General features: G+C 74.5%; 45 protein-coding genes and 1 riboswitch (1 of these 46 only partly in view). Of the genes, 18 read left to right on the top strand and 27 right to left on the bottom strand.

All coding sequences use genetic code 11. From position 1 onward, the window contains the following. Positions 1-215: 215 nt before the first annotated feature. Together ACH47X_RS11140 and ACH47X_RS11135 are read right to left on the bottom strand one after the other, a co-directional pair. Positions 216-2072 (bottom strand): glycoside hydrolase family 3 protein, encoded by a 1857-nt coding sequence (locus ACH47X_RS11140; RefSeq protein ID WP_397404194.1) that lies wholly within the window; start codon positions 2070-2072, stop codon positions 216-218. Continuing rightward, entirely contained in the window at positions 2069-3370 is a 1302-nt protein-coding gene (locus ACH47X_RS11135) for an MFS transporter (protein ID WP_397404192.1), read from the bottom strand. The genes ACH47X_RS11140 and ACH47X_RS11135 overlap by 4 nt, the downstream gene beginning before the upstream one ends. Before the next feature lie 145 nt (positions 3371-3515). Between ACH47X_RS11135 and ACH47X_RS11130 the strand changes: the two genes are divergently transcribed. Next, positions 3516-5921 carry a glycoside hydrolase family 3 C-terminal domain-containing protein gene (locus ACH47X_RS11130; protein ID WP_397404190.1) on the top strand — a complete coding sequence of 802 codons (2406 nt, stop codon included), beginning with the start codon at positions 3516-3518 and terminating at the stop codon, positions 5919-5921. Positions 5922-6008: 87 nt separating this feature from the next. On the opposite strand, the gene ACH47X_RS11125 is transcribed toward ACH47X_RS11130, so the two are convergent. The 3 genes from ACH47X_RS11125 to ACH47X_RS11115 all read right to left on the bottom strand — a co-directional run bounded on the left by ACH47X_RS11125 (position 6009) and on the right by ACH47X_RS11115 (position 8807). After that, positions 6009-6656 (bottom strand): TetR/AcrR family transcriptional regulator, encoded by a 648-nt coding sequence (locus ACH47X_RS11125; RefSeq protein WP_397404188.1) that lies wholly within the window; start codon positions 6654-6656, stop codon positions 6009-6011. An 84-nt stretch (positions 6657-6740) separates the two neighbouring features. After that, positions 6741-7694 (bottom strand): hypothetical protein, encoded by a 954-nt coding sequence (locus ACH47X_RS11120; RefSeq protein WP_397404186.1) that lies wholly within the window; start codon positions 7692-7694, stop codon positions 6741-6743. A 72-nt stretch (positions 7695-7766) separates the two neighbouring features. Further along, a complete protein-coding gene (locus ACH47X_RS11115) occupies positions 7767-8807 on the bottom strand; it encodes an N-acetylmuramoyl-L-alanine amidase (protein WP_397404184.1) in 1041 nt (346 codons plus the stop codon). 270 nt (positions 8808-9077) lie between these two features. Here ACH47X_RS11115 and ACH47X_RS11110 point away from each other — a divergent pair, with 270 nt between their 5' ends. After that, positions 9078-9437 (top strand): GntR family transcriptional regulator, encoded by a 360-nt coding sequence (locus ACH47X_RS11110; RefSeq protein WP_397404182.1) that lies wholly within the window; start codon positions 9078-9080, stop codon positions 9435-9437. 31 nt (positions 9438-9468) lie between these two features. On the opposite strand, the gene ACH47X_RS11105 is transcribed toward ACH47X_RS11110, so the two are convergent. Next, entirely contained in the window at positions 9469-10410 is a 942-nt protein-coding gene (locus ACH47X_RS11105) for a D-2-hydroxyacid dehydrogenase family protein (RefSeq protein ID WP_397404180.1), read from the bottom strand. Between the two features lie 177 nt (positions 10411-10587). Here ACH47X_RS11105 and ACH47X_RS11100 point away from each other — a divergent pair, with 177 nt between their 5' ends. Beyond that, positions 10588-11385 (top strand): DUF899 family protein, encoded by a 798-nt coding sequence (locus ACH47X_RS11100; protein WP_397404178.1) that lies wholly within the window; start codon positions 10588-10590, stop codon positions 11383-11385. Between the two features lie 123 nt (positions 11386-11508). Here the strand turns inward: ACH47X_RS11100 and ACH47X_RS11095 are convergent, their stop codons facing one another. Then, entirely contained in the window at positions 11509-11712 is a 204-nt protein-coding gene (locus ACH47X_RS11095) for a hypothetical protein (protein ID WP_397404176.1), read from the bottom strand. 132 nt (positions 11713-11844) lie between these two features. On the opposite strand from ACH47X_RS11095, the gene ACH47X_RS11090 reads away from it, so the two are divergent. Beyond that, a complete protein-coding gene (locus ACH47X_RS11090) occupies positions 11845-12687 on the top strand; it encodes an alpha/beta fold hydrolase (RefSeq protein WP_397404174.1) in 843 nt (280 codons plus the stop codon). 194 nt (positions 12688-12881) lie between these two features. On the opposite strand, the gene ACH47X_RS11085 is transcribed toward ACH47X_RS11090, so the two are convergent. After that, positions 12882-13358, bottom strand: a complete 477-nt coding sequence (locus ACH47X_RS11085; protein WP_397404172.1) for a hypothetical protein — start codon at positions 13356-13358, stop codon at positions 12882-12884. Between the two features lie 100 nt (positions 13359-13458). Here ACH47X_RS11085 and ACH47X_RS11080 point away from each other — a divergent pair, with 100 nt between their 5' ends. The 4 genes from ACH47X_RS11080 to chrA all read left to right on the top strand — a co-directional run bounded on the left by ACH47X_RS11080 (position 13459) and on the right by chrA (position 17617). Next, positions 13459-14487 carry an FUSC family protein gene (locus ACH47X_RS11080; protein WP_397404170.1) on the top strand — a complete coding sequence of 343 codons (1029 nt, stop codon included), beginning with the start codon at positions 13459-13461 and terminating at the stop codon, positions 14485-14487. 272 nt (positions 14488-14759) lie between these two features. Then, a complete protein-coding gene (locus tag ACH47X_RS11075) occupies positions 14760-15872 on the top strand; it encodes a LacI family DNA-binding transcriptional regulator (protein ID WP_397404168.1) in 1113 nt (370 codons plus the stop codon). Between the two features lie 78 nt (positions 15873-15950). Beyond that, the gene (locus tag ACH47X_RS11070; RefSeq protein WP_397404166.1) at positions 15951-16373 is read left to right on the top strand and encodes a hypothetical protein; all 423 of its coding nucleotides are present in this window, start codon (positions 15951-15953) and stop codon (positions 16371-16373) included. Beyond that, positions 16373-17617 (top strand): chromate efflux transporter, encoded by a 1245-nt coding sequence (gene chrA / locus ACH47X_RS11065; protein ID WP_397404164.1) that lies wholly within the window; start codon positions 16373-16375, stop codon positions 17615-17617. Before ACH47X_RS11070 ends, chrA begins: the two co-directional genes overlap by 1 nt. 23 nt (positions 17618-17640) lie before the next feature. Here chrA and ACH47X_RS11060 read toward each other — a convergent pair whose 3' ends face one another. Beyond that, on the bottom strand, positions 17641-18492 hold the full coding sequence (locus ACH47X_RS11060; protein ID WP_397404162.1) for an SDR family NAD(P)-dependent oxidoreductase: 852 nt from the start codon (positions 18490-18492) through the stop codon (positions 17641-17643). 168 nt (positions 18493-18660) lie between these two features. Between ACH47X_RS11060 and ACH47X_RS11055 the strand changes: the two genes are divergently transcribed. Further along, positions 18661-19515: a TetR/AcrR family transcriptional regulator gene (locus ACH47X_RS11055; RefSeq protein WP_397404160.1), complete on the top strand. Its 855-nt coding sequence runs from the start codon at positions 18661-18663 to the stop codon at positions 19513-19515. 69 nt (positions 19516-19584) lie between these two features. Here ACH47X_RS11055 and ACH47X_RS11050 read toward each other — a convergent pair whose 3' ends face one another. The 6 genes from ACH47X_RS11050 to ACH47X_RS11025 form a co-directional block, all read right to left on the bottom strand. Next, positions 19585-20481, bottom strand: a complete 897-nt coding sequence (locus ACH47X_RS11050; protein WP_397404158.1) for an alpha/beta fold hydrolase — start codon at positions 20479-20481, stop codon at positions 19585-19587. After that, the gene (locus ACH47X_RS11045; protein ID WP_397404156.1) at positions 20478-21110 is read right to left on the bottom strand and encodes a TetR/AcrR family transcriptional regulator; all 633 of its coding nucleotides are present in this window, start codon (positions 21108-21110) and stop codon (positions 20478-20480) included. Before ACH47X_RS11045 ends, ACH47X_RS11050 begins: the two co-directional genes overlap by 4 nt. Before the next feature lie 71 nt (positions 21111-21181). Next, positions 21182-22078: an NADP-dependent oxidoreductase gene (locus ACH47X_RS11040; RefSeq protein ID WP_397404154.1), complete on the bottom strand. Its 897-nt coding sequence runs from the start codon at positions 22076-22078 to the stop codon at positions 21182-21184. A gap of 80 nt (positions 22079-22158) precedes the next feature. Then, on the bottom strand, positions 22159-23385 hold the full coding sequence (locus ACH47X_RS11035) for a YibE/F family protein (protein WP_397404152.1): 1227 nt from the start codon (positions 23383-23385) through the stop codon (positions 22159-22161). A 178-nt stretch (positions 23386-23563) separates the two neighbouring features. Further along, the gene (locus ACH47X_RS11030; protein WP_397404150.1) at positions 23564-23977 is read right to left on the bottom strand and encodes a nitroreductase/quinone reductase family protein; all 414 of its coding nucleotides are present in this window, start codon (positions 23975-23977) and stop codon (positions 23564-23566) included. Further along, the gene (locus ACH47X_RS11025; protein ID WP_397404148.1) at positions 23977-24798 is read right to left on the bottom strand and encodes a glucose 1-dehydrogenase; all 822 of its coding nucleotides are present in this window, start codon (positions 24796-24798) and stop codon (positions 23977-23979) included. The genes ACH47X_RS11030 and ACH47X_RS11025 overlap by 1 nt, the downstream gene beginning before the upstream one ends. A 123-nt stretch (positions 24799-24921) precedes the next feature. Between ACH47X_RS11025 and ACH47X_RS11020 the strand changes: the two genes are divergently transcribed. Beyond that, positions 24922-25545 carry a TetR/AcrR family transcriptional regulator gene (locus ACH47X_RS11020; RefSeq protein ID WP_397404146.1) on the top strand — a complete coding sequence of 208 codons (624 nt, stop codon included), beginning with the start codon at positions 24922-24924 and terminating at the stop codon, positions 25543-25545. 6 nt (positions 25546-25551) lie between these two features. Next, positions 25552-26643, top strand: a complete 1092-nt coding sequence (locus ACH47X_RS11015; RefSeq protein WP_397404143.1) for a protein kinase family protein — start codon at positions 25552-25554, stop codon at positions 26641-26643. Here the strand turns inward: ACH47X_RS11015 and ACH47X_RS11010 are convergent. The 6 genes from ACH47X_RS11010 to ACH47X_RS10985 form a co-directional block, all read right to left on the bottom strand. Next, complete coding sequence (locus ACH47X_RS11010; protein WP_397404141.1) at positions 26640-27935, bottom strand: serine/threonine protein kinase; 1296 nt, start codon at positions 27933-27935, stop codon at positions 26640-26642. The genes ACH47X_RS11015 and ACH47X_RS11010 overlap by 4 nt on opposite strands. Positions 27936-27988: 53 nt before the next feature. Then, positions 27989-29512, bottom strand: coding sequence for a serine/threonine-protein kinase (locus tag ACH47X_RS11005; protein WP_397404138.1), 1524 nt, complete (start codon positions 29510-29512; stop codon positions 27989-27991). 34 nt (positions 29513-29546) lie between these two features. Beyond that, positions 29547-31319, bottom strand: a complete 1773-nt coding sequence (locus ACH47X_RS11000; RefSeq protein WP_397404136.1) for a serine/threonine-protein kinase — start codon at positions 31317-31319, stop codon at positions 29547-29549. 118 nt (positions 31320-31437) lie between these two features. Continuing rightward, positions 31438-32274, bottom strand: a complete 837-nt coding sequence (locus tag ACH47X_RS10995; protein WP_397404134.1) for an HAD family hydrolase — start codon at positions 32272-32274, stop codon at positions 31438-31440. A 160-nt stretch (positions 32275-32434) separates the two neighbouring features. Next, positions 32435-33052 (bottom strand): putative glycolipid-binding domain-containing protein, encoded by a 618-nt coding sequence (locus ACH47X_RS10990; protein WP_397404132.1) that lies wholly within the window; start codon positions 33050-33052, stop codon positions 32435-32437. 43 nt (positions 33053-33095) lie between these two features. Then, on the bottom strand, positions 33096-33854 hold the full coding sequence (locus ACH47X_RS10985) for an SDR family NAD(P)-dependent oxidoreductase (RefSeq protein ID WP_397404130.1): 759 nt from the start codon (positions 33852-33854) through the stop codon (positions 33096-33098). A gap of 200 nt (positions 33855-34054) precedes the next feature. Here ACH47X_RS10985 and ACH47X_RS10980 point away from each other — a divergent pair, with 200 nt between their 5' ends. Continuing rightward, entirely contained in the window at positions 34055-35266 is a 1212-nt protein-coding gene (locus tag ACH47X_RS10980; RefSeq protein ID WP_397404128.1) for an AraC family transcriptional regulator, read from the top strand. Positions 35267-35415: 149 nt separating this feature from the next. On the opposite strand, the gene ACH47X_RS10975 is transcribed toward ACH47X_RS10980, so the two are convergent. Continuing rightward, complete coding sequence (locus tag ACH47X_RS10975) at positions 35416-35931, bottom strand: TetR/AcrR family transcriptional regulator (RefSeq protein ID WP_397404126.1); 516 nt, start codon at positions 35929-35931, stop codon at positions 35416-35418. A gap of 121 nt (positions 35932-36052) precedes the next feature. On the opposite strand from ACH47X_RS10975, the gene ACH47X_RS10970 reads away from it, so the two are divergent. Next, positions 36053-36505, top strand: a complete 453-nt coding sequence (locus ACH47X_RS10970) for a DoxX family protein (protein ID WP_397404124.1) — start codon at positions 36053-36055, stop codon at positions 36503-36505. Here the strand turns inward: ACH47X_RS10970 and ACH47X_RS10965 are convergent. The 4 genes from ACH47X_RS10965 to ACH47X_RS10950 are packed head-to-tail and all read right to left on the bottom strand — an operon-like array spanning position 36463 to position 39865. Continuing rightward, entirely contained in the window at positions 36463-37311 is an 849-nt protein-coding gene (locus tag ACH47X_RS10965; RefSeq protein ID WP_397404122.1) for a MerR family transcriptional regulator, read from the bottom strand. The two genes, ACH47X_RS10970 and ACH47X_RS10965, sit on opposite strands and share 43 nt — an antisense overlap. A 37-nt stretch (positions 37312-37348) precedes the next feature. Beyond that, on the bottom strand, positions 37349-38137 hold the full coding sequence (locus ACH47X_RS10960; RefSeq protein ID WP_397404120.1) for an ABC transporter permease: 789 nt from the start codon (positions 38135-38137) through the stop codon (positions 37349-37351). After that, a complete protein-coding gene (locus ACH47X_RS10955; RefSeq protein WP_397404117.1) occupies positions 38137-38988 on the bottom strand; it encodes an ABC transporter ATP-binding protein in 852 nt (283 codons plus the stop codon). The genes ACH47X_RS10960 and ACH47X_RS10955 overlap by 1 nt, the downstream gene beginning before the upstream one ends. Before the next feature lie 43 nt (positions 38989-39031). Further along, the gene (locus tag ACH47X_RS10950; RefSeq protein ID WP_397404115.1) at positions 39032-39865 is read right to left on the bottom strand and encodes a M15 family metallopeptidase; all 834 of its coding nucleotides are present in this window, start codon (positions 39863-39865) and stop codon (positions 39032-39034) included. Between the two features lie 133 nt (positions 39866-39998). Between ACH47X_RS10950 and ACH47X_RS10945 the strand changes: the two genes are divergently transcribed. The 5 genes from ACH47X_RS10945 to metE all read left to right on the top strand — a co-directional run bounded on the left by ACH47X_RS10945 (position 39999) and on the right by metE (position 46447). Next, the gene (locus tag ACH47X_RS10945; RefSeq protein WP_397404113.1) at positions 39999-40628 is read left to right on the top strand and encodes an RNA polymerase sigma factor; all 630 of its coding nucleotides are present in this window, start codon (positions 39999-40001) and stop codon (positions 40626-40628) included. 1 nt (position 40629) lies between these two features. Beyond that, positions 40630-41748, top strand: coding sequence for a hypothetical protein (locus ACH47X_RS10940; protein ID WP_397404111.1), 1119 nt, complete (start codon positions 40630-40632; stop codon positions 41746-41748). A gap of 107 nt (positions 41749-41855) precedes the next feature. Then, positions 41856-42326 (top strand): GNAT family N-acetyltransferase, encoded by a 471-nt coding sequence (locus ACH47X_RS10935; RefSeq protein WP_397404109.1) that lies wholly within the window; start codon positions 41856-41858, stop codon positions 42324-42326. 183 nt (positions 42327-42509) lie between these two features. Continuing rightward, positions 42510-43682, top strand: coding sequence for a Cmx/CmrA family chloramphenicol efflux MFS transporter (locus ACH47X_RS10930; protein ID WP_397404107.1), 1173 nt, complete (start codon positions 42510-42512; stop codon positions 43680-43682). A 256-nt stretch (positions 43683-43938) separates the two neighbouring features. Then, positions 43939-44042: riboswitch (SAM riboswitch) on the top strand. An 8-nt stretch (positions 44043-44050) separates the two neighbouring features. Next, positions 44051-46447, top strand: a complete 2397-nt coding sequence (gene metE / locus ACH47X_RS10925; protein WP_397404105.1) for a 5-methyltetrahydropteroyltriglutamate--homocysteine S-methyltransferase — start codon at positions 44051-44053, stop codon at positions 46445-46447. 151 nt (positions 46448-46598) lie between these two features. Here metE and ACH47X_RS10920 read toward each other — a convergent pair whose 3' ends face one another. Beyond that, a protein-coding gene (locus ACH47X_RS10920) for a ricin-type beta-trefoil lectin domain protein (protein ID WP_397404103.1) crosses the window boundary here: on the bottom strand, positions 46599-46685 show its 3' portion. It continues 1473 nt past the right edge of the window; 87 of the gene's 1560 nt are visible here — the last part of the coding sequence; its start codon lies off the right edge, out of view; its stop codon occupies positions 46599-46601.

Here is a 46685-nt window from a genome sequence, read left to right as displayed (position 1 = left end):
TGGGGGGGGGTGGGGGTTGGGTGGTGGTTGTGGTGGTGGGGGGGTGGCTTTTTGGGGGGGGGGGGGGGGGCCGGCGCGCCCCCCCCCCCCCCCCCCCCCCCCCCCCCGCCCGTGGCGGCTGTCGCAGGGCCGGACACCGCGGGCCTCAGGTTCAACCTGAAGTTGAGAGTTGCCCGCGGCTCAGCCTCGGGTCGAGGTTGAGGGTCTCCTCCCCGTCACGCCGCCGCGCCGTCCTCCGCGCCCAACCCCTCCCCGGCACCGAAGCGGAACAGCGGGTCCGCGGTGTCGAACGGGACGTCGCTGCGGGACGCCTCGACCGCCACGGCGGACCGCGGCAGGTCGAACGGCAGGCGCCCCTCGGGCGGCACCGCCCCGGTCAGCGCGTCGAGCAGCGCGGGCGTGCCCACGCCGAACGTGACGACCAGGGTGTCCGCGTGCGGCAGCAGGGGCGTGAGGATCGCCGGCCGGTCCAGGTGCACGTCCACCACGGTGGGTACCGCGGCGGCCACCTCGGCGACGTGCGCCACGACGTCGTCGGCGAACTCGAGCGACCCCGCGTGGAAGAAGCTCTCGAAGCCCGGACCGCGCTCCTCGAACGGCGCCTCGAGGCGCAGCAACGCGACGTCCGCCTCCACCGGTGTGGCGACCCGCCGGAAGCCGGACACCTCGCCGTCCGGCACGCCCTCCGCATACAGGCGCACGCCCGGCTCGAGCGGAAGGACCCCCGCTCCCCCGGGCCCCGCGTTGCGCAGCACCGTCACCGAGCGGGACTGCGCCCGTCGCCCGGCGGCGACCAGGTCGGCCCGCCCGACGACGACGGCGGCGGCGTCCTCGTCCACGTACCGGTGCTCGTCGAACAGCCCGAGCTCGAACTTCTCGGCCAGCAGGCGCCGCACGGAGGCGTCGATCCGCTCCTCGGGCACCCGGCCGGACCCGACGAGCTCGATCACGTGCTCGGGGCAGGCCTCGCCGCCGAGCTGGTCGGCGCCGGCGTCCAGGATCTTCGCGACCCGCTCCAGGGGGCTGAGGTGCTCCACGCCCCAGGCGCGGGCCGGGAACGGGAGGCCGAACATCCGGGCGTCGGTCACCAGGCCCCAGTCGGTGCAGATGATGCCGTCGAAGCCGAGGTGCTCGCGCAGCAGCCGGGTCAGCACGCCGCGGTTGAACCCGAACCCGACCTGCTCGACGTCCTCGGGCCCGGAGCCGAGGTCCGCGCGGAGCCCCACCGGCATGCCGTAGTACGGCATCATCTGGCGGGTCCCGGCGGCGAGCAGGGCCTTGAACGGCTCCAGGTGCAGGTCGAACTGGTCGCCGGGGTAGACCTGCTCGCGGCCGTAGGCGAAGTGCGGGTCCTCGCCGTCGAGCTGCGGGCCGCCGCCCGGGAAGTGCTTCGTCATCGTGGAGACGCTCGCCGGCCCGAAGTTGCCGTCCAGCCCGGCGGCACGCGCGACATCGCCGCCCGCCTGCAGGCCGCGTACGTAGGCGGCGCCGAGGCGCCCGGTGAGGTCGGCGTCCTCGCCGAAGGTGCCCCCGCCGCGGGCCCAGCGCGGCTCGGTGACGAGGTCGACCTGCGGGTGCAGCGCCGTCCGGATGCCGACGGCGAGGTACTCCTGGCGGGCGGCGTCGCCGTGCTCCTCGACGAGCCGCTCGTCGCGGGTCGCGGCCAGGCCCAGGGTCTCTGGCCACTGCGAGAACGGCCCCGACAGCAGGGCGGCGCCCGGGTTGTCGGTGAACGAGTGCCGCGGGTCGGAAGCCACGGTCACGGGGATACCCAGCCGGGTGTCCACGGCGAGCCGCTGCAGGCGGTTGTGCCAGACGGCGAACTCGCGGGCGGTCGGCGGCGCGGCGAGCACGTTGAGATGCGTCAGGTGCCGCTCCACGACCAGGTCGGACGTGCCCGGCATGCCGTGGTCGGACGGCGCGTCGGCGAGGCTGCCGCCCGGGCCGACCTCGACCATGGTCTGGAACATCTGCCCGGCCTTCTCGGCCAGGGTCATGCGCCCCAGCAGGTCGGCGACCCGCTCGGCGACGGGCAGCGCGGGGTCGCGGTAGGCCTCCGCGCCCGCCGTCACCGCGCACCCCGGATGAACATGGTGCTCACGGCGCCGACGACGGCCACCAGCGCGCCCACCAGGAACAGCGCGGTGTAGTTGCCGCCCGCCCCGGAGGCCGGGCCGATCGCGAGCAGCGCCGGGGCCATGGCCGGGGCGAGCGACTGCGGCAGGGCGTTGGCGATGTTGAAGACGCCCATGTTCTTGGCGGCCTCGGTGTCCTTGTTGGGCAGCACGTCGGTGACGAGCGCCAGGTCGACGGCGAAGTACGCGCCCAGTCCCGCGCCGAACAGGCCGGCGCCCACGTACAGGTGCTCGGGCGCGCCTGCGAAGGCGAAGACGAGCAGGCCCGCGCCCGCCAGCACGGTGGAGACGATGACGAAGACCTTGCGCCGGCCGGTGCGGTCCGACAGCGCGCCGCCCGCCGAGCCGGCCAGCAGCAGCACGGCGGCCTGGAGCACCATCAGGCGCAGCTGCCAGCCGAGCGCCGTCGGCTCGTCCATGCCGAACCGGTCCTGCAGGAAGTAGACCTGGTAGCTGTTGTAGAGCGCGAAGCCGAACAGCAGCAGGAACCGGCCCGTGAAGGCCCAGCCGAAGTCGGGGTGCTTGCGCGGCGAGACCCAGAACCCGGCGAGGAAGCGGCCCAGGTGGAACGGCTCGACGTCGGCGGGGTCCAGGCGGCGGTCCTTCAGGACGGCGACCAGGGCCAGAACGCCCACGATGGCCAGCGCCGTGGGCAGCAGGAACAGCCACACCGAGCCGGCGCCGGCCGCCGTCAGCCAGGCCGCGATGGCGATGCCGGCCAGCGGCGCGAAGTTCTGCGCGATGCCCAGCCAGCCGGAGACGCGGGCGCGCAGGCGCTCGGAGACCTGGTCCGGCAGCAGGGCCTGGAGGGCGGCCTGCGTGCCGTTGAACGCCGTCTGCGCGACGGCCCAGCCGATCGCGACCACGGCGATGTTGGGCGCGAGCGCGATGACCGCGATACCGGCCGAGCCGAGCAGCACGCCCCACAGCAGCCAGGGGCGGCGCATGCCGAGGCGGGACGTGGTGCGGTCGGACAGCGCACCCGCGAGCGGGTTCGCCACGAACGCGAAGAACGCGCCGACACCGGTCACCAGCGCCAGGTCGGCCGCACGGGACTCCGGCGTGGACAGGGCGCTGACGCGCAGCGCCAGCGTGCTGATCACCGGGGTCAGGAGCGCCACGTAGAGCGCGAAGAACGCGGCCACGTAGGCGATGACGAGGCCGGTACCGCCCGCGCGGCGGGGCGCGGCGACGGTGGGGTCGTGCTGCGCGGGACGCGCATCGAGGGTTGCCATGGAGGACTCCTGGGTGGGGCAGCTCTGCCCCGGCTGGTCGGGCTCCCGGCGGGCCGCTGTTCCCAACGGCTACCGGGTGGTAGTTTTTGAATTTCTACCACTCGGTAGGTTTGCAACGCAAGAGACCAGGCTAAGGAGCGCACCCATGACCATCGAGGAGACCACCGAGGCCCGGACAGCCGCGGGATCGCCCCAGATCTCGCCCTCGGCGGGCAGCCGCGTGTTCGACGTCGAGCACGCGCTGGCCGCCCTCACGCTGGAGGAGAAGGCCTCGCTGCTGTCAGGCCTGGACTTCTGGACCACCCAGCCCGTCGACCGGCCCGAGGTCACCGTTCCAGGCGTCATGGTCACCGACGGCCCGCACGGCCTGCGCAAGCAGGCCGAGTCCCCCGACCACCTGGGGCTCGGCACGTCGGTGCCCGCCACCTGCTTCCCGCCGGCGGCCACGCTCGGCTCCACCTGGGACCCCGCCCTGCTGCGTCGCGTGGGCGAGGCGCTGGGCCGCGAGACGCGCGCCAACGACGTCGCCGTGCTGCTCGGCCCCGGCATCAACATCAAGCGCTCGCCCCTGAACGGGCGCAACTTCGAGTACCTCTCGGAGGACCCGGTGATCTCGGGCGAGCTCGGCGCGGCCCTCGTGGCCGGCATCCAGTCCCAGGGCGTCGGCACCTCGCTCAAGCACTTCGCGGCCAACAACCAGGAGGCCGACCGCATGCGCGTCTCGGCCGACGTCGACGAGCGCACCCTGCGCGAGATCTACCTGCCCGGGTTCGAGCGCGTGGTCAAGCGCGCGCAGCCGTGGACCGTGATGTGCTCGTACAACAAGATCAACGACGTCTACGCCTCGCAGAACCACTGGCTGCTGACCGAGGTGCTGCGCGACGAGTGGGGCTTCACGGGTCTCGTGGTCTCCGACTGGGGCGCCGTGCGCGACCGGGTCGCCGCCGTGGCCGCCGGGCTCGACCTGGAGATGCCCGCCACCGGCGGCCGGACCGACGCCGAGGTGGTCGCCGCCGTCCGCGCCGGCGAGCTCGACGAGGCCGTGGTCGACGTCGCCGCCCGCCGCGTGCTGGGCCTGGTGGCGCGCTCGCTGCCCGCGCTGGACGCCGCGCGGGCCTCCGGTGAGGGCTTCGACGCCGACGCCCACCACGCCCTGGCCCGCGAGGCGGCGGCCGCGGGAACGGTGCTCCTGAAGAACGATCCGGTGGCCGGGCCGGCCGAGACCTCGCCGGGTCCCGACGACCTCGACCGGCGCGCGGGCACCCCGCTGCTGCCGCTCGCCTCGGGCGAGGGGGTCGCCGTGATCGGCGAGCTGGCCCGGACGCCGCGCTACCAGGGCGCAGGTTCCTCCCAGGTCAACCCCACCCGGCTGGACGACGCGCTGTCGGCGCTGCGCGCCGCGACGGGCGCCGAGGTGCCGTTCGCGGCGGGCTACACGGTCGACGGCGCCGACGCCGGCTCCGGCACGGATGCCACCGCCCTGCGCGACGAGGCCGTAGCGGTGGCCGGCGCCGCCGGGACCGTGCTGGTGTTCCTGGGGCTGCCCGCCTCGTACGAGTCCGAGGGCTTCGACCGAGCGCACCTGGACCTGCCGGCCGAGCAGCTCGCGCTGCTGGAGGCGGTCGCGGCGGTCAGCCCCCGCGTCGTCGTCGTGCTGGCGAACGGTTCGGCCGTCTCGGTGGCCGGCTGGCAGCACCTCGCCCCGGCCGTGGTCGAGGGCTGGCTCGGCGGCCAGGCGGGCGGCTCCGGCGTCGTCGACGTGCTGCTCGGCGCGGTGAACCCGGCCGGGCGTCTGGCCGAGACGATCCCGCTGCGGCTGGAGGACAACCCGTCCTACGGCAACTTCCCGGGCGAGCTGGGCCACGTGCGGTACGGCGAGGGCCTCCTGGTGGGCTACCGCTGGTACGACGCGCGGCGGGCGGACGTCGCCTACCCCTTCGGGCACGGCCTGTCGTACACCACGTTCGCCTACTCCGGCGTCGCCGCCGAGGTGCTCCGTACGGACGCCGTGGCGGACGACGAGGCCGCGGTGCGCGTGCGCGTGACCGTGACCAACACCGGCGACCGCGCGGGCGCCGAGGTGGTGCAGGCCTACGTGGCCGACCCGGCCTCGCAGGTGCAGCGCCCCGAGCGCGAGCTCAAGGCCTTCGCGAAGGTCAACCTCGCGCCGGGCGAGTCCCGCGAGGTCACGCTCGACCTCACGGGTCGCGACCTGGCCTACTGGCACCCCGCGCTGCGCCGCTGGGTGGTCGAGGGCGGCGAGTTCGAGGTCGCCGTCGGCGCGTCGTCGCGGGACCTGCGCGGCTCGGCCACCGTCGTGGTCGACGGCGAGGACGTGCGCCTGCCGCTGGAGCCGCTGTCCACCGTGGCCGAGGCGATGGGCCACCCCGTCGTCGGGCCGCGGATCGAGGCCCTGGTGCACGGCGGCGGCGTGGCCGACGACATGCTCGGGATGATCGGCGACATGCCGCTCACGGTCATCGCCGACTTCGGCATGGGCGGGTTCGACCGCGCCGGCCTCACGGCGCTGCTGGCCGAGGCGAACGGCTGACGTCTTCGGCGCCGGGCTCGGCAAGGGGCCGGCGCCGGGCTCGGCCGGAGCCCGGCGCCGGCCCCGCGCTCTCAGCGCGAGACCAGGTCAGCGAAGGATGAGGTCCAGGTAACCGCGCAGGTCGGCGGCCATGTCCACGCGCTCGGCGGCGGGCCGGTCCAGGGACAGCAGCCACTGCACCTGCAGCCCGTCCATGAGCGCCACCACGGTGCGGGCCGCCTGGTCCGGGTCCACGCCGGGCGCGAGGCCGCCCCGCACGGCCCGCTCCCGCAGGAGCCGGGACTGCTCGTCCAGCACGCGCTGGTAGCGACGGCGGAAGTACTCGTGCGCGGGGTGGTCCGGCGACGTCGCCTCCGTGGACAGGCCCGCGAACAGCTCGACCAGCGGACGGCGCAGCCGGTTGCGCTCCACGAGGTGCAGCATCGCCTCGAAGTAGTCCGAGCCGCGCTCGAGGTCCTCCTGGAAGGACTGCTCGTCCACCGCGTCGCGGTACTCCAGCACGGCCTCCAGCAGGGCGGCCTTGTTCGGGAAGTGGTGCAGCAGGCCCGGGTGCGAGATGCCGACCCGGGCCGCGATGTCCCGCAGGGAGGCGCCGTGGAAACCGACGTCGGCGAACACGAGGATCGCCGTGCGGATGATCTCCTGCTGCGTCGCACGGCCCTTGGCGTACCCACCACGCTGGCCGCTGGTGGGGCCGGTCCTGGTGGACGGGCCGGTCTGAGCGCTCACGGACATGCGCCCAAACTACCCCGGCCGGGGCCGCGCGACGGCGTCGGGCCCGCCAGGCTCCGCTCCCGCACCCTGCGCTGCACCTCCGGCTCAGGCGAGGCGCGCGCTGGCCACGAGCTGTGCGCCCACGTCCAGGCGGACGTCGGCGATGCGGACGCCGTCCGGCAGCTTCTCGGCGAGGTCGATGTCGCGGCTCGTGGCGGCCTCGACCTTGCCGCGCACGGTGCCGAGCAGCGCCGCGACGATCGGGTTGCCGCTGTTCAGCCGCACGTCGCGCACCGCGAGCACCAGGTTCTCGTCGATGCTGACCGAGGCGGTGGCCTGCACCCGGGCCGACAGGAAGACGCCCTTCTTGATGGCGGCGTCGATCCGGAACGTGGCCGCCCGCGGCCCCTGCGAGACGACGTCGAGGTCCAGCGCCGTCAGCGTGATCCCCTGCTGCTGCAGTACGACGGCGGCCACGCCGCGCACCGTCGCGACCAGGCCGGCCTTGTCGACGGCGATGCGGGCGTGGCCGGACACCGGGTGGTCGGCGTCGGGCTCGACGGGCTGGATGCCGACGCGGCCGTCGGCTCCCTCGACCCAGTCGAACCGCAGGTCCGTCAGTTCCGCGGTGATGTCCACGGGCAGGTCGACCGCGACGAGCTGGTGGGCGTCCAGGCGCAGGTGGTGCAGGTTCCCGGGCTCCCGCCGGACCACCTCGGGGCGCCAGCGCTCGTCGCCGGACCCGGGCTGGGCGGCCTGGGCCGCTTGTGCGGGGTAGGTGGGCCGGGCGGGCTGGGTGGCGGCCTCGGGCAGACGCACGACGACGCCCGACAGGTCGATGACGGCGGACGTGATGTCGGCGCCGTCGAGCTCCGCCGTGATCGGCGCCCGGTCCAGCCCCAGCGCCTGGCCGCCGACCTCGTCCGCGAGCGTCGCGCGGATCCGGGCCTCGAGGTCGGCGCCGAGGGCGGGCCGGGGCGCGGAGCCGAGCGGGATCGGGTCGGGCGCGGGGCGGCCGGCGGGCTGGTCGGGTGCGGGGCGCTGGGCGGCGTCGGTCATGGACGCGAGACTAGCCGTGATCGCCGGGCGAGGTCGTCGACCGGCCCGGACTCGGCCTGGTCTCCCCGCTTGCTAGACGCGGCCCTGGTTGAGCCGGCGCTGCAGGGCCATGACGGCGCTGGACTCGCGCGAGATGACGCCGTCGACCCGCGTGCCGAGGTAGCGCTGGAGGGCGCGGATGGTCTGCGGGCCGATCTTTCCGTCCCGGTCGCCCGACGCCATGCCGATCTTGCGCTGCAGGGCCGCGATCACGCGGGAGCCCTGGGCGTCGGGGACCCAGCGCCAGCCCGTGGTCAGGCCGGGGTTCACGTCGCGCCAGGCCACGCTCTGCGACGAGACGACGCCGTCGACCGGGGTGCCGAGCTCCTGCTGGAGGCGGCGGGTGGTGGACGAGCCCCAGAAGCCGTCGACGATCAGGCCGCCAGGCTCCCCCGGGCTGGGCGGCGTCGAGCCCTCGCCCGCGCGGATGTCGTCGAGCCGCGCGTAGAGGTTGCGGCCCGGGCAGGCGGTCTGCGAGACGTCGCGGTGGCCGCCGAGCGGCGCGCCCTGGGTCCACCAGCGGTCCTTGCCGTACCCGTAGATCGCGGCCGCGGTCGAGATCTGGGCGGCCGTAGGGCTGTTGGCCTCGTAGTTGCCGGCGAAGCAGATGGACCGCGAGGTGCTGTTGCGCCCGCCCGTGTGGGTGCCGCGGCGGTTCCAGCTCACGCCCTGGTAGGCCCGGCCGGACGGGAAGATCACGACGTTGTACGAGATGCCGGTGCCGAACCGGGTCTGGCCCACGCTCTCCAGGGCCCGCATCTGCTCCGCCTCGGCGGCGACGGTGGCGTCGGACGGGAGCTGCGCGGTGACCGAGTGGTGCACCCAGACCTCGACGGCGGGGCCGGTCAGCGTCAGGTCGCCGTCCGGGTACCGCGCACCCCAGGACGCGCGCGACGCGATGCTCACCGTGGCGGTGGGCTCGACGGAGGGCTCCGGGTCCTCGGCCGGTTCGGGCGTCTCAGCCGGTTCCGGAGCGGTGTAGGGCTCCGCCGCCTCGCCCCGCGGCTCGTCGTCGGCGGCGAGCACCTCCAGCACGGTCCCGTCCTCACCCTTGATCTCGTACGCCTCAGCCACGGTTCCCCCCTAGAGCCATGTTCCGCATATGTCGTACATGTCTACCACCGCGGGGTGGGAGAGGCGACCCCCGGGAACCGCGCGTTTCACCACGATGCGAAGCCCCACGATCGACCGCCGCGGCACCCGCGCGGTCCGGTCGTCCTGAAGGCTCGCCCGGCGGGGCCGAGCCACCGCCGTCCGGCCCGGACCGGGCTCCGCGTCGTGCGAACGGGCCGGCCGGACCGACCCCACCCGTTCGGCCGGTCGCAGCCGCTCCGCGCTTGTACTGTGGCGGGCGTGATCAGCATCGACGCCGACTCCCCCGTCCCGCCGTTCGAGCAGGTGCGCACCGGGCTCGCGCAGCAGATGGCGGACCGGACCCTGCCCGTCGGCGCCCGCCTGCCGACCGTGCGGGCGCTCGCCGCCGACCTGGGCATCGCCGTCAACACCGTCGCGCGCGCGTACCGCGAGCTGGAGGCGGCCGGGCTCGTCGAGACGCGCGGCCGTGCGGGAACCTTCGTCAGTGCGGCGGGCGACCAGCGACTCGCCCTGGCCCGGGACGCCGCCGCGCAGTACGCCGCCACGGCGCACGCGCTGGGCCTCGGGCGGGCCGAGGCCCTGGAGATCGTCTCGGCGGCGCTGCGGTAGGAGGCGCCGCCAGGCGGGCCGCGCCGTCCGGTCAGCCGAGCAGCCGCACCGGGCTCCCCGCCGCCCAGGCCGCGATGCCCTCGACCACCTGCGGGAAGAACGTGGCGTACGTGCCCTCGGTGACGTACCCGAGGTGCGGCGTCAGCACGGTGCGCGGGGCCGAGCGCAGCGGGTCGTCGGCGGGGAGGGGCTCGACGTCGTACACGTCCAGGCCGGCGCCGCCGATCCGGCCGGCGTGCAGGGCGTCCAGGAGCGCGGCGGTGTCCACCAGGGGTCCACGGGACGTGTTGACCAGGATCGCCGTCGGCTTCATCCGGTCCAGGTCCGTCCGCCCCACCACGCCGACGCTGCGCGGGCTCAGCTTGTAGTGCACGGTCACGACGTCCGACGTCGAGAACAGCTCGTCCTTGGGCACGGCCCGCGCGCCGCGCTCGGCCGCGACGTCCGGGTCCAGGTTGGTGCTCCAGGCCACGACGTCCATGCCGAACGCCGCGCCGACGCGCGCGACCTGCGTGCCCAGCCGGCCGAGGCCCACCACGCCGAGCGTGCGGCCGGCCAGGTCCGTGCCGATCGTGTGCTGCCAGCCGCCCGCGCGCAGGCGCGCGTCCTCCTGCGGCAGGTGCCGCGCCACGGCCAGGATCAGCGCCCAGGTCAGCTCCGGTGTGGCCGACGACGGGGAGTCCGTGCCGCACACCACCACACCCCGCGCGGCGGCCGCCGCCAGGTTGATCGAGGCGTTGGCGCGGCCGGTCGTCACCAGGAGCCGCAGGTCGGGCAGCAGGTCGAGCGTGGCGGCGTCGAACGGCGTCCGCTCCCGCATGGCGACGACGACGTCGCACCCCGCGACCGCCGCCGCGAGCGCCGCGGGGTCGGCGAGGTGCTCGGCGTGGAAGGTGACGTCGGCGCCGAGGCTGTCCCAGTCGGCGAGGCGGTGGGCGGCCTGCTGGTAGTCGTCGAGGACGGCGATGCGCATGCGGGCCACCCTAGGCGCACCGAGCGGGGCGGGCGGGCGTCGTTCGGGGGTGTTGTTCGGGGGGGGCGGTGTCGTTCGGGGGCGGGGCCGTTCGTCGTCCTGGTGGGACCGGCCGATGACCTTCGGCGCGGCCCGTCGTCTACCCAGGGACACGTCCCCTCGGACAAGGAGCGCACCATGACCGCGACACACCCGCACCACGCCGACCCGGGCGGCGTCGCCGACGAGCCCGCCGTGCCGCCCGTCGTCGACCACGCCACCTGGCAGGCCGCCCGCGACGAGCTGCTCGTGCGGGAGAAGGCCCACACCCACGAGGGCGACGCGATCGCGGCGGCGCGGCGCCGGCTGCCGATGACGGAGGTCGACGCGGCCGCCGTCGTCGTCGGGCCGGACGGTGAGGCCACGCTGCTGGACCTGTTCGCCGGCCGCGAGGAGCTGGTCGTCTACAAGCACATGTGGCACGCGGGCGAGCCGTTCGAGAACCAGTGCGAGGGCTGCACGCTGACGTACTTCGCGGTGCAGGACCCGGCGTACCTGAACGCGCGCGGCGTCTCGTTCGCGGTCGTCGCGAAGGCGCCGTACGGGGAGCTCGCGCCGTTCGTGGAGTTCATGGGGTACCCGCGGCACTGGTACTCGGTGCTGGCGACGACGGAGGACGTGCTGGGCGGCGGCGAGTTCGGCACCTGGCTGTGCTTCCTGCGCCAGGGTTACCGGGTGTACCTGACCAACTCCGTGACGGGGCGCGGTGCCGAGGCCACGATGCCGGCGCTGGCGCTGCTCGACATGACGGCGCGCGGCCGCCTGGAGTCCTGGCAGGACTCGCCCGACGGCTGGCCGGAGGGCAAGGTCCCGGGCTGGTTCTGGCGCACGGACGAGGACGGCACCGGCAACAGCTGGTCCGGCGGCCGCCCGGCCGTGCAGTGGTCCCGCCCGGGTGCGACCCCGGTGGTGGCGGGCGCGCCCCACGACCACTGACGGGGCGTGGCCCGGCGCCAGGCTGGAAGTGCGCTTCTCCCCAGTCATCAGGAGCAGAACTCCCGGTGGTTTCGGGCCCAATGGCTGGGTAGAAGCGCACTTCGGTGGGCAGCCCCGGCGCGGTCAGCGCAGGTCGGCTCGGATCGCGGCGCGGACTCGGGCCGAGCGTGATCCCACACGGTTGGTGGCGCCGGTGCGGTAGGCCCGGGTCTGCTGGTCGGTGTGCACACCGGCCGCGCCCGACCGGGCGTGCTCGGCGCGCTCCCGCACGGCGTGGGCCGGGAGTGCGTGCTTGTGCCGGGTGCGGTTCTTCTTGTTGCTGCTCACGCGTCTCACCTCCGTCCGGTGCGTCAGCGACGCCCGACCGTAACGGGCGCACCCGTACGCGGTCAGCGGATTTTCGCGCTGCGTTGTTCCCGCTGGTCACAGGAGGTCGGCAGGCTCGGCATACTTGCGCGGATGACCACCGCAGCGCAGCACCCGGTCCGGCACGTCGACGTCGAGCACGCACCCGTCTCGCGGGCGGAAGACCCGGCCACCCCGGGCGCCGGCACCGTCCCGGACACGGTCGGCGCACCCGCCCGCCTACGCCTCGCCTACCGCGAGGCCGGGGACCCCGCCGCCCCGGTTCTGCTCCTGCTGCACGCCCTCGGGGAGAGCTCGCTGTCGTGGGATCCCCTGCTCGACGACCTGGCGGCGCTCGGCTACCGGGTCCTGGCCCCCGACGCACGGGGCCACGGCGAGAGCGAGCGGCCCGGGCAGTACTCGTACGAGCTGATGACTGCCGACACCCTCGCGTTCTGCGCCACGCTCGGCATCACCGCCGCGGGGGGCCTCGCGATCGTCGGGCACTCGATGGGCGCCGTCACCGCTGCTCTCGTCACCACCGCCCTGAACGCCGCCTCACCGGCCGCCGCCGAGGCGGACGCCACCGATGCGACCATGGCCCCCGTCACCCGCCTCGTCCTCGAGGACGCCGCCCCGCCCCGGCCGGGCGGGCCGCGGTTCGAGCCGTTCGACGAACCGGACCACCCCGTCCCGTTCGACTGGCCGCTCGTCAACGCGCTGCGCGCCCAGCGCGGCGACCCCGACCCGGCCTGGTGGGACGACGCGCTCAGGATCGAAGCGCCCGTGCTCGTGGTCGCGGGCGGCCCGACGAGCAACGTGGACCAGGCCGACCTCGCGGAGCTCACGGACGGTGTGGCCCACGGCCGGCTCGTCGAGATCCGCGTGGGCCACATGGTGCACGACGAGGCCCCGGACGAGTTCCTTGCCGTGGTGACCGACTTCCTGCGGCGGTAGCCGCGCCCCGCATGCGGCCGTCGGGCACGCAGTAGCCCCCCACGCGGCAGCCGGGCACGTCTTCGACGTCGCGACGGCTCCGGTGCCGGCCGGGACACCGGCCGGCTGAGCCGACCATGCACCTGCTGCCAGGGCCAGGCCGGTTCTGGCAGCAGGTGCCTGGTCGGCTCAGCCCGCGCGCAGCAGGTGCCGGGTCAGTACGGCTGGCGGTCCCGGGCGCCTGCGCCCAGGCTCGCGCGGACCGCTGGGTGCAGCGCCAGTCCGACGCCCGCCAGGACGAACAGGATGTGCAGCGCTCGGATCACGGGGAAGGCCGGCGAGACGTCGCCCTCGAAGACGGTCGACCAGGAGGCGCCGTCCGCCAGCAGGGCGGCCATGGGCAGCAGCATCGAGCCGAGGCCGACGACGCCGAGCCCGAGCAGCAGGGCCCACCATGCCCACCTTCGGCCGCGGGCGAGGTTCCAGGCGCAGGCCAGCGCAGCGGCGAAGATCAGCCCACGCACGCCGGCCTGTGTGAGCAGGGCGCCGTCGGCCCCCTGCCGAGCGACGACCGAGGAGACGGCGACGGCGGTCTCGGCGATGCCTGCCAGGACGGCGAGCGCGAAGCCGCCCGCCGCGGCGGTGCGCAGCGGCGGGGCTGTGAGCAAGGTGGGTGATGCGGGTTCGGTCATCTGTCCATCCTGGTCAGAGCGACACGTGGGGCCCATGCGGTTGTCCTCCGGACGTGCGTGGGGTCTTCCCTACCCCGCCGCGTGGGAAGATGCAAAGGTCATGAGTTCGCGCCCCCTGCTCCCCCACCTGCGCCGGATGGTGCACGTCGGGCCGTACGGCGGGGAGCTCCCGGTGGCACTCCGGGCGGCGACGTCAGTGGCCGTACCGATGCTGGTCCTGTGGGCCACGGGGCACCTGGAGTGGTCGCTCTACGCGACGTTCGGCGCGTTCACCAGCCTGTTCGGCCGCACCGTGCCCATCCGGCCGCGCCTGGTGTCGCAGGTCCAGGCCGGCGCCGTGCTGGTGGCGTCGGTGCTGGCCGGCACGCTGCTCGCCGTCCTGGGCTCGGCCGTCCCCGGCACCGGCTGGCTCGTGGTGCCCGTCGCCGCGCTCTGGGCCACCGGCGTCGCGATCGTGTCCCACCGGCTGCGCTGGCACCCGCCCGGGCCGCTGTTCCCCGTGTTCGCACTGGGCGCCTGCTCGTCGGTGCCCGCCGGGCCCGAACAGCTCCCGGTCGCCCTGGCCGTCGCGGTCGCCGCCGTCCTGTTCGCGCTCGTGCTGACGGCGTGCTTCACGCGGTTCGAGCCGGCCCCTGCCCTCACGCCGACCCCGGCACCCGGCCCCGAGTGGCCCCTCTCCCACTACCTGGTGCGCTACGCCGCCGGCGTCGCCGTCGCGGGCGCGGTCGCCACGGCGGTCGGGCACCCCTACTGGGCCATGGTGGCGGCGGTCGTACCGATGTCGGCGCCCGACGCCTCCGGCCGGCTCCTGCGCGCGGCCCAGCGTCTGGCGGGCACGCTCGTGGGCGTGGTCATCGCGTGGGTCCTGCTGGCCGCCGCGCCGCCGCCGCTGGTGGTCATCGCGGTCGCCGCGCTGCTGCAGGCCGGCGCCGAGCTCTACGTGGGCCGCAACTACGCGGTCGCCATGCTGTTCATCACGCCGCTCGCCCTGTCGATGACGCACCTGGCACACCCCGTCCCGGTGTCCGGGCTGGTCAGCGACCGTGCCATCGACACCGTCGTGGGGGTCGCCGTGGCAGTCGTGATCACCCTGCTCACACATGAGCGGCGCCAGGACGCCGAGGGCTGATGCCCGCCCGTACGGCCCCCGCCAGCGGGTCGCCGTCCGGCCGCCGTCCGGGCAGGCAGAAAGGCCGACAGAACCGGTCGGATCGACGTAAGATCACGCGATCGATCGCTCGTCCAGGATGATTCTTGCCTGGCAAGGGGTGAACTTGGGCGCAGGCCGGTCCCGGCCGCTTGACGGGTCCGTAGATCGGTCAATAACGTGGTATTTGCCGGTAGTTAATGTGAATTAGGGCCCGGTGTTCGGCCCCTTGCAGAGCACCAGAGGAGCGACCGATGAGTCCACGACGACGTGCCACACAGGTGGACATCGCGCGCGCGGCCGGGGTCTCGCAGGCGACCGTATCCCTGGTGATCAGCGGCGGCCACGGGAGCGAGCAGGTGGCCGAGCACACGCGCACCGCCGTGCTCGACGCCGCCACGCGGCTCGGCTACTCGGTCAACACCGCGGCGCGCAGCCTCAAGGGCGGGCGCAACCATATCCTCGGCCTGTACACGTTCGAGTCGGTCTTCCCCACCGACCAGCGCGACTTCTACTACCCGTTCCTGCTCGGCGTCGAGCGGGCCACCGCCGAGGTCGGGTACGACCTGCTGCTGTTCAGCTCCGTCACCCCCGGCCCGCGCCGCATCTACTCCGACGGCATCAACCGGCTCAAGGTCGCCGACGGCTGCGTGCTGCTCGGCCGTCAGGTCGACCACGCGGACCTCGCCGAGCTGGTCCGCGACGACTTCCCCTTCGTATTCGTCGGACGCCGTGAGCTCCCCGGCGTCGAGCTGTCCTACGTGGCCCCGGACTACGGGACCGCCACCCGGGACCTCGTGCTCCGCCTGACCGGCCTGGGGCACCGCCGCCTGGCCTACCTGCGGCCGGACGACGACCAGGAGCCGACCCGGGACCGCGAGGCCGGCTTCCGGGCGGGCGTGGCCGACGCCGGCCTGCCGGACCAGCCGGTGCACGTGCTCCCGGTCGGCTCGTCGCCGCCCGTCGACCAGGTCCTCGACCTGCTGAGCGGGCCCCTGACGATGCTGCTGACCACCTGGCGCGCCGACGGCGTGACCGCCCTGCTGGTCGACCCCGGCGAGAACGACCGGACGATCGCAGCGCTGGAGCAGGTCGCCGTCCGCGCCGGGGTACGGATTCCCGCGGACCTCTCCGTCGTCCTGCTCGGCGAGCCGTCCCCGCCGCTGTCGGCCCGCGGCGCCGACGCCGAGCTCGTGAGCACCCGGGACTGGACCCGATTCACGCTCCCCCGCGAGGGCCTGGGCCGCGCCGCCGTCCACCTCCTGCTCGACCTGCTCGACGACGGCCCCGCGCGGCAGCTCACGGTCCCGTGCCTACCCGTCGAGGGCGACACGGTGTGCCCGCCCCCGGTGGGCGCCGGGGCCTGAGCGGGCCAGGGTCGTCCGTGCCGCCCGAACCGCAGGAAGGCGCACCCCGACGTCACCCAGGAGTGCGAGACTGCGCGCATGCGTGACGACGAGTGGGCGCGACAGCGCGCCGAGGCGGTCCGGGTCCAGGCCGACCGGCTCGCGGCGCGACAGGACGCCGAGCATGCCCGCGCCGAGACGATGCTGCACGAGTTCGCCGCCGCCGCGCAGGCCGCAGGCCTCGAGCCGGAGGACCTCGTGGTCCAGGGCTACGGCGGGCGCGGCACGGCCCGCACCGGGCTGCGCGGCTGGTACCTGCGCGTCGACCGCAGCGCCGGAGTCAGCACGACCGGCGACTTCTACGTGCTCACCGCACCCCTGCGCCTGCTCGACCGCATGCGCGGCGTCCGGCCCGAGGCGCGCCGTCCGCCCCTGACGCTCGGCGCGGGCGGCAAGGACGGCGAGTCCATGCCCCTGGCCGACGTCCTGGACCGGCTGCTGCCGGGCTGGCGCGCCCGCTGATGACCTCCCGCTCCCCCGTGCCCGCGCCGGCCGGCCCCGGAACCGCCGGCGAGGTGTTCGTCGCGTTCCTGCGCCTGGGCCTGACGTCGTTCGGCGGGCCGGTGGCCCACCTCGGCTACTTCCGCGACGCGTTCGTCGTGCGCCGCAAGTGGCTCGGCGACCAGGCCTACGCCGACGTCGTGGCGCTGTGCCAGTTCCTGCCCGGCCCGGCTTCCAGCCAGGTCGGCATGGCGATCGGCCTGCAACGCGCGGGCGTGCGCGGGCTGCTGGCGGCGTGGGCCGGGTTCACGCTGCCCTCGGCGGTGCTCATGGTCGCCTTCGCCTACGGCGTCACCGCGTTCGGGGACGGCGCCGGTGCCGGGTGGATCGGCGGCCTCAAGGCGGCGGCCGTCGCCGTCGTCGCGCAGGCCGTGCTCGGCATGACCCGCACCCTGACCCCGGACGCGCGGCGCGCGACCATCGCCGCCGGGGCGGCCGTCATCACGCTCCTGCTGCCGACGGTCGCCGGGATCCCCGTCGCGCTGGGCCAGGTCGGGGTGATCGCCCTGGCCGGCGTGGCCGGCCTCGCCTGGCTCGGCTCCCTGTCCGACGACGGCACCGCCGAACCGTTCCCGGTCCGCGTCGGCCGGGGCGCCGCGGTGGCCTGCCTGGTCGCGTTCGGCACACTGCTCGTGGCACTGCCCCTGCTGGCCGCGGCGACCGACGGCGGCGTGGCCCGGCTCGTCGACGTCTTCTACCGTGCCGGGTCGCTCGTGTTCGGCGGCGGGCACGTGGTGCTGCCGCTGCTCCAGGCCGAGCTCGTGCCGTCGGGGCTGGTCGGGCACGACCAGTTCCTGGCGGGGTACGGGGCGGCGCAGGCCGTGCCCGGCCCGCTGTTCACGTTCGCCGCCTACCTCGGCGCGGTCACGACGTCCGGCCCGTCCGGCGTGGCGGGCGCCGCGATCGCGCTCGTCGCGATCTTCCTGCCGTCGGCCCTGCTCGTGGTGGGCGGGCTGCCGTTCTGGGAGCGGCTGCGCGGCGCACCCCGCGCCCGGCGGGCCCTGGCCGGCGTGAACGCCGGCGTCGTCGGGCTGCTGGCCGCCGCGCTCTACGACCCGGTGTTCACGCAGGGCGTGCTGGGCGCGTCCAGCCCGGTCGTGGCGCTGGCGCTCGCGATCGCCGCGTTCGTCGCACTGACCCGGTGGTCGGCGCCGCCCTGGGCGGTCGTGCTCGTCGCGGGGGTGCTGGGCTGGGCGTTCCTGTGACCTGGGTGCCGCGCGGGGTGGCGTCAGCCCGCTGACCGGCCCAGGTCCTCCCAGCCGCGCCAGGCGGTGATGCGCTCCTGGGTGATCGGCAGCACGGCGTCGACGGCGAGGTCGCCGACCAGGATCCGCAGCGGCGGCTCGTCGGCGTCGACCACGGCGAGGATCACCTGAGCGACGTCCGCCGGGGACGACGAGCCCGGCGGGTGCCAGGCGGCCGCGCGCAGCGCGTCGTACGCCGGGAGCTCCGCCGCGCGCACCGCCGATGCGCCGCGCCACCCGGTGTCCACGGGCCCCGGCTCGACGAGCGTCACGTGGATGCCGAACCCCGCCACCTCCTGGGCCAGCGACTCCGACAGCCCTTCGAGCGCCCACTTCGAGGCGCTGTACCCGCCGAGACCCGGCCAGGCCGCGACGCCGCTGGAGCTGGACACCTGCACGATGTGCCCCGCGCCCTGGGCGCGCAGGACCGGGAGCGCCGCCTGGGTCACGTGCAGCACGCCGAAGAGGTTGACGTCGAGCTGCGCCCGGAGCTGCTCGGGCGTGATCTCCTCGACGGTGCCGAACAACCCGTAGCCCGCGTTGTTCACCACGACGTCGAGGCGGCCCAGCTCATCGGCCGCCGTCCGCACGGCCACCCGGGCCTGGTCCGGGTCGGTCACGTCGAGACGCAGCGGCAGGACGGCGTCGCCGTGCTCGGCCACGAGCTTGTCGAGGGTCGCCAGGTCGCGTGCGGTGGCCGCCACGCGGTCGCCGCGCTCCAGGGCGGCCGCGGTCACGGCGCGTCCGAGACCGCGACTCGCGCCGGTGACGAACCAGGTGCGGGTGCCTCCCGCGGCGGCGGGCGGTGCGGCGTGTGGCCGGGGGTCAGCCTTCATGTGCGCCATCGTGCCAGGCCGGCTGGTGACCCGTTGCCGAGGTCGCACGGGTCGGCCCTCTGAGGTTCTGTTCAAGCCACGATGCTGCAACGTTTCAAGCCCGCTCCTACGGGCACGAGCTCGCGGTCTGAACAGAACCTCAGTGCGACGGAGCACTAGGCTCACGGCATGCCAGTGGACGACGTCGACACCCGGCCCGCGACGACGCGGCCCCCGACCCGCCGCGAGCGCCTCCGCCGGCAGACGGTCGACGAGATCGTGGAGCGGGCCCTGGAGCTCGTCGACACCGGCGGCGCGCACGGCCTGTCGATCGCTTCGGTGAGCAAGGCGATGGGCATGACGCCGCCCGCGCTCTACCACTACTTCGCCTCGCGTGAGGCGCTGCTCGACGCCCTGGTCCTGGCCGGGTACACCGGCCTCGGCACCGCCGTGGAGGCCGCGGCGGGCGCGACGTCGGACCGCCCCGCCGCCGACCGGGTCTCCGCGATCGCCCACGCGTGGCGCCGCTGGGCACTGGAGCACCCGCGCCGGTACGCGATGCTCTTCACCGGCGTCCGGCGCGAGGCGGTGGACCCCCTGAAGCACGTGGGCCCGATCACCCAGAGCATGCTCGCGCTGGTCACGGCGCTCGAGGAACTGGAGCGGGACGGCGCGGGCGGCGCGGGCAGCACTGGCAGCACTGGCAGCACTGGCAGCACTGGCGGCGCGGGTACCGCGGGCAGCACTGGCCGCACCCTCGGATCCGGCACGGGGCGAGAGTCCGGCACGCGGCAAGGCCTCGACGCGGAGCTGTCCCGGTGGGGCCGGACGCTCGGGGCCCCGCCGGAGACCCCGCCCGGTGCACTGCGGCTGGCGCTGGCCATCTGGTATCGCGTGCACGGGCTGGTGTCGCTGGAGCTGGTCGGCGGCTTCGACACCATGGGTCTCGACGGCGGCACCCTGCTGACCGCCGAGATCGAGGGCCTGGTCCGCGAAGCCACCCGCTGCGTGGAGTGCGCTTCTACCCAGCCAATCGGCCCGTGACGGCCCTCGTTTCGGGCCAGATCGCTGGGTAGAAGCGCACTCCCCGCGGCCGCGCGGCGCCCGCCAGGGTCAGCGGCCCGGCTCCGGCGTCCCCGCGTGCTCGGTCAGGAATTCCCGGACCAGCGCCGCGACCCGGTCCGGCTGGTCCAGCGTGGACACGTGGCCGGCGTCGGGCAGCACCTCCATCCGCGCACCCGGCACGGCGGCCACGGCGGCGTCGAGCTCCGGCTGGAGCACCAGCGGATCGGCCGACCCCCGCACCCAGAGCGTCGGCACCGCCATCCGGTGCAGCTCCGGGAGGAAGTCCGTCCGCATCGCCCACGGGCCGAACGACAGCGCCTGCCAGTCGTCGAGCGCGGGCTCGCGGTGCCGATACTTCTGCTCCGCCTCGCGCTGCGCGAGCTCGACGGCGCGCTCGACGCCCGGCGTCCCGGCGCCGTGCTGGAGGTTGTCCTCGAACGACCGGCGCACCGCGCGGGGCGACCGGGCCAGCCACGCGGTCGTCGCGCGCAGGACGCCGGGCGTCCGCGTGGACAGCCAGGTGAGGAACTGCGCCGGACGCCGCGCACCCAGCCCGCCCGGCGCGAGCAGCACCGCGGAGCTGACGCGCTCCGGGTGGTCGAGCGCGGTGCCGATCGAGACACCGCCGCCCATGGACAGGCCGACGAGTGCCGTCCGCTCGATACCGAGCTGGTCGAGCAGCCCGATCACGATCCGCTGCAGCAGCCCCTGGTCCACCCGTCCCGGCCAGGGGCGGCTGCCGCCGTGCCGCGGCAGGTCGATCGCCAGCACCCGGAAGTGCTCGGCCAGGGCGGGTGCCACGTGCATCCAGTCGAGCTCGGCGGTGTCGAGCATCGCGCCGTGCAGCAGCAGGACCGGCGGTGCGTCGGCCCGCCCGCTGCTGTAGAAGCGGACCGGTCCGCCCGCCACGGTCAGGTCGCGCACCTCGTCGAACGTCTCGGTCATCGCTCCTCCTCGTCAGGGATCGTCCCGGCCCCACCCCGCCCGCCGTCGATCCCCACCCGCACCAGCTCCGCGACCACCCCGAGCGCGGCCCGGAGCTGGTCGGACGTCAGCGGCCCGATCAGCGCCGACGCCGACAGCAGCCCGATCGTCACGCTGGAGAGCGCGAGCGAGACCGCCTCCGGGTCGACGTCGGCGCGCACCTGCCCGGCGGCCCTGAGCTCCTCGATGTGCCCCGTGATCCAGCGGAACCGGGCGCGGTACCGGTCCGGGCCGACGGCGCGCACGTGGTCGCCGAGCACGGCGCGGTCGTCGAGCACGGCGGCGGACATCAGCGGGTCGTCCAGCAGCGCCTCGACGCCCGCGCGGTACAGCGCGCTGAGCGGCACCGGGCGCGGCAGGTGCGCCGTCAGCGCGTCCACGCGGTCGCCGAGCCGGGCGGTCGAGCGTTGCAGCACGGCGTCGAGCAGCTCGTGCTTGCCCGCGAACTCGCGGTAGACGCCGCCCTTGCTCACGCCCGCGGCGTCGGCCACGGACTGGACGGACATGGCGTCGAAGCCGCGGTCGAGCACGAGCCGTTCGGCGACGTCGAGCAGGGTCTCCCGGCGGTCCGGGATGGTTGGTCTGGGCATACGCACCTCCGTAGTGACCCAAAGTACCCCATGGGTCACTACGGATGGGCCCCACGGAGGAAACCGAGACGTCAGGGCACGAGCACGACCTTGCCGCCGGAGCGCCCGCCGTCGACCAGGGCCTGGGCCCGGGCCGCCTCCGTGAGTGGAAGCACGTGCGCGACGGGCACCGACACGTCACCGCGGACGACGGCGCCGATCAGGTCGGCGAGGTCGTCGGCCGACGGCTCGGACCGCTCGGTGAACTCGACGCCCAGCCCGTGGGCCGCGTCGTCCGCGAGGGTCAGCACGCGGTCGGTGCCGCCCCGCAGCTCGATGCTGTCGGGGAGGACGCCGCGGCCGCTGGTGTCGAGCACGGCGTCGACGGCGGGGGCGAGCGCTCGGACGCGGTCCACCAGTCCCGGGCCGTAGGTGGTGGGCGTGGCGCCCAGACCCGCGACCCGGTCCTGGTTGTCGGGCGACGCCGTGCCGATCACGCGCACGCCCGCCGCCACCGCGAGCTGGGTCACCAGCGAGCCGATGACGCCGCTGGCCCCGTGCACCAGCAGCGTCTCGCCCGCGGTCGGGCGCAGGATCCGCAGCGAGCGCCGCGCGGCCTCGCCGGCCACAGGCAGCGCGGCGGCCTGGGTGACGGCGAGCCCGTCGGGCACGGGCGCCCACAGCTTCAGCAGGGCGAGCTCCGCCGCGCCGCGGCTGGTCCATCCGGTGACGCGGTCGCCCGGAGCCACCCCGGCGACGTCGGGCCCCACCTGGTCGACGACGCCGGCCGCCTCCAGCCCGGGCGACCCCGGCAGGCGCGTGCGAAACGCGGACTCCATGGCTCCCGAGCGAACCTTGCCGTCGAAGGGGTTGAGGGCCACCGCCTCGACCCGCACCCGGACCTGCCCGGATCCGGCCTGCGGCTCCGGGACCTCGCCGAGGTGCAGCACCTCGGGACCGCCGAACTCGTCGAAAACTACTGCGCGCATGGTGCGTCCTCTCTGTCCAGGACAGTCTCCGGCACGACGGGGTGAGCGAGCCGACGTCGTGCCGGGACCGGCCCCGCCGCTCAGGAACCCGGGGTACGCGCCTCGGCGGCCCAGGCCTCCGAGACGGGCGCCATCAGCTCCGGGTCCGACGACGGCTCGAGGCCCGGGCCGTCCGCCGGTTCCGCCGTCGGCCCCGGGACGGTGAGCGTCGCGATGGCCGTGGTGACCGGGATGGCGAGCACGAGGCCGATGGAGCCGACGAGGGTGCGGACCACCTCCTCGGCGATCTCTCCCGAGGTCAGGGCGGTGGCCGGCGACTGGTCGACGAGCCAGACCATCATCAGCAGCGGCAGGGCGGCGCCCACGTACGCGAAGGCGATCGTGTAGACGGTCGAGGCGATGTGGTCGCGCCCGATCCGCATGGCGCTCGTGAACAGCTCGGCCCGGGTCGCCGTCGGTGCGACGCCGCGCAGCTCCCACACGGCCGAGGCCTGCGTGATCGTGACGTCGTTGAGCACCCCCATGCCGGCGAGCACGATGCCGCACAGCGCGATCCCCCGCAGGTCCGCGCCGGGCGCGCTGGACGGCAGGAACGCGGAGGCCTCGTCGGTGGTGCCGGTGATCTGCGCGGCCCGTGCGGCCCAGGCCGCGATGCCCGCCGTCAGCGCCAGGCCGACCAGCGTGCCGAGCAGGGCGGTGGAGGTCCGCGCGGACAACCCGTGCGCCAGGTACAGGGTGACGAACATGATCAGGGAGGACGTCACCAGCGCCACGCCGAACGCGTTCTGCCCTGCCAGCAGGGCCGGCATCGTGAACCCCAGGAGCACCACGAACGCCAGCCCCAGCCCGGCCATGGCCGCCAGCCCCCGCCAGCGCGCGACGAGCAGCACCACCAGCGCGTAGGCGACCGCCAGCAGGGCGATGGGTAGCTCGCGCTGGAAGTCCAGGAACACGAGCGGGTCGATGCCGGGCTGGGAGACCTGCGAGATGTCGACGGCGGTGATGCGGTCCCCGGGCTCGAGCGGGACCGAGGGTCCCGGGGACTGCATCCGGGAGGTGGTGCCGTCCGCGAGCTCGACCGGGACGGCTCCCGTGGCCGGGTCCGCGAGACCGGCCACGGTGACGTCCACGAACGACGTCCCCTCGGCGCGGGCCGGGACCCGGTCGGGCACGTCGGTCCCCGCTGGCCACAGCAGCCAGAGCCCGGCCAGCGTCGCGAGCAGCGCCGAGACCAGGATCATGACCAGGAAGAACGTGGTCTTCGGCGCGGCAGGACCCGCCGTACCGTGCGAGGGAGCGTGCGCCATGCGGACATACTGGCCCACCATCGCGCCGCGGGCACGGTGAGCCAATCACTCGTCCGAGATCGGTAATTTGCGCCACGGAGTCGGCAGTTGGCACCGGGTTCGGCACAGGCCTGGACCGATCTCGGTGCCAACTGCCGACCGCAGCGTGAGGTGCCGATCTACGGCCGCGCGCACCCACTCAGTCCAGGAACGTCACCTCGACGAGCCGGCTGTCGCGCACCCAGTCCTCGAGATCCACGGGCTGGGCCAGATGCCCCGGGTTGGCGGGCTGGTTCAGGTCGGCGACGATCTCGGTGAGCACCGCACGCCGCTCCCGCTCCTCGGTGATCGGGCGCGCCGTGGCCCGCAGGTCCGCCCGCACGCCGTGCTTGAGGTGAAAGGTCAGCGCCGGCTCGGCCACCAGGTTCACGTACCAGCTCGGGCGGTCGACCGTGCCGCTGCACAGGTAGGTGCGACCGGCCACGTGGTAGAAGAAGATCTCGATCCGCCGGGGCAGGCCGGTCCGCCGTCCCGTCGTGGTGATGTCGATGATCCGCTGCCGCGTCGAGGCGGCCGGGGTGATCTCGACCGCCCGGCGTACGGCGTCGTCCATCACGCGGCCTCGCTCTCGTTCGCAGCGCCGATCTCGGCCTCGACCCCGGGCTCGTAGCGCAGCGCCGGCCCGAGCAGCAGGCCGCCGTCGAGCACGTACTCCGAGCCCGTGGCGAACGCGGCTTCCGCGGAGCTCAGGAAGAGCACGAGCCGCGAGAGCTCGGCCGGCTCACCCAGCCGCGGCACGGCGAAGGGCTCGGGCGAGTAGAGGTCCGCGATGGGCCGCTCACCCTCGGCGACCGGCGAGTTGACCAACGGCGTCGAGACGACGCCGGGGTGCACCGAGTTGACGCGGATCCCGTCGCGGCCCAGCTCCAGGGCGGCGGACCGGGTCAGGCCACGCACCGCCCACTTGCTGGCGGTGTACGCCGCGTAACAAGCCGTGCCCACGTTGCCCATGGTCGAGGAGATGTTGACGACGGCGCCCCCGCCGGCACGCCGCATGGACGGCGTCACCGCGCGGATGCCGAGGAACTGGCCGGTCACGTTGACCTCCAGCGTGCGCCGGAAGGCCTCGGCGTCCATGTGCTCGATCGGCGCCGCCGACTGCTGCATCCCCGCGTTGTTCACCAGCACGGAGACGGGGCCGAACCGCTCCTCCACCGATGTGACCGCCGCGGCCCACTGCGCCTCGCTGGTGATGTCGAGCGCCACGTGCAGGGCCCGCTCCCCCAGCTCGGCGGCGAGCGCCGCACCCCGCTCGACATCGCGGTCCGCGATCACCACGTTGGCCCCCTCGGCGTGGAAGGCGCGCACGTGGCTGACGCCCATGCCGCCCCCTGCGCCGGTGACGACCACTGTCCTGTCCTCGAATCGCTGCACGGCCGGAGCCCTTCATGTCGGGAGTCTAGTTGTGAGTCGTTCGACTCATGTCTCGGCCAGGGTAGGCAGCGCCGGAGAGGTGAGTCAAGCGACTCACCTCACAGCCTGAGGCATGATGGGCCCATGGCGACCGGCACCGGGACGTACCACCAGCAGCTCGCGGAGCAGAAGCGCGCGGCGATCATCGCCGCCGCCACCAGCCTGTTCCTGGGGGGCGGCTACGCCGGCACCTCGCTGGCCCGGGTCGCCGAGGTCGCGGAGGTGTCCAAGGCCACGCTGTTCAAGCAGTTCCCCACCAAGGCCAGCCTGTTCGAGGCGATGGTCAAGGAGCACTGGAACGCCGGCGACGACGAGCGCCCCGAGCCGGCACCCGGCGACCTCGCCCGCGGGCTGGCGGAGTACGGCCGCCGGTACGCCGCGCTGATGTCCCGCCCCGAGATGGTGGGCCTGTACCGCATCGTCATCGCCGAGATGCCGCGCTTCCCGGGGCTCGCCGCGACCCACTTCGACGCCGGCAAGATGCCGTTCTTCGACGCGGTGCGGCGCTATCTCGCGGCCGAGCACGATGCCGGGACCGCGCGCGTCGCCGACCCCGTGGCCGCCACCACCCAGTTCATGGGCATGATCTCGAACTTCACGTTCTGGCCGCGCCTGACCGTCGTCGGCTGGGACCCGAACGCCGCCGAGACGGCCCGCGCCGTCGACGACGCCGTGACCACGATGGTCGCCCGCTACGGCACCCGCTGACGGCCCGTGGCCACCGACCCGTCGACCGCCATGTCCCGCGCCCCGCGCCTCGCGGCCCACGCCGCCGTCTCAGCGGCTCTGTCGCGGACCGGCGACAGCGCGCTGCGCGAGCTGCTGGACGCCGCCACCCCGATCGGTTCCGGCATCGGCGGGGCGACCCGGCTGCTGGAGGTCGAAGGCACCCCGGTCTTCGTCAAGCAGGTGCGCCTGACCGACCTCGAGCGGCTGCCGGAGCACGCCGGCTCCACGGCCAACCTGTTCGACCTGCCGGACTTCTGCCACTTCGGCGTCGGCAGCATCGGCGGACCGGGGTTCGGCGCCTGGCGGGAGCTGGCCGCACACGCCCTGACGACGGACTGGGTGCTCGCGGGCGAGCACGAGGGTTTCCCCCTGATGTACCACTGGCGGGTGCTGCCCGACGGCGGCCACCCGCTCCCCGAGGAGCTGGCCGACGTCGAACGGGCCGTCGCCTACTGGGGCGGCGGCCCGCAGATCCGGGATCGGATCGAGGCCCTGGAGCAGTCCTCGGCGAGCATCGTGCTGTTCCTGGAGTACGTGCCGCAGACCTTGCACACCTGGCTGGACGAGCAGATCAGGGTCGGTGGCGAGGCCGCCGAGGAGGCGTGCGCGATGGTGGACGCCGAGCTGGCGGCCGGCGTCGCGTTCATGAACGCCCGCGGCCTGCTGCACCTCGACGTCCACTTCCAGAACGTCCTCACGGACGGCGATCGGCTGTTCTTCGCTGACTACGGTCTCGCGATCTCCTCCGGCTTCGACCTGACGCCGGACGAGGCCGTCTTCCTCGCCGAGCACGAGGGCTACGACCGGGACTATGCCGCGGCGTACCTGGTGAACTGGCTGGCCGTCGCGGTGTACGAGTACGGACCCGACGAACGCCGGGCGTTCGTGCGGGACTGCGCCAAGGGGGTGGCCCCGAGGGACGTTCCGGCTGCCGTCGCGGAGCTGCTGCTCCGCGACGCGCCGGTCGCCGCGGTGGTGGGCGACTTCCATCGCCGGTTCCAGCAGGAGAGCCGGACGACGCCGTACCCGCTCGCGGCGCTCGGCCGCCTCGCCCGGGGAGACGGCGGTCGGCCCTAGAGCCAGACCGTGACCGCCGCGAACACGAGGGCGGCCACCGCGACGCCGACGGCGACCAGGAGCAGCGGGGAGAAGCGCGAACCGCCCGGACCGGCGCCCCGGCCCGCGCCGGAGCCGTGGTCGTCGCCGGCGGTCCTGGGCAGGATCGACACCGGCTGCGGCGGTGTGGCCGGAGCCCCGGTCCCGGAACTGGTAGGCGTACCGGCGGGCCCCGCGCCGGTGGACGAGGCACCGGCCGGCGCGGTGGGCGGTCCGCCCACGTTCTCGGTGTCGTCGACACCGCCCGTACCGGGATCGTCGAACGCGACGTCCAGCTTCCGGGTAGCGGCCGTCCCCGAGCCCGGGCCCGGCCCGCCCTGGGGAGCCAGCGGCGCCGTCGGCTCCGCGGGGATCGCGGGCGGCAGCGGCGCCGACCGGCCGCGTCCCAGCACTGCCCACTGCGCGAACGCGCCCGTCAGCCCGTCCGGAAACACCCACGAGCCCGCCGGCCCGGCCGCCAGCCGACGCCGCACCGCCGCCAGTGTGGGCCGGCGGCCCGGGTCGGCGCGGACGCACGCGGTGACGACCTCGACCAGGTCGTCGGGCAGCCCCGCGAGGTCGGGCTCGTCGTCGCGCACCCTGCGCGCGAGCTCGGCCGAGGCCCCGGACCCGAACGGCCCGTGCCCGGTCGCGGCGTAGGTCAGCACGGCCCCCAGGCCGAAGACGTCGGCGGGCGACCCGGGCTCCAGGCCGCGCGCCACCTCGGGCGCCAGGTAGGCCACGGCGTCCGGCACCAGGCGCGGGAGCGTCACCGTGGCCGCTTCCAGGGCGCGGGCCACGCCGAGCCCGGTCACGACGGCGCCGTCGGCGGTGAGGACCACGGTGGACGGGTCGAGGCCGCGGTGCACGTGCCCGGCGGCGTGCACGGCGTCGAGGGCGTCCGCGAGTGCGGTGGCCAGGCTCCGGACGGCGGCGGGCTGCAGCGGCCCGTGGTCCTCCACGGCCTCGCGCAGCGACGGTCCGGGCAGGAAGTCGGCGGCCGTCCAGGGCGTGCGCTCGCCCAGGTCGGCGGCGCGGACGCGCTGCAGGTGCGGGGCGCGCAGCCGGCGGGCCGCGTCGGCGGCGTCGGACAGGAGGGCGAGCACCTTGGGGTCCCAGGCGATCTGCTCGCTGACCACGGTCACCTCGGCGAACAGCCCGTCGGGCGAGCGGCCGAGGTAGGCGATGCCGGCGCGGCCGGCCCGGAGGCGGCCGCGCAGGTGGTAGGGACCCAGCTGCCGGGGGTCACGTTCGCCCAGGGGTTCCAGCTCCATGCTCGGTGTCCTCTCGGTGGTTCGGCATCGGCCCGGCCCGGCAAGGTCTGCGGTCAGAACAGCCCGTCCAGGACGGTCGACATGTCGACGGGCACCCCGCAGGTCGAGGTGTATGACTCGGTGCCCTCGGCGGCGGGCGCGCCGTCGAGGGCGATGCGGCAGGTGATGTCCTCGACGTCGCCCTGCGCGGTCAGGGCGAGGGTCTGCAGCTGCGAGTCGACAGGCAGGGTCCCCGTCCAGGGCGTCACGACCTTGAACCCCTTGCCGTTGCCCTGCTGCCCCTGCTGCGTGCCGCCGTCGTCGGAGTCGACCACCAGGGCGTTGTAGGTGACGGTCACGACCTCCCCGGGGCGCGGGGTCGTGATCTGGAGCTCCACGCTGTGCGGCGCGTCCACGGGCCCGGATCCGAGCCGCTCGCCGCTCAGGCTGTACGTCCCGCTCTCCATGGCGTCGGCCGGGACACCGCTCTGCGCGACGGTCCACCAGACACCGGCGGTCACCACGGCGGCCCCGGTCGCGGCCGCCGCGATCCACCGGCGACCCGGGCGGCGGCCCGCTCCCGCGGACGCCCCCTCCTCCCCGGCCCGGCCGCCTCCCCCGGAACTTTCGCCCGGCGCCGGGCCGACGTCGTCCCGGACGCCCTCCGGGACCGGGGCCCGGACCACCTCGGTGTCCGCGGGCACCTCACGTGCCTGCAGCTCCCCCAGCTCCCGCGCACGCTCGGCGACCATCGGTCCGACGCCGGACGGCAGCCGCCACGGCGCCACGGCACCGGACGCCGGGCGCAACCCGTCGAGCACCTCCGCCGTCGTCGGTCGGTCCGCCGCGTCCTTGGCGAGGCAGTCCCCGACCAGGCCCCGCAGCTCCGGCGGCACCGCGCCCAGGTCGGCGTCCTCGTGCACCACGCGGTACACGATCGCCTCGGTGGGGCCGCCCCCGAAGGGCGAGCGCCCCGTCGCGGCGAAGAACAGCACGCAGCCCAGGGCGAACACGTCCGACGGCGGCTCGGCCTCCCGTCCGCGCACCTGCTCCGGCGACATGTAGGCGGCGGTGCCGAGCACGTCGCCCGACGTCGTCACGGACGTCGCGTCCACGGCTCGCGCGATGCCGAAGTCGATGACGCGCGGGCCGTCGGCCGTCAGCAGCACGTTGGCCGGCTTGAGGTCGCGGTGCACCAGGCCGGCGGCGTGGATGGCCTCCAGGCCGCCCACGAGTCCCGCGCCGAGCGCCCGGACCGCCTCGGCGTCGAGCACGCCGTTCCGCGCGACGGCGTCGTGCAGCGACGGGCCGGGCACGTAGGCGGTGGCCATCCAGGGCCGGTCGGCGTAGGCGTCGGCGTCGACCACCTCGGCGGTGTGATAGCCGCCGACGAGCCGGGCGGCCTCCACCTCGCGGGCGAACCGCACGCGGAACTCGTCACCCCCGGCCAGGCCCGGGTGGATCACCTTGACCGCGACCACGCGCCCGCCGCGGGAACGCCCCACGTACACCTGGCCCATGCCGCCGGCGGCCAGCCGGCCCAGCAGACGGTACGGGCCTGCCTGCGCGGGGTCGCCCGCGCGCAGCGCCTCGATCACGGGCGGGACCCGGCGTAGCGCGTGGACCGGGGCATCAGCCGTTGCCCCTCTGGGCGTCGCCGACCTTGTCCATCAAGGTGCGCAGGTACTCCTCGTACTCCGGGGTGCCGGGCTCGGGGAGCTTGTCCATCTGCTCCTGGTACTCCTTCTGCTGCTCCGCACTCTGCTCGGCGTACCCCTCCTGCATCTCGTCGACCATCGCCTGCAGCTCGTCGGGCAGCAGCATGCAGCCCACGTTGACCTGCCCCGCCTTCTCGACGACCACCTCGCCGTCGATCAGGATCCGGCAGGAGACCGCGATGTCGGTGTCCCCGAGGGTCATCTCGGCCCGGTCCTGCCAGCCCGCCTCGGCGGACAGGGTGATGTTGGCACCGTCGACCGTGCCCTGCGCCGTGATCGTCTTGCTCCACGGGACCTCGACCTCGGTGTACATCTTGTCGAGATCCGTCTCCATGATGCCCTCGCCGCTGCGGAACGAGTCCGCCAGACCGGCCGGGCCGAGGCGCCCGTCGTACCGCATCCCGACCGGGATCCTGCCCGCGTCCTTGCCCGTGGCGGTCACCTCGAGCGTGACCTCGTGCGTCTCGTCCGGCACGGTGAGCTGCATGTTGCCGACCGACGACGGTGCCGGGACGAGGTCGGCGTCTCCCCCGCTCCCGCCGCCGAACCCACGGGTGACCGCCAGCGCGCCCGCGACGCCGACCACGACGGCCGCCACGCCGACACCGGTCCACAACGCCGCCGGGGAGCGCCACCAGGCGCGGCGCCCTGCGCCGGACGCACCGGCGCCCACCACGCCCGCGCCCACCGGCGCCGCGGCCGTCGGCGTGCCCGCCGGTGTCCTGCCCGTCGGGACCCTGCTCGTGCCGGGCGCCACGATCCGCTCCGTCGCCGCGGGGTCGTGCGGCGACACCGACACCACCCCCGCCTCGGCCCCACCGACCTCGGCGGCGCGCTCGGCGATCATCGCGACGACGCCGGCCGGCAGCTCCCACCCGCCACCCGTGGCACTCGCGAGCCGGTCCACGACGTCCGACGGCGCGGGGCGGGCGGCCGGCTCCTTCGCGAGGCAGGCCTCGACCAGCCCGCGCAGGCCCGACGGCACGCCGGCCAGGTCTGGCTCGTCCCGCACGACACGACGGGCGACGTCCTCGGCGGCGCCGCCACCGAACGGGCTGCGGCCCGTGCAGGCGAACACGAGCACCGAGCCCAGCGAGAAGACGTCGGACGCCGGCGTCACGTCCAGGCCACGCACCTGCTCGGGCGACATGTAGGGCGCCGTGCCGATCGAGCCCTGGTGCGTCAGCGACGTCGCGTCGCGCTCCTGGGCGATGCCGAAGTCGACGACACGTGGGCCGTCGTCCGCGAGCAGGATGTTGGACGGCTTGAGGTCGCGGTGCACCAGGCCCTGGTCGTGGATCGCGCCCAGCCCCTCGGCGAGCGTGGCGCCCAGGGTGCGGACCACGGACAGGGGCAGCGCGCCCTCCTGACCCACGGCGTCGGCGAGCGAGGGCCCCGCCACGTAGGCGGTGGCCATCCAGGGGCGCTCGGCGTCGGGGTCGGCGTCGACCACCTGGGCCGCCCAGAACCCACCCACCCGACGGGCCGCGGCCACCTCGCGCCGGAATCTGGTGCGGAACTCGGCGTCGCCCGCCAGGTCCGGGTGGATCAGCTTGACCGCGACGGGCCGCCCGGTCCGCGGACGGCCCAGGTAGACGCTGCCCATCCCGCCGGACCCGAGCCGGCCCTCGATCACGTACGGCCCGACCTCGCGCGGATCCTCACCGCTGAGCGCTGCGATTGGCACTGTGCCCCCGACTTCTCATCCGACCGCCCCGAACCGGCTTCCGCGCCGGACTGCTGGCCTGATGGTAGAGGGCCTAACGTTTTGGTTCAATCAATGGGCGCCGTGCCGTCCAGGCAGGTCAGGCGGCCGGCAGCAGGAGCGCGTCGTACAGGGCCGCCGCCGCGCCGTCCCGCTCGACGCTGCTCGTGACCTGATGGGCGACCGCACGGACGGCGTCCGGCGCATGGCCCATGGCGATCGACACGCCCGCCCACGAGAGCAGCTCCAGGTCGTTCTCGCCGTCACCGATCGCCACGGTGCGCGACGGCACGACCCCCAGCTCGGCGCGGATGCTCTCCAGCGCGGTCGCCTTGCTGACGCCGGGCGCCGTGACGTCCACCCAGTCGACCCGGGTGGGGAACGCGGTGACACCCGACTCGCGCAGCGCCGGGGTCAGGCGCTGGGCCCACTGCCCGTGCACGACGAGGCGCGGCGTCGGGCGCGCCCAGATGTCCCCGACCCGCTGCAGCACCTCCTGGTGCCCGCCGAGCTGCCCGTCGGGGAACCGCTTGGTGACGCGGTAGCCCGTGCCGACCACCTCGGCCGCGAGCCGCAGGTCCGGCCGGATCTTCGACACCAGCCGGACCACGGGCTCGGCCTCGACGGGGGTCACCTGCACCACGGAGTAGCCGTTGCGGTCCAGGCGCGCGGTCACGGCGCCGTTGGCCGCGACCACCCAGCCGTCGCGGATGCCGAGCAGGCGCACCATCTGCACCGCGACCGACAGGGAGCGGCCCGTGGCGATCGCCAGGTGGTGGCCGGCGGCGCGGACGGCCGCGAGCGCGTCGACGACGGCGGGGGTGGCCCGGCGCCCCGAACGAACGAGGGTCCCACCCAGGTCGCAGGCGACGAGGGCGGGTGTCGACGACGGTACGTCGGGCAGTGCTGCGGTGGCCCCGGAGGCGGTCGCGGTCACGGTATTCCCCTGGTGATAGGTGGCGAGGCCTATCATCCCCCATACTAGGACATTTTGGAACTCGCATCTCGGGCCCGAGGGTGGGTCTTGTCCCAGGTCAGAGGCCCGCGGCGGGCGAAACGATACACGTCGCGGCGGGTGAATGACGCACCCGGCCGGATCAGCGCTCGCGGACCGCGATCCCGGGGTACTCCAGCACCAGGCCGGCGGTGTCGAGGGTGAGCACGCACGCGACGTCGAACGTGGCCGACGCGTAGTCCAGGAGCAGCGCGTCCGGCGTCCGCTCGCGGAACCGGTAGTCCTGCTCGATCCGCCGGATGCCGAGGTCCTCGGCGCGGACGAATGCCGCGGGTGCCTGGTATGTCCGGCCTGGCGAGAGGTCGAGCCGGTGGACCGGCAGCGTGTTGGTCACCGCGGAGGACTCGAGGTCCACGTCGAGGCAGCCGTCCAGCCGGGGGGCGGGCACGCCGTCGACGAGCCAGCGCGGCGGGGCGGGGGCGGGCTCTGCGTCGGGGTTCGTGTCGAGGTCGGCCCGTTCGAGGACGGTGCGCAGGGCGCCCGCCGCGGTGACGGCCTCGATCTCGGCACGGCGCGTGCGCCAGTGCCGGTCGACGTCGATCCGGTACCCGACCGACCAGGCATGCTCGCCCTCGACCGCGGTGGTGTGCCCGAGCAGCACGTGACCCCGGCCGGTCCGCTCCGCGAACATGACCTCGAAGCCGGCCCGGACCCCCGTATGGGTCCAGGCCGACACCGGAGGCATCGGGCGCAGCCGCACGGTCCGACCCTAGTGCCCGGCTCCGCGGCGGGTCGCCGGCCCGTCAGAGGTTGAAGCCGCCGGTGACCTCGATGTTCTGCGCGGTGACCCAGCGGCCGCCGTCGGACAGGAGGAAGGCGATGGCGGATCCGGCGTCGTCCGGGCGGCCGAGCCGCCCAAGAGCGGTGCGCTCGACGAGCTGCGCCGTCATCTCGGGGTACGCCTCGAAGGCGCCGCCCGCGAACGGGGTGTTCGTGGGGCCCGGGGAGACCGAGTTGACGCGGATGCCGCGCGCGCCGAGCTCCTTGGCGAGGTAACGGGTCAGCACGATGACGGCGCCCTTCATCGAGCCGTAGGCGGAGTAGCCCTCCGAGAGCCCCGCCGTGCCGGCCGAGCTGCTGGCGGTGTTGACGATCGAGCCACCGTCCTCGATGAGTGGCAGCAGGGTCTGGGTCACCAGGTAGGGGCCCTTGAAGATGACGCGGTAGAAGTCGTCGAGCTGCTTCTCGGTGGTGTCGGCGAAGAGGGTGCCGCCGCCGTACCCGGCGTTGTTGACCAGGCCGGTGACGGTCCGAGCGCCCCAGGTCTCGGCCAGCGCCCGCTCGACGGCGGCACGGAACGCGGGGAACGTGGCGCTGTCGCCGACGTCGAGCGGCAGGGCGACGGCGGTACCCCCGGCCTCCTGGATGCGTGCGACGGTCTCGAGGGCGCCGTCCTGGTTGGCGTTGTAGGTGACGATGACGCCGGACCCGCCCTCCGCGGCGCGGATCGCGGCGGCCTGGCCGATGCCGGAGCTGGCCCCGACGACGATGGTGATCGACATGTCTGCCTCGTGATCTGGTTGGTGTGACCTGATTGCTGGATACTGCTTCTGGTCGAAGCCGAAAGGCGGGATCGTGATGCCCTGACTCCTCGACCAGTCAAGGCGATTCAGGGCGTGACAGACAGGGCGATCCTGGAGGGTTCTTGCCTGATCCTGCTCGATAGGGCATCGGGCAGGGTCCAAGGAGGAGGGTGGTCGGCATGGACCTCGACGAGCTGCGCGAGCTGCTGGACCGGCGGGCGCCCACCGGGACGAGCGAACCCCTGCCCGGGGTGTTCCTCTCGCGCGAGACCCGGCCGGGGAGCCCGGAGGCGTCGACGACGGGCACCACGTTCGCGCTGATCGCCCAGGGCACCAAGGAGCTGCGGCTGGGCGCCAAGACGGTCGGCTACGGCCCGGGCGAGTACCTGGTCACGTCGATCGACCTGCCGGTGATCGGCCGGTTCACGGACGCGAGCGAGGAGGTGCCGGCACTGGGCTTCGGCATGACGCTGACCGCACCGGCGATCGCGGAGCTTCTGCTGTCGGCGGAGACGGCGGCTGGGGCACGGGCGGGTGCGGGTACGGGTACGGGTGCGACCAACTGGACAGCACAATCGGGGCGATCGGTTGCGGCCCCCAGGCACGGAGCCAGGACGCGCACGGAGCCGGCAACGGAGCCGTCGGCGAGGGCAGGCTCCCCCGCGCCCTGGGGAACCGGCCCCGCGGGCCACCGCGCCGTCGTCCCGGCGCTGGTCACGAGCCGCGCGCCAGCGGAGCTGGTGGACGCCGTCGGCCGCCTGGTCCGCCTGCTGGACCGGCCGCGCGACCTGCCGGTCCTCGGACCGATGGTGCAGCGGGAGATCCTGTGGCTGCTGGTCACGGGCCCGCAGGGCGACACCGTGCGGCAGCTCGGGCTGGCGGACAGCAAGCTCACGCGCGTGAGCGGCGTCGTGCAGTGGATCCGGGACAACGCAGCCGAGCCGGTCCGCATCGACGACCTGGCCCGACGCGCGGGCCTGAGTGCCTCCGCGTTCCACCGCACGTTCCGCGCGGTGACCGGCTCGAGCCCGCTCCAGTTCCAGAAACAGCTCCGGCTCGCGACGGCGCGGCAGATCCTCGCGTCGCGGGACACGAGCGTCACGCAGGTCGCGTTCGACGTCGGCTACGAGAGCGCGGCCCAGTTCAACCGCGAGTACCGCCGCCTGTTCGGCGCCCCGCCGGGCCGCGACCGCGCGCGGCCGACCGAGCAGGCGCCGTGGCCGCCGGCCGCGGCGGACACGATGGCGGTCGGGCCTGGTGCGAAGGCGGTCGGGCTGAATGCGGAGGCGGTCGGGCTGAATGCGGTCGTGGCCGGGCGTGGTGCGGAGCCGGCCAGGTCCGGCGCGGAGGCGATGGTGGCCCGGCGGGGCGCCAAGACAGGTGCGACGTAGGCACGCGCGACGCGACACCCGCCGCCGGCCGACCATGCACTTGCTGCCAGACGGGTTTCTGCACCGGCAACGTCTGCATGGTCGTTCGCGGAGTCCGGGCGGCCCACACCCTGGCACGCCTCGCGCGGCCAGGCCCGGCTCAGCCCGGCTCAGCCGTCCGGGACCAGCCGGCGGAGCACGGGCTCTGCCGCCGCGACGACGTCGGATCCCTCGATCGCGCCCGAGAGCCACAGGCTCGCAAAGCCGTGCGCCACGGACCATGCGGCGCGGGCGCCGTCGGCGTCGGGCGCGAGGTCCGCGAGCGCCGTGGAGGCCGCCTGCTCGGCGGCACGCAGGTCGGCGTCGTCGGCGTGCAGCAGGCTGCGGTCGAACATGACGGCGAAGTGCCCGGGGTGTCCGACGGCGAACCGCACGTAGGCGACGCCCGCGGCCAGCAGGTCGTCCCCCGCCTGGCCCAGTGCCTCGCCGAGGAGGGTGAAGCCCTCCGTGGCGACGGCGGTGAGCACGCCCGCCTTGTCGCCGAAGTGGTGCGCGGGTGCCGCGTGGGACACGCCCGCGAGCCGCGCCAGCTCGCGCAGGCTGAGGCCGGCGGGTCCGCGCTCGGCGACGGCGGTCGCGGCTGCGGCGACCATGGCCCGGCGCAGGTCTCCGTGGTGGTAGCTCATGGGGATCCGTCCTCTCGCGTCCGCGGCTCGTGATCAGCTCACTCGATCTTGCCATTGACAAGATAGCAGCGCGAGTGATGGGGTGTCGCACGAACTTGTCACCGTCAAGATCGGAGCGGCCATGCCTGTCCCCCTTCCCGTCCTCCTGATCGGGATCACGGCGCTCGCGCGCCTGGTCGGCCTCGCGGTCCCGGCCCTCGACACCTGGCACGACGCCACACGCATCGGCATCGCGGCCGTCTACCTGATCGCGGCGTCCGGACGGCTCATCCCGCACGTGCGCCGAGATCTGGTCCGCATGGTGCCGCCGCGCCTGCCGCGCCCGGACCTGCTCGTGGCCGGCACGGGCGTCCTGGAGCTCGCTGGCGCGGTCGGCCTGCTGGTGCCCGCGACGGCGCCTGTTGCCGCAATCTGCCTCGGGCTGCTGACCCTGGCCATGACGCCGGCCAACATCTCCGCGGCGCGGCGCGGGGTGCTGTTCGACGGCAAGCCGGCCACCCCGGTCGGACGCCGCCTCGCGGAGCAGGTGCTCTACCTGGCCGCGCTGGCCGCCGTCGTCTGGCTGCCGTTCTGAGGCCGACCGGCCTGAGGCTCGCCGCGCCGGGACCCGGCGGCCCGCGGCGCAACCCGCTTCTGGCGGGTCCAGCCCGACCACCCGCGGTCCTCGAGCAGCGCCTCCAGCCGGCGTCCCGCGGGGATGGAGTCCAGCGCGATCGAGTCGAACTGCTCGACGAGCGCGCGCTCCATCTCGCCCGGCCCGTCGCCGGACCACTCGGCATGGCGGTCGAGGACGGCCGCCACCTTGTCGGCCAGCCCGGGCAGCCGCGGGTCGTCCGGCTCCCAGTCGATCCCCTCGCTGATCGCGCGCAGGACGTCGACGAACTCGGCGTCGTCCAGCAACCGGCTCTTGTTCGCCATGGCGGCGGCGACCTCCTCCCGCGAGTACGCGGCGAGCGACAGGATCCAGCTGTCGCGCTCGATCTGGACGACCCGCTCGGGAATGCCGAGCGCACGCCACCGGTCGAGGTAGGCAGCGCCCTCCGGCGGCAGGGCCAGGCTGTCCCCGGCGGCAAGCCGGGCGATGCGCTCCCGGTGCCGCTCGCGCTCCTCGATCTCCGCCCGGAGCCGGGTATCGATCTCGGCGACGGCGGCCGCGAACTCCGCGTCGTCCGCCCGCAGGAGGTCGTGGACCCGGGCCAGCGGGACCCCGGCGTCGGCCAGGGCCCTGACCCGGATCAGGTCCACGACCGCCTGCGCGCCGTACCTGCGGTACCCGGCATGGTCACGCTCGGGCTCCGGAAGCAGTCCGACGGCGTGGTAGTGCCGGACGGTGCGCGCCGTCACGCCGGCGTACGCCGCGACCTGGCCGATGGTCAGCATCGCCCTAGTGTCTCCTCCCGAGTTCGTCCGTCCACGCCTACCTCGTCGGGACCCTGCCGAGCTGGCGCCGGGACCACAGGTATCCGACCGCCCCGATCACCACGCACCACCCGACGGCGAACCAGCCCTCGGACCCGACCGGCGCACCCGAGGTCAGGGATCTCAGGGTCTCGATGATCGGCGTGAACGGCTGGTGCTCGGCGAACTGCCGGAGCCCGACGGGCATCTGCTCGGTGGGCACGAACCCGCTGCTGACGATCGGCAGCACCATCAGCACCAGCGGGGTGTTGCTCGCCGTCTCGATGCTGCCCGCGGCCAGTCCCATCGCGACGGTCAGCCAGGTGAACGAGAACGCCAGCAGGAGCACCAGTCCGGCGGCGCCGAGCCAGCCCACGAGGCCGGCGTCGGAACGGAACCCGAGGAGCACCGCGACCACGATCATCACCGCCAGGGCCAGCACGGTCCGGATCACCGCGCCGAGCACGTGCCCCGCCAGGACCGAGACGCGGGCGATGTCCATGGTCCGGAACCGGGCGAACATGCCGCCCGTCTGGTCGATGGCGACCGCGACCGCCGTCCCGTTCGCGACGCTGGACACCGTCATGATCCAGATCCCCGGGACCAGGTAGGTGAGGTAGTCGGCGCGCGTGCCCCCGCCGTGGACCGGGAGTCCCGCGCCGAGCGTGCCGCCGAACACGTAGACGAACAGCAGCAGGAACACGACCGGGATGGCGATCAGCATGACCGCCAGCGACGGGTAGCGGCTCAGGTGCCGCAGGTTGCGGCGCAGCATGGTCATCGAGTCGCGGAGGACGTAGGTGGGCATCATCGTGCGGTCGCATCCTTCTCTGTGAGGTCGGTGGGGGCGATGGGGTCGGCGGGGTCGACGGCATTCGCGGTGTGGCCCGTGAGCGCCAGGAAGACGTCGTCGAGGTTGGTGCCGTCGCCGGGGACGAGCGCCTTGAGCTCGCCGGGCGTCCCCTCCGCCACGAGCGTGCCGGCGTCGAGCACGCCGACCCGGTCGGCCAGCGCGTCCGCCTCCTCCAGGTACTGGGTGGTCAGGAGCACGGTGACGCCGTCGGCGACCTGTTCCCGCACCACGTCCCAGACCTCGCGCCGGCTGCGTGGGTCGAGGCCTGTGGTCGGCTCGTCGAGGAAGATGAGGCGCGGTCGGGTGATGAGCGTCATCGCCAGGTCCAGACGGCGCCGCATGCCGCCGGACCAGGTCAGGGCCCGACGGTCGGCGGCCTCGACCAGGTCGAACCGCTCGAGCAGGGCCGCGACGTCCTGGGCGGCACTCCGCCGGTCGAGGTGCGACAGGTCAGCCATGAGCCGGAGGTTCTCGCGGCCGGTCAGGAACATGTCGATCGCCGAGAACTGCCCCGTGACGCCGATCGCCGACCGCACCCGGCCCGGCTCGCGGCGCACGTCGTGGCCCGCCACGCGGACCTCGCCGGCGTCGGCCGTGAGCAGCGTGGACAGGATGTTCACCATGGTGGTCTTGCCCGCGCCGTTCGGCCCCAGGAGGGCGTAGACCGTGCCGGCGGGCACGGCGAGATCCACACCGTCGAGCACGTGGTGGTCCCCGAAGGACTTGCGCAGCCCGACCACCGCGATCGCGGTGCCGGGAGCCGATGCGGGCGGTGTCTTCGGTGCCGCCCTGTTCGAAGTGGTCATGACCGCAGCGTGCAAGGTTGCCGCTACGGCAAGGTCAAGCCGGTCAGCGGCCATAGTCCCCGCCCGGCACGTCGAACACCTCCTCCAGCGTGCTCAGGCCGGTCTCGCTCAGGTATCCCGCCAGGTCACGACCGACCCAGCGCAGGTGCCACGCCTCCGGGGCGTACCCCGTCACGGCCTTGTTCTCCGGCGTGTACCGGACCAGGAAGCCGAAGCTCCCCGCGTGCTCGGCGACCCACCGGCCCTCGAGCGTGTCGCCGAAGCACGGCTCGAAGTCGCACGCCGGCCGGCTGCTGCCGCCCACGTCCACCGCCAGGCCCGTCTGGTGCTCGCTGTGGCCCGGCCGCGCCGACACCGCGTCGGCCTGCGCCCTGCCGAGCTGCGCCACCCAGCTCTCGTAGACCGAGGCCTGCTTCGAGTAGCCGCGGTAGGCGCTGCGGAGCGTCAGGTGCACACCGTCGGCCTCGGCGGCGGACAGGAGCGCGGTGAGATCAGGAGCGACGTCGGGGCGCACCAGGTAGCCGCGGACCGTCGTCAGGTCCGGCTCGTAGTCGACCGGGTCGACGGCCACCCGTTTGTTCACGACCACCCACGGGCTCTCCGGGTCCGCGGGCGAGTGGGCTGCCAGGTCGATGCCGGGCACGGCCTCGGCGGGGGCATCCGCGGACTCATCGGCAGGCGCACCCGCAACGGTTCCACCATCGGCAGCCACGCCGTTCGCCGCCGAACCCTCCGCTCCCGCCTCGGGTCCTGGCGAGGCCGACGTCTCGTACGTCGCGCGAGCCGCGCCCGACGCGCACCCCGCGAGGAGGAGCACGGCGGCGAGCATGACGACGGCGATACGTGGCAGGGGCCGGCGGTCCAGGAAGATGGTCACAACCCGGTCGGTGTTCGGCGGCAGGCACGGCATCCCAGCCACGCACTGTGACACGGGTCACAACCGCCGCATGACATGGCCGCTACAACGCCGGACACCCACCGTTCGTAAGCATCGATCGAGAACCCCGGTCGTGCTCGAGCGCCCTTCTTTCCCGACCACCCCTCGCTCCCCGTTCGTCCCCGACCGCTGTCCGTCCCTGACCACCATCGGCACACCGGAGACCGCCCTGGCTACCAACACCGAGCCGCACCGCGTCGTCCCGGGCACGCTCTCGCCCGAACGCACCGAGGAGCTCTTCGCGACGCACGCGCACGGTGTGTACCGGTACGCCCGTGCACGGCTCCCCGCCGCCGAGGCGGAGGATGTCGTGGCCGAGGTCTTCGCGATCGCGTGGCGCAAGGGCGAGCTGCCGGACCACCCACGCGCCTGGCTCCTGGCCGTCGCCCGCCGCGTGCTGGCCAACCAGGTACGCGCCCAGCACCGGCGCACGGCGCTGGTCGACCGGGCCGGGACCCATCCCACCGCGGCCGGCGCGGACGACGTCCGCCTGGTCGGCGAGCTCGACGAGCTCCGTCGCGCCATGGACCTGCTGCGCCCGGCCGACCGCGAGGTCATCGCACTGCTGGCGGCCGCGGAGCTGTCGACGGCAGAGGTGGCCCAGGTGCTCGGCTGCACCACCGCGGTCGCCGCCAACCGGGTGCACCGCGCCCGAGGGCGCCTGCGCGCCGCGTACGCCCGCCTGACCGAGGAAGGAGCCTGACGTGGACGACGACGAGCTGACCCGCGCCCGCCGCGCGCTGCGCGGGGCCGATCCCGAGCTGGACCTGCGGCGGGTGTACGCCCAGTCCCGCGCGCGAGCGACCGACGTCGCGACCGGCAGCGGCGGGACGGGACCGGATCCGAACGAGTTCGATCCCCGCCATCCCGAACAGGCCACCTGGCCCGGTGCCGGACCCGATGACTGGCCCGATACCTCGTCCGACATCGGGAACGTCGAGGTGCTGCTTCGCGACGCCGGTGCGCCGACAGGCCAGGTCCCGCCCGCTCTGCGCCACGGGACAACCCACCGCGGGACACCCGGCCGCAGGATGACCCCCCGCGGCCGGGCGCTCGCATGGAGCGCCGCGGCCGTGACCGCCGCAGTCCTCGCCGTGAGCCTGACCAGCGCGCTCGCACCGGGCGCCCTGCCGGGCTCGGCCCCGGGCCCTGGCACGTCCGGCGCCGTCATCCCGGAGGAGGGCCCGTCGCCGTCACCCACCGTCTGGATGACGCCTGGCGACGTCGTGGCACGCGCGGGCAAGGCGATGTCCGGCGCGAGCTGCGGCGTCAAGACCCGGTCGACCCTCGGGGACGACTCGGCACTGCGCTTCGACCCCGTCGACGGGACAGGCATCGCCGTCCCCAAGACCACGCTGGACCAACAGCCCTTGGAGGTGCTGCAGGCGGCGGCAGCGGCCGTCGTGCTCGGGCTGCCGGGGTACGACGACTCGAACGATCGGACGGGCACCTACGGCCGGACCGACCAGAGCCTTGCCCCGGACGGCGGGGACGCCCAAGAACTCGACACCCGTTCCGACACCTACGAGATCGGAACGGACGGGATCGGAACGGACGGGCTCGGAACGGACGACGTCCACGTGGAGCGAGCAGGCGGGCAGCGTGTCGCCCGGATCCAGGTCGTCCCCACGGACGCCGCCCTGCGCGGCGGCGTCATGACCCGGGTCGAGCTGCTCGTCGACACCACCACCTGGCTACCGAGCGACGTCGAGATCTGGGCGGAGGCCGACGGTGGCAAGCAGATCCGTGTGCACAGCGAGCTCAGCTGGGCGGGGTGCAACGAGCCCAGCATGTCGCCCACGTACGCCACCGACCGCCCCTGACCCAGCCCCAGCCCCAGCCCCAGCCCCAGCCCCAGCCCCAGCGCACCACCCGAGCCCGACCGTTCCACCCCAGCCCACCTCGTCACGCACCGCGATAGGCTCCCGCCGTGCTCCACCGCGCCACCTCTGCCGACCTCGACGACCTGGCCGCGTTCCTGCGCACCGCGGACCTGACGGTCGCGGCGCTCGCCGAGCCCGCCGTCCGCCTCTGGCTGGAGCGGGACCAGGACGGCGCGATCACCGCCACCACGGGGTTCGAGCTCGGCGACGACGGCGAGCACGCGCTGGTGCGCAGCGTCGCCGTCCGCCCCGACCTGCGTGGCACCGGGTCCGGCCTACGCCTGGCCAGTTTCGCGTTGGACCGGGCCGCCGACGCCGGGGCGCGCGAGGCCTGGCTGTTCTCCCGCCGCTCGGGCGGCTTCTGGCAGAAGCTCGGCTTCGGGCCCACGACCACGCAGGCGCTCGCCGCCGCCCTGCCCGACGCGCACCAGGTTGCGCTGTTCCGCTCGACGGGCCAGCTCGACCGCGAGGCCGCCTGGCGCCGTCCGCTGCCCGCGCGTGCTAGCTTCACCGCATGAGGTCTCCAGAAGCATCCAGGTTCGGGCTGCCGGTACTCCGGTAGCCCGAGATGCCCCTGTAGAGACCACCGAGGCCGCGCCTCGCGCCCCGCTCCCTGATCGGACGGGGCATTCTCCGCGCATCCGAAGGGCCCGTAGTGCCGTCACGGCCTACCCGTTCCCTCTCCCCCTTCGGAGTCGTTCATGCCTGTCCTGCTCTACGTGCTCGCGGTCGCGGTCTTCGCGCAAGGCACCTCGGAATTCGTCCTCGCCGGGCTCGTGCCCGGTATCTCCGCCGACCTCGGCGTCTCGCTCGCCGAGGCCGGCTACCTGACCTCGGGTTTCGCGGTCGGGATGGTGGTGGGCGCACCCCTCACGGCCGCCGTCGGACGCCGCCTGGCCCCACGCTGGACCCTCTCCGCGTGCCTGGCCGTGTTCGTCCTGGCCCATGTCTCGGGTGCGCTGACCGACAGCTTCGGCGTGCTGCTCGGCACCCGGTTCGTGGCCGCCCTGGCCAACGCCGGCTTCCTCGCGGTCGCCCTGTCGACCGCCACCCGGGTCGTCCCGGCCGGACGGCGCGCCCGAGCCCTGTCCGTGCTCCTCGGTGGCACGACGCTCGCCCTGATCGCCGGCGTCCCCGCGGGCGCGCTGCTCGGCGAGCTCTGGGGGTGGCGCTCCGCGCTCTGGGCCATCGCGGGGCTCTCGGCCGCGGCGCTGGTCGCCGTCGGCCGGCTGACGCCGCCGCGGACCAGCACCGACCACCCCGGGTCCGCGCGCCCCCGGCTCGACCTCCGGGCCGAGCTCCGCACCCTCCGGTCCCCGGACCTGCTGCGGCACCTCGGCCTGGGGGCGCTGGTCAACGGCGCGACGTTCTGCGCCTTCACCTACCTGGCCGTCACCGTCACGGACGGGGCGGGCCTCGTCCCGTCGCTCGTACCGCTGGTGCTGGCGCTGTTCGGGCTCGGCGCGTTCGCAGGAGTCTCGGTGGCGGGCCGCCTCGCCGATACCCGCGGCCGGCTCCTGCTCGACGTCGCCGGGCCCGCACTGCTCGCGGGGTGGATCGCCTGGGCGGCACTGGCCGACAGCCCCGCCGCCGTGTGGGTGCTGGCCCCGGTGCAGGGTGCGCTGTCCTTCGCGGTGGGCAGCACGCTGATCGCCCGCAGCATGGCGGCAGCCCAGGGCGCACCCACCATGGGCGGCGCGTTCTCGACCGTGGCCCTCAACCTCGGCGCCCTGCTCGGCCCCGTGCTCGGCGGCGCCTCGCTCGGCACGGCCGGGACGGCAGGCCCGCTGATCGTCAGCACCGCGCTGGTCGCCGTCGCCGTCGGGCTCCGGCTCGTCACGGCCCGACGCCGGTCAGGCGCACCGGCCCGCTGACCGACCAGCATCGAACGACCAGCGCCCACCGACCAGCACTGACCAACCAGCACTGACCGCCTGTCGCCGAACAGCTACCTCCGACCGACCATGTACCTGCTGCCACACCACGCACGGACCTGGCAGCAGGTGCATGGTCACCTGCGCGCATGCACCGCTTGGCACACTTTTTATCGCGTGTCCCACCCGGTCCCGAGGCCGTCCCGAGGCGTGGACGGTTTACCGACCACATCCCGGGCATGCCTACGATCAGATCTCATCATCCAGAGCGGTCGAGAGTCCTGGCTCAACGACACCGCAGCAACCTACCTCCGAGGCGCCAATCTCGGGGCAAGGTGCTAACGCCAGGTCCGATGGAGCTGATACGCATGGCAGTCACGAACCCGCACCTTCCCACCGCCACGATCCTGGGCTACCCGCGCATCGGCCGGAGGCGCGAGCTCAAGCGCGCGGTCGAGGCCTTCTGGGCCGGGCGCACCACCGCCGACGAGCTGGAGGCGACCGCCCGCGACCTGCGGCTCGCCACCGCGCGCCGGCTCGTCGACCTGGGCCTGGAAGCCGGGACCGCCGCCGTCCCCGGCTCGTTCTCCTACTACGACCAGGTGCTCGACGCCGTCGCGCTGCTGGGCGCGGTGCCCGAGCGGTTCGCCGGGCTCACCACGGACGAGGGCAGCCTGCCGCTCGCGGCCTACTTCACGGTCGCCCGCGGGGAGGGCGACCGCGCGCCGCTCGAGATGACCAAGTGGTTCGACACGAACTACCACTACCTGGTGCCGGAGATCGGCCCGGACACCCCGATCGGCTTCGTCGACGACCGCGCCGTGCGCGAGTTCACCGAGCTGGCGCACCCGGCCGACGGCGGCCAGGCGGTCGTCACCCGGCCCGTGCTGGTCGGCCCGGTCACGTTCCTGCTGCTCAGCAAGGCGGCGGACGACGCCCCCGAGGGTTTCCGCCCGCTGGACCGGCTCGACGACGTCGTCACCGCGTACGCGGAGCTGCTGCGCACGCTGGCCGCCGCGGGCGCGCCGTGGGTGCAGCTCGACGAGCCCGCCCTGGTCACCGACCTGCTGGACGTCCCCTTCGACGAGGTGGCCGACGCCGTCCGCCGGGCCTACGCGCGCCTGGCGACCGACCTCTCCCCCGCCGGCACCGGCCCGGACGACGCCGCCGAGCGCCCCGCGATCCTGGTCACGGCGCCCTACGGTGACCTGCGCAGCGACGCCGGCGACGGCCTCGCGCTGCTGGCCGGCACCGACGTCGAGGCGATCGCGATCGACGTGGTCCGCGGCGCCGTGCCCGCCGGCCCCGTGCCCGGCCTGGAGAACAAGACCGTGGTCGCGGGCGTGATCGACGGCCACAACATCTGGCGCGCCGACCTCGACGCCCGCCTCACCGTCCTGGAGGGGCTCGCCGCCTCCGGCACGGGCCTCGGTGCCGGCACGGTCGCCGTCGGCACCTCGACCTCGCTGCTGCACGTGCCGCACGACGTCGCCGACGAGCCCCGCCTGGAGCAGGGCCTGAAGTCGTGGCTCGCGTTCGCCGACCAGAAGGTCGCCGAGGTCGCCACGCTGGCCACGGGCCTGAGCCAGGGCCGCGCGGCCGTTGCCGACCGGCTCGCCGAGTCGACCGCGGCGGTGCGCTCCCGCGCCGAGGCGCCCGGCGTCGTCGTCCCGCGGGTGCGGGAGCGGACCGCCGCCCTGACCGCGGCCGACACGCGGCGCGCGCCGTACGCGGAGCGCGCCGCCGCGCAGCAGGCGCGGCTGAACCTGCCGGCCCTGCCGACCACGACCATCGGTTCGTTCCCGCAGACGTCGGAGATCCGCAGCACGCGCGCCGCGTGGGTGCGGGGCGAGCTGTCCGACGCCGACTACACGGCGGCGATGCGCGCGGAGATCGCGAGCACGGTCGCGCTGCAGGAGGAGCTGGGCCTGGACGTGCTGGTGCACGGCGAGCCCGAGCGCAACGACATGGTGCAGTACTTCGCGGAGCAGCTCGACGGCTTCGCGACGACCGTCAACGGCTGGGTGCAGTCGTACGGCTCGCGCTGTGTGCGGCCGCCGATCCTGTGGGGCGACGTCTCCCGGCCCGCGCCCCTGACGGTCGAGTGGACGGCGTACGCGGCATCGCTGACGTCACGGCCGGTCAAGGGCATGCTCACGGGCCCGGTCACGATCCTGGCCTGGTCGTTCGTCCGCGACGACCTGCCGCTGGGCGACACGGCCGACCAGGTCGCCCTCGCGCTGCGCGACGAGGTGACGGACCTGGAGGCCGCGGGCATCGGCGTCGTGCAGGTGGACGAGCCCGCGCTGCGCGAGCTGCTGCCGCTGCGCACGGCCGCGCACCCCGGCTACCTGGAGTGGTCGGTGCGTTCGTTCCGGCTCTCGACCGCCGGTGCCGACACCGCCACGCAGGTGCACACGCACCTGTGCTACTCGGAGTTCGGCCAGGTCATCGGCGCGATCGACGGCCTCGACGCGGACGTGACGTCCGTGGAGGCGGCGCGGTCCCGCATGGAGATCGTCCCCGAGCTGGCCGACGCCGGGTACGGCCGCGGCATCGGGCCGGGCGTCTACGACATCCACAGCCCGCGCGTGCCGTCCGTCGAGGAGGTGACCGACCTGGTCGAGCTTGCCGCCAAGTCGATCGACCCCCGGCTGGTCTGGGTCAACCCGGACTGCGGCCTGAAGACCCGCGCGTACGCGGAGACGAAGGAGTCGCTGGCCAACCTGGTGGCGGCGGCGAAGGCGGTCCGCGCCACCCTCTGACGCCGGTCCGCTCTGCCGGCTGCCGCTGACCGCCGTCCGCGGTTGCACTTCGAGGCCTAAGTTTCTTCGCTCTGGGACGTCTCTGAGCGAAGAAACTTAGGCCTCGAAGTGCAGTGGAGCCCGAGGAGTCGAGCTCACCGACCGGGAGCCGTCAGCCCACGCGCCACTTCTGGGCCGCGGTGCCGTTGCAGGTCCAGATCTGCAGCTGCGTGCCGTTCGCGCTGTTGCTGTTCGGCAC

The sequence above is a fragment of the Promicromonospora kroppenstedtii genome, assembly GCF_044389675.1.
Lineage (GTDB): Bacteria > Actinomycetota > Actinomycetes > Actinomycetales > Cellulomonadaceae > Promicromonospora > Promicromonospora kroppenstedtii.
Note: the sequence above shows the minus strand (reverse complement) of the source record. Positions and strands in the feature narration are given on the sequence as shown.

What these genes read in the sequence shown, in the direction of transcription:
- ACH47X_RS10970 (WP_397404124.1), top strand. Translation starts at nt 36,053, where the DNA reads ATGCCTGTCCCCCTTCCCGTCCTCCTGATCGGGATCACGGCGCTCGCG.
- ACH47X_RS11075 (WP_397404168.1), top strand. Translation starts at nt 14,760, where the DNA reads ATGAGTCCACGACGACGTGCCACACAGGTGGACATCGCGCGCGCGGCC.
- ACH47X_RS10965 (WP_397404122.1), bottom strand. Translation starts at nt 37,311, where the DNA reads ATGCTGACCATCGGCCAGGTCGCGGCGTACGCCGGCGTGACGGCGCGC.
- ACH47X_RS11130 (WP_397404190.1), top strand. Translation starts at nt 3,516, where the DNA reads ATGACCATCGAGGAGACCACCGAGGCCCGGACAGCCGCGGGATCGCCC.
- ACH47X_RS10960 (WP_397404120.1), bottom strand. Translation starts at nt 38,137, where the DNA reads ATGCCCACCTACGTCCTCCGCGACTCGATGACCATGCTGCGCCGCAAC.
- ACH47X_RS10930 (WP_397404107.1), top strand. Translation starts at nt 42,510, where the DNA reads ATGCCTGTCCTGCTCTACGTGCTCGCGGTCGCGGTCTTCGCGCAAGGC.
- ACH47X_RS11105 (WP_397404180.1), bottom strand. Translation starts at nt 10,410, where the DNA reads ATGCGCATCGCCGTCCTCGACGACTACCAGCAGGCCGCCCACCGCCTC.
- ACH47X_RS11040 (WP_397404154.1), bottom strand. Translation starts at nt 22,078, where the DNA reads ATGCGCGCAGTAGTTTTCGACGAGTTCGGCGGTCCCGAGGTGCTGCAC.
- ACH47X_RS10955 (WP_397404117.1), bottom strand. Translation starts at nt 38,988, where the DNA reads ATGACCACTTCGAACAGGGCGGCACCGAAGACACCGCCCGCATCGGCT.
- ACH47X_RS11020 (WP_397404146.1), top strand. Translation starts at nt 24,922, where the DNA reads ATGGCGACCGGCACCGGGACGTACCACCAGCAGCTCGCGGAGCAGAAG.
- ACH47X_RS10985 (WP_397404130.1), bottom strand. Translation starts at nt 33,854, where the DNA reads ATGTCGATCACCATCGTCGTCGGGGCCAGCTCCGGCATCGGCCAGGCC.
- ACH47X_RS11050 (WP_397404158.1), bottom strand. Translation starts at nt 20,481, where the DNA reads ATGACCGAGACGTTCGACGAGGTGCGCGACCTGACCGTGGCGGGCGGA.
- ACH47X_RS11085 (WP_397404172.1), bottom strand. Translation starts at nt 13,358, where the DNA reads ATGACCGAACCCGCATCACCCACCTTGCTCACAGCCCCGCCGCTGCGC.
- ACH47X_RS11100 (WP_397404178.1), top strand. Translation starts at nt 10,588, where the DNA reads ATGACCGCGACACACCCGCACCACGCCGACCCGGGCGGCGTCGCCGAC.
- ACH47X_RS11045 (WP_397404156.1), bottom strand. Translation starts at nt 21,110, where the DNA reads ATGCCCAGACCAACCATCCCGGACCGCCGGGAGACCCTGCTCGACGTC.
- ACH47X_RS10980 (WP_397404128.1), top strand. Translation starts at nt 34,055, where the DNA reads ATGGACCTCGACGAGCTGCGCGAGCTGCTGGACCGGCGGGCGCCCACC.
- ACH47X_RS10975 (WP_397404126.1), bottom strand. Translation starts at nt 35,931, where the DNA reads ATGAGCTACCACCACGGAGACCTGCGCCGGGCCATGGTCGCCGCAGCC.
- ACH47X_RS11120 (WP_397404186.1), bottom strand. Translation starts at nt 7,694, where the DNA reads ATGACCGACGCCGCCCAGCGCCCCGCACCCGACCAGCCCGCCGGCCGC.
- ACH47X_RS11135 (WP_397404192.1), bottom strand. Translation starts at nt 3,370, where the DNA reads ATGGCAACCCTCGATGCGCGTCCCGCGCAGCACGACCCCACCGTCGCC.
- ACH47X_RS11070 (WP_397404166.1), top strand. Translation starts at nt 15,951, where the DNA reads ATGCGTGACGACGAGTGGGCGCGACAGCGCGCCGAGGCGGTCCGGGTC.
- ACH47X_RS11035 (WP_397404152.1), bottom strand. Translation starts at nt 23,385, where the DNA reads ATGGCGCACGCTCCCTCGCACGGTACGGCGGGTCCTGCCGCGCCGAAG.
- ACH47X_RS11055 (WP_397404160.1), top strand. Translation starts at nt 18,661, where the DNA reads ATGCCAGTGGACGACGTCGACACCCGGCCCGCGACGACGCGGCCCCCG.
- ACH47X_RS11080 (WP_397404170.1), top strand. Translation starts at nt 13,459, where the DNA reads ATGAGTTCGCGCCCCCTGCTCCCCCACCTGCGCCGGATGGTGCACGTC.
- ACH47X_RS11030 (WP_397404150.1), bottom strand. Translation starts at nt 23,977, where the DNA reads ATGGACGACGCCGTACGCCGGGCGGTCGAGATCACCCCGGCCGCCTCG.
- chrA (WP_397404164.1), top strand. Translation starts at nt 16,373, where the DNA reads ATGACCTCCCGCTCCCCCGTGCCCGCGCCGGCCGGCCCCGGAACCGCC.
- ACH47X_RS11125 (WP_397404188.1), bottom strand. Translation starts at nt 6,656, where the DNA reads ATGTCCGTGAGCGCTCAGACCGGCCCGTCCACCAGGACCGGCCCCACC.
- ACH47X_RS11090 (WP_397404174.1), top strand. Translation starts at nt 11,845, where the DNA reads ATGACCACCGCAGCGCAGCACCCGGTCCGGCACGTCGACGTCGAGCAC.
- ACH47X_RS11010 (WP_397404141.1), bottom strand. Translation starts at nt 27,935, where the DNA reads ATGGAGCTGGAACCCCTGGGCGAACGTGACCCCCGGCAGCTGGGTCCC.
- metE (WP_397404105.1), top strand. Translation starts at nt 44,051, where the DNA reads ATGGCAGTCACGAACCCGCACCTTCCCACCGCCACGATCCTGGGCTAC.
- ACH47X_RS11060 (WP_397404162.1), bottom strand. Translation starts at nt 18,492, where the DNA reads ATGAAGGCTGACCCCCGGCCACACGCCGCACCGCCCGCCGCCGCGGGA.